The organism is Pseudobacillus sp. FSL P4-0506 (assembly GCF_038003025.1).
In the GTDB taxonomy this organism is placed as follows: domain Bacteria; phylum Bacillota; class Bacilli; order Bacillales; family Domibacillaceae; genus Pseudobacillus.
In genome coordinates this window covers 1-57671 of sequence record NZ_JBBOOI010000002.1, presented here as the reverse complement: position 1 = coordinate 57671, position 57671 = coordinate 1, and the positions used below count along the sequence as shown (strand labels likewise).

Below are 57671 nucleotides of genomic sequence, written 5' to 3'. Positions count from 1 at the left end.
CTGTGTAAACTGAAGCTCGTCTCGATTGGCCGATTTCACTAAAAGAAGCAGTACATCCCCTTTTTTGATCTGTTGGCCTCCAAGCTCAGTATCTTCGAGAGCGAACCGCGGTCCAGTAATTGTAGAGGGGCCATTAAAGCGCAGCAGTTCTTCAACAGCTGAAGGAACCAGACTGCGATCGGCTTTAAGCATCTCCAACTGATTGGGGTGATCTAATAAGAGTAAAGCACCTGTGGAAATTAAGTTCGAAGTAGTCTCATGGCCGGCAAAGATTAATAACTGGACCATCGAGATCAGCTCATCTTCGTTGAGACGATCCCCTTCCTCTTCAATGGCGATCAATTGGTTAATTAAATCATCATTAGGGGACTTGCGTTTATCGGCCACAAGCTGTCTGATATAATCACCGAAAGCTTGGAGGTTTCCGGCAACTTCTGGCTCAAGCCTTCCGAGGCCAAGGCCATTCGAGATGCCTTCAGACCATTCATGGATCTTGGACCGATCCTCTTTCGGCACGCCTATCATGTCTGAAATAAGATTGATTGGTAATGGATAAGCATAGTCCTTGACTAAATCCATCTCCCCTTTTTCTTGAACCTGGTCGAGCAGTTCATCTGCTATATGTTGTACACGAGGGCGCAAGCTTTCCATATATTTCGGTGTAAAAGCTTTAGATACCAATATACGTAATCGCCGATGATCGGGCTCATCGATCGCATTCAAGGAATTGGCGAGAAAAAGAGATGAATCAGTTTGTTCCTCACTCCCAGTTAAGGATTGCTGAATGTTGCTATTATCTACAATATTTCTTCGGTCAACCGTAAAGCGGGCATGATCCTTGAAGACCTTCATAGCCTCTTCCATACGTGTAACCATCCATACTTGACTATCGGCATCACCCATTGGAAAGGGAATGGGAATGACCGATCCCATGTCTCGCAACTGTGCGAATATAGGGAAGGGGTTTTCTCCGATTTCACCGCTCAACACACCTAGTACGGCCTTCTCAGGCTGGATTTGATCTGAACTATTCATGATCCTCTTCCTTTCTGCAACTGCCCTTTTCAGGTCTTGCTTTGTTTGATGCTAGGGATATAGTGATCTACGTTTATCATTCTGTACAAATAGTAGTTACTTACTCTAATAAGCAGTCCAGCCAGCATCGGCCGTTATGACTGTGCCATTTACAAAACTTGAGTCATCGCTTGCCAGGAACAAAGCTACGGACGCAATATCACCTGGTTTTCCAACACGAGGATTTATCCCCAGCCCAGGCTGGATGCGCTCCATACCGAAATTGTTGACCCCTGTCATGGAATGGCTGATATTTGTTTCAACTCCTCCTGGTGCGATTGCGTTACAGCGAATGCCTTTTTGTGCATACATATAGCCTGTATTTTTTGTGAATCCAACTACGGCATGCTTGGAAGCAGTATAAGCTGCACCCGCGCGTGCTCCTTGCACTCCACCTGCAGAGGCAACGTTAATAATCACTCCTTTTTCTTTCTCTAAAAAGATAGGAAGAGCTTTACGCGTAGCGCGCATAACACTTGTTGTGTTAATGGCAAAGATCCTTTCCCACTTCTCATCTTCAATATCACCAGCAGGCTCAAAATTATCCATAATACCGGCATTATTAACAAGAATGTCTAAAGTTCCATATGTACTCACAGCCGTATCAATAAGTTTTTGAATGTCCTCTTCTTTAGCGACATTAGCTGATACGGCTACGGCATTGCCTCCATTAGATTTAATTTCTTCAGCGGTTAAGTTGGCTCCTTCTAGGTTAATATCTGAAACGACTACCTTTGCTCCTTCTTTTCCATATAGAATGGCAATCGCTTTTCCCATTCCCGAAGCGGCCCCCGTTACTACAGCTACTTGATCTTGAAGTCTCATTTCCATTCCTCCTTTACTTTTTTAGTTGATTAAATAATGGACAAATGTTCATTATTTAATCAACATACTTATAGTATAATTACTTTTGTGTAAGCGTTTCAATCCGCAATAAGAGCTGTATTTGTTGATTAATATACAGTATGGCTCGCTAATGATGATTAATTTATTTTTTGAGCATTCGAGGTGGCTTATGTCTAATAAACAGGTGAAAGTTGACAGAAGAATTATTAAATCGAAGAAAGCACTAAAAGACTCATTACTGTCATTAATGGAGCTAAAGGATTTCAAAAAGATCACAATTACAGAAATCGTTCAGCTAGCCGATGTAAATCGAGGGACTTTTTACAAGCATTATCAATATAAAGAAGATGTATTAAATGAAATCATAGATGACGTTATTACGGATTTGATTGCCTCGTATCGTGACCCTTATAAAAATAAGAACACCTTTGACGTAGGTAAACTTTCTTCCAATGCCGTCAAAGTATTTGAACATGTAAATAACCATTCCAATTTCTATACCTTAATTGTGAATTCAAAAGTTTTATCAGGATTCCATTATAAAATATGTGATATCCTTACCACTTTAACGTTGCAAGATCTTAGTGACGATGCCTCCACTTCTACTATAAATCGTGAACTTGCAGCTAGTTATCATTCACATGCTATTTTTGGCATGATTATTGAGTGGGTGAATAGTGGATTTAAATACAGTTCTGGCTATATGGCTGAACAGTTACTGGCCATCTTGAATAAAAAACCGACTACAACTGTTTTTAATCGGAACTTAAGTGGAGTACATTTAAAGGAAGAAACCGAATAATTAAAGTAAGAGAAGAATTAGTAGAGCTACTTTCACCAAAGGTTAGAAGCTGTTTATAACTTATACGTCTGAACATACAATGAATCTAGAACAAGGGGTTATAAGTATAAATCGTCTAATAGCTGGGGGAATAATAGTTATGAAATACTGCCATGCTTGCGCGCTTGTTATCAGGCATGTTTTTTTTAAAAACAAACAGTGCAAAATTCAAATACATTTATCTTAATTAATACCCTATAAGAGCTTCTCTATCTATGGTCGCTGAATGAATACTTTATTTCTCATTAGTTGAAGAATAGGATTTGTAATGATTTTCACCAAAATATTAGAGAGATAGCTTATTAGAACTAAGGGAATTAAAGTTAATTAAAGCGAGTATGCATGCTTCTTAAATTTCCTGACAGCCCCGTATTGAGTTGAAGAGAGCTACAAAAGTATTGAAAAGATAAAATTTCTTCTTCACTTTATTAATAAAGTATCCGATATAACGTAATAAAAAGCTTTAAAAGGAGAAAGATGATGAGGTTTCTGCGAAATTTAAAGATATCAAAAAAGCTGTTGCTATTGATTGTCATTTCAGCTCTAATTACGAGCATAGTCGGCATAGTCGGCTATAAAAATATGAAAGATATGGCAGAGGGATCAACAAAGATGTATACAGATTATTTGCAACCAATTGATTGGTTAGGGCAGGTAAATGCAAATAACCATGCTATCGATTCTTTTACACTGGAAGCAATTATGACCAAAGATCCTGCTAAATACGATGAACTTATGGAGAATATTGGCAAGGCGGCAAATGAAAACGATGAATGGATACAGCAGTATGAAAAATTGGATTTATATCCTGAGGAAAGACAAGGATTGAAGTCCTTTCAAACAAGTGTAGCTGATCTTCAAAAATCGAGGCAGAAAGTGCTCGATTTAGCTGCTCAGGGTAAAGATGCGGAAGCCTACGGACTTTATAAAAATCTGACTCAACGTCAGGAAATTAATCAAGCAATTAATGATTTGCAAAATTTCAACGAACAGTTAGCCAATAACGTGAAAGAGAAAAATAATGAGAGGATGAAAACAGCCACAGTCGTTTCAGCTACAGTTGGATTACTAGGGGTTGCTGTTTTAATCTTAATCGGATGGATAATTACTCGAATCATTGTAAATCCAATCAAACAAATTCAAACTTTAATGTCCAAAGCGGAGGATGGCGATTTTACAATCGAGGGGAATTATCGTTCTAAAGATGAAATAGGTCAGCTAGTACGATCTTTTAATAATATGATTAATGGATTAAAACAAATTATTAAAACCGTAAGTGTGACATCCGAATTGGTTGCAGCTTCCTCTGAAGAGTTGAGTGCAAGTGCTGAGCAAAACAGCCAGGCAGGAGAAAGTGTATCTACAAATATTGAAGAACTGGCGAAAGGCTCAAACCGCCAACTGCGAAGTGTGGAAGAGAGCACACGAATTATTAATGAGATGGCGGAACATGCGGAAAAAATCACTGTAAATGCTAAGCAAGTGTCACAAAAGGTTGCCCAAACTTCTGAAATGTCTTCTGAAGGAAAGCAATCGATTGAAAAGGTTGTCCAACAGATGAATTCAATCAATGAAAATGTGATGGGATTAGACGTTTCTATAAAAGGGCTGAGTGAAAGCTCAAGTGAAATTGGGAGAATTAATGAAGTGATTACAGCTATTGCCGGTCAAACGAATCTTCTTGCCTTAAATGCTGCCATCGAGGCAGCCAGAGCAGGGGAAGCAGGGAAAGGATTTGCTGTAGTTGCAGATGAAGTGCGAAAGCTTGCCGAACAATCAGCAGCATCGGCCGAGCAAATAACCAACTTAATACAAGTTATTCAAGACAATACAGGCCAAACATTGCAATCCATGAAATCTGCCGCAACAGAAGTAGAAGCAGGCTTGGGTGTAGTACAGGAAGCCGGGGAGTCGTTTGAAAAGATTGAGAACTCTATTCATGAAGTCGTTTCCCAAATTAAAGATGTTGCTGGCGCGATTAACGAATTGTCTGCGGGTACAGTACAAGTTGCTAATTCAATGAATCTAGTCAAAGATGTAGCCGAAGAGTCAGCAGCAGGTAATGAAAGCGTGTCAACAGCAACAAAAGAACAGTTAATTTCAATGGAGGAAATTTCTAAAGCGTCTACGACTTTAGCAGAAATATCAGAAGAACTCCAGCAATTGATTATGAAATTTAAAGTGTGAAGTAGCTGAATAAAAAATAACCTTTAAAAATTCTTAGATTTAATTCACTTTTAAAGGTATAACGTATAAATGGATTGAAGTATTTAACTGCTTCAATATCATCGTTAAATATGGCTTTAAGATCACGGTTGATAAGAAATCTTGTTAACCAGGACTTTTCACCTTAGCTATACTTTATTACACAAAACTCTCAATCGTTCTATTTTGCCCCTTCACTTTTAAAACCCAGCTGCCTTCACATGAGAAGGTTAGCTGGGTTTCTTATTATTTTCTTAACTAGTTGTCGGAACGAATATTCATTTTTTATTCATCTTTTTTCTATTTAATCTCATCTGTTAATTTGCCTTTTACACTTACCCGACCTGCAAAGTCAAATGTGTGGTTAAGGCTGATGACACAAGGGTTTCTGTGCACATCAATTTCGAAAAATCACACCGACTTTATATATAATTTTGCTCCTTGGAAGTCGATTTTTTTTAGCTATAATTTTTATTCAAAAAAAGATTAAAGTTGATTAGTATGATCCCATCACCATCCCGACCCAATCGATCTAGTTTCATTAGCTGTTTTTGTTGAATGGAATAAAATCTTTTATCATGAAGCTTCTAGTAAATTACTCGAATTAAAAATGAACAAGGTTTCATTTCACTATACACCCTATTTTATCCGATAAAATAGGGTAACAGCTCAATGATGAGCCGTTACCCCGATCTTCATATCTAACATTTCTCAGACTTTATCTTCTTTTTTTTCTATTTTGTTCTTTGATGAATTTCCTAGCGTTTTTCATGCCACCCATACCATGAAACATGTCATTTATCTTTTCTTTTTCAATCATTTTAGAATTTAAACCTTCATACTTAGTTTCTTTTTTTAGTTTCCAATAACTTTCTAGCCTTTCAATCGATAAGACGCCATCTTTAATGGCTTTTTGCACTGCACAGTTTGGCTCGTTTTTATGTGTACAGTCATTAAATTTACAATCATAAGCAAGTTCATCAATATCAGAAAAGGATTTCATTAAATCCGCACTAATAATCCCAAGTTCTCTCATCCCTGGAGTGTCTATAACAACACCTGAATTTGGCAGCATAATCAGTTCGCGTCTTGTAGTTGTGTGTCTACCCTTATCATCAGTTCTTATCCCATTTGTATCTAATACAATTTGACCAAGCAGGCAATTGATTAAGGTCGATTTTCCAACTCCAGATGATCCTATAAACGCAACGGTCTTACCATTGGTAAGGTATTTCTTTAAGGACTGATATCCTTCATAAAAAGCACTTGTTGTAACAAGCACATCTACACCTATGGCAATAGAAGATATTTCATTAAGTCTTGCCTCTATTTCTTTACATAAATCTGATTTTGTAAGTACAATAACCGGTATGGCACCACTGTCCCAAGCAATAGAGAGGTAACGTTCGAGTCTGCGAAGATTAAAATCATTATTCAACGACATACATATAAAAACTGTATCAATATTTGTGGCAACAATTTGAATATCTTCCCTAGAACCTGCCACTTTACGTGCAAAAACACTTTTCCGTGTAAGTGTATGATGAATAATTCCGTTTCCCTGTGAATTATCCGTTCTGTCAACCATTACAAAATCTCCAACAGCAGGGTATTCAGAAAGTTCTTTTACACTATAATGAAATTTCCCAGATATTTCAGCTGCAATCTCGCCATCTTCCGTAATTACCTTATACAGATTTTTAGATTGCGAAGAAACTCGACCTACAAAAAGATCTTTATATAGTTTAGACTCCTGTATATATTCTTCAGTAAGTCCTAAATTTTTCATATCAGTATTATTCAATTTCATTTCCTCCTAAAGTTTAGATCATAACTTTTGGGAGGTTTTATGCATAATTTATTTTGCACATACCTCCCCATTTGCTACAATCTCAAAGCTCTGGTTGCTAAACATAAAAGCAACATCTCCTTTCCATTATTTATAAGCTTTACTATATCACAATGCTCAATCATTATTAATTAATTATATGAGCATAGGCTTTCTTAATTTAGGGCTAAAATGGAAAAAGAGCAATTATCCTTGTTTCTGGAAAGGCACCCGTGGCTTACTTTTGAAAATTGCTACATCTCTTTATAGATGAAATTTAGAAGAGATTGAAAAGAATGATCCTAAACTTTACGAAGCAGGATTATATTAAAAAGCCCCTCAGAATTGCTGAAATTAGCTAACTCTGAAAGGCTCTTTATTTTTTAGAGATTGCTTAGTCTTGGAAGGAGATTTTTTATTCAAAGCCAGTAACAATATCATCCCAAGAATACAGGCAGTACCAGCCCATTGAAAAAAACCAAAAGGTTCTTTTAGCCAAAAGACCGTTGTGAGAACAGCTGCTAGTGGTTCTAAACTACCTAAAAGGCTTGTTTCGGCAGGTGAAAGGCTTTGCAAACTTTCGATATAAAACCAGAATGCAATCATTGTACCGAATATGATAACGAATACTAAGTACAAATAGGCTTCTGCTGTTAAGCCTGTAAAGTCCATTTGCCAAGGTGGGTGGATAAAACTTAATGAAAAACCACCGATCGTCATGGCCCAGCCCACAATGACAAGGGAATCATATTGCTCAAGGAGAGGAACGGCGTATAAGGTGTAAAATGCTAACGATAGTCCGGATAATACGCCCCAAATGATGGCAATTGTCGGCACAGACAGGCTGGAGATTGAACCGTTCGTTAATAAGAAAAAGCACCCTCCTAAAGCAAGTGAAACAGTTAATAAATCTTGCCGCGTGAGAACAGTTTGCTTGCGCAAAATTAAGTAAATGATAATCATTACAGGCGCTAAGTATTGTAATAGTGTCGCAACAGCAGCATTCCCATATTTAATGGACACCATATAGGTGTATTGAACCGCAAGCATGCCGAGTAATCCAAAAATAATCAGTTGAACAGCTGTCCTCCTATTTTTCCAGACACCAAAAACTTCAGAACGGTCTTTTACAAAAAATTGAACTGTTAAGAGTAAAAAACCAGCGATGAGCAATCGTGTCGTTACGAGCCAATTTACATCGATTGCGTATTGTTGGAAGAGCTTCTGTGCAACTGTACCGCCAACACCCCAAAATATCGCTCCCGTTATTACGAGAAATAATCCTGTTCTTCTAGTAGGTCTATTCATGATCATTCTCCATCTTAAATATAATAATAATGTTATAATAAGTGAAAAATCGTTCTAATAATACTTAAATAGAATCAAAAAATATAAATATATTGAGGTGATTATTTGCAGATAAAAAATTTCATTGTTAATCAAAGTTTAAAAGAGCTAACTGAACATCGTACAGTTGAGTTACCGATTGCATGTTATGAAACAACGATTAAGCAAAATATACATGGCTATATACCCCTCCATTGGCACGAGGAAATTCAATTTGTTCTAATTGTTAAAGGGGAAGCAATTTTTCAAATAAATGAAGAAAGAATAGTAGTAAGGGAAGGCGACGGGCTATTTATAAATAGTGGCTGTCTGCACATGGCAGAAGAAAAGAAAAAATCCGGCTGTGTCTATATCTGTTTAAATGTTTCCCCTCATTTCGTCCTGCCACAAGAACTCTACATGAGTTATGTAGTTCCTTATATGCAAGCAACTAATTTACCTTACGTTTTTGTAGATGCAACTGAGCTTTGGGGGAAAAACATAGTAGATGCCATTTTAAAAATCAAACAGTTGATTGAGCGAAAAACGCAGTACTTTGAAATCGATATAACCATGCAACTAGCATTAATTTGGAAAAATCTACTCTTTAATGGCTTTCAACCTGAATACCTTCAGACAGAAATGTTAAAGAGCCAGCGAATGAAGCAAATGCTAAATTGGATACATCTACATTATGCTGAGAAAATCATGCTAGAGGATATTGCAAGGGCTGGCCAATTGAGTCGATCGGAATGCTGTCGCTACTTCAAGCGAATTTTAAAAACTACCCCATTAAATTACGTTATAGATTATCGAATTCAAAAAAGCTTGAGTCTATTGCAACAAGCAGAATCTAATGTTACTGAAGTTGCCTATCAAGTAGGGTTTAATAGTACAAGTTATTTTATTGAGAAGTTTAAACATTCGATGAACATGACACCATTAGCTTACAAAAAATATAAAACGGACAATTATTAACTAAATTATGTTGGAGATGATTCGCTTTTCTTGTTAAACTCCCTCATCTAACAGATGCTCATTTTACTTCAAAAAGCGCTTTTCTGAAGTGACTAAAGTCTAGTTTCTCACTTATAACACCTGAGGAATTAGGCTTTTTATATTTGTATGTCCTTAACGTTGTAAATTCGCGTCTGCTTGTAGTACCCAACAGAAGCAAATCTATTAAATATGTACAAGCCATATCATTTAACAAACATTTTCTTATAGTCGAGAGGAGTGGAACTGGATTATTGTACAGATCGGGCTTAGTACGAGATTTCTTATTCCAAATGGACTTCCGTAGAAGCACCCAAAAAGAATGTTGATTATCATTCAAGTGGTACTTTAAGAGATAATTTGCTTATACAATTTTAAAAACCCGGGTATCTCTACACGAGAAGATTAACTTGGTTTCTTTATGATATACGTCTAATTACTGAGCTATTTCATGCAGCTTCTACTACTTTGGTTGTAATCGATGTAAGTTGATTGATTACGGGGACATGTTCAATTTGAGCAAATAACTGGTGAATGCTATTTTTGACATAAAAAATAACAAGAGTATAATAGATTTTGAACAATTGTTCAAAACATTTGTTCAAAAAATACTCAACACCTTTATTAAAAAGTGTGAAAGGGGATGAGTCAATTAAAACAGAGCAGAAGTAATGACAGAAATAAAGATGTAAGAGATCAAATCCTTCGAGCAGCAAAACTGCTATTTGCGAAAAAAGGCTATGAAGGGACAACTGTTAGACAGATTTGTAATGAGGCGAATGTTTCGTTGGCTCTTGTTTCTTATCATTTTGGAGGGAAAGAGAACGTTTTCTTTGAGATGTTTGAACCGATTAGACAACTGTTTGAGAATATGAAATATGATTTATCTGATTCATTAGGTGCACTTAAGAGTTTTTGTAGACAGTTTGTTATTTTTAGAAATGAAGAAAGTGAATTAGTTAGTATATTGCAACAAGAGTTAGTAATGAATAGTCCGAGATTAGAGATGCTGACAGATGTATTTCTTCCTTCCTGGGAGCAGCTTCGCTTAATTTTACAAGAGTGTCAGGATAAAAAAACGATCGATTTTCCATCGGTTGATGCAGCAGTTAATTTTATAATGGGAACATTAATGTATTCTCTCAACAACGCATTTTTGAACCGAACTCAATCTGAATTGTCTCCTGAACAGGTAGCAGATCTGGCTGTAAGCTTTATCATGAATGGACTACAAGCAACTTTAGAATAAGGAAAGAGGTAAGGAAAGATGAAAGCGGCAAAAATATATGGAGCAAGAGATATTCGAGTAGAAGAAGCAGAATTACCCACCCTTGAAGAGGGAATGGTAAAGGTAAAAGTTGAATACGCTGGTATCTGTGGAAGTGATATGCATGAGTATTTAGCTGGTACTTATCCAATGCGTACCCAGCCTGTTCTAGGTCATGAGTTTTCGGGTGTAGTTGTAGAAGTAGGAGAAGGAGTAACAAAGACAAAAGTGGGAGATCGGGTAGCCGTTGAACCTCTTATTCCTTGTGGAAAATGTGATAATTGCCAAAGAGGATTTGTAAATTTGTGTACGGAACGTCAAGGCTATGGGTATACGGTTTCAGGTGGATTTGCCCAATTTGCAGTGGTGAAGCAAGAAAATACTTTCCATTTACCTGAAAATATGAGTTTAGAGCTTGGTGCACTCGTTGAGCCAACAGCTGTTGCGGTTCACGCTGTCCGCCAAAGTCAATTAAAGCTCGGGGATTCTGCAGCCATATTTGGTGCTGGCCCAATAGGATTATTGTTGTTACAAGCTGTTAAAGCAGCAGGAGCAAGTGAAATTTTTATAGTGGAAGTATCGGATGAACGTCGTCAAAAGGCGTTAGAACTTGGAGCTACATATGTGCTTAACCCAATTGACACAGATGCTGTAGCGTTTATTCGTCAAAAAACAAATGGGGGAGTAAACGTTGCCTATGATGCTGCAGGCGTTCAAGCAACATTTACAAGTGGCGTAGGGTCTGTACGCCCAGGCGGTGAATTCAAAGTTGTAAGTGTGTGGGAAAAACCGGTCAATTTTGATCCTAATATGATCGTTAGAACGGAAGCGAAAATCAGTGGATCATATGCATATATTCGTTTATTCCCAGAAGTCATTCGTTTGCTTGCAAGTGGCATAATTGACGGGAATGCCGTAATTACAAGTGAGATTGCATTAGATGACATTGTTGAAAAAGGCTTCGAAACATTAACGAAAGACCGCAGTCAGTGTAAAATTTTAGTGAATATGAGCCTTTAGTTTACAAACGAGTGATTAAACTTATCTTTTGTTATGTTATCAGCTATTGCTTTACAAGAAATAGGCCTCCTGTACAGTAAATTCATATTACTGTACAGGAGGCTTTTATGATTACCGGATATGGCCGTTCTTACTATTGCTCAAGCACCATTTGGAGGAATAAAAGGGCCGTGAAGGTGGACATCAAGGACTGGACGAATACTTAGAGGAAAAATATATTTCCATGGATATTAAAACAAATAATTCAAAGAGCAACTGTTCATTGTAAAAACATTGTGACATATAAACATAACTCTTAACATGTTTTTTACGTTTTCTGCTGACGTTGCCCAATATAGACTGAATCATAAGCACTCTTATAGTGAATTGATCCCTGTCAAATAGTCAATAAAAAAAGCATAATTATGCAGCCTGGGCTCTATATTGATATAGACTCAGGTTGTTTAATTTTAGTATTGGGGATTGCCTTGCTTATTTATTTCACCGATGATGTTTGCGGATACACCAACAAGTTTTTTAATTGCCCACACGATCATTTGTATCCCGTATGTTATTTCTTAGTACTAACAGGGTTAAGCGGAGGCAACGGAATCCACCGCCCCCGAGATCAAAATGCCGAAAAAGAAAGAGAATACAAAGTATTACCTTCAATTGGGAAGAAGACTTATACGGTTGGATTTTTTGTTGGTTGTATTATGGCTATGATGTTCTTAAAAATCAATGATGACAGTGCGAAACTGCTGCAACTAGCAGGCTGTGAAGCTCTTTTGCATCATAGTGGAAAAAAGAAAGACTATTTCACTAGCTCAAAAGAATACTGGATTGTTTGAAAAATATGATTTTTATTTTATTATTTACGGCATGTTCAAAAAGTCATTAATAAGCCTGAGCAATTAATAAAGAAGATATGAGGGATTGATTATCGCTTTTTTGAAAAATAGGACATGGGTGCTGCGGATCGGCAGGAATCTACAATGTTGTCCACTACAATGAAGCGATGGAAGTGTTGAATCAAAAGATGAATCATATTAAAAAAGTAGAGCTAGATATCATCGTCATAAGTAATCCGCGCTGCTATTTACAGATGAAATTAGGGGCCAGGCGCGTAGGGAAGGCAGAAAAAGTCAAAGTTGTTCATATTGTTAAACTGCTAGCCGAAGCCTATGGGATACACTAATTCTTAATCAACGAATAAATCAAGGTCAAATTTTCCGTTAATTCTAAATTAAAAAATAAAATGAAGGCAGATTAATTTGAATTTCTATACACCGTTTGCGTAATGGTTACACTATAACGGTAAAAGGAGTGAGGAGTGGTGAGACAATTACAACTTCCGGCATTTAAATTTACGGAAGAACAAAAAAAGTTTCGGAAAGAAGTCCGTTCTTTCTTACAAGCTGAGAAACAAAAAGGAACATTTGACACACATGCTGATTCTTGGCTGAGCGCATATAGTGAGGAATTTTCGAAAAAGATTGGGGCCCAAGGCTGGATTGGGATTACATTTCCAAAAAAATACGGAGGGCAAGCACGCTCCTCGATTGACCGTTACATCGTTACAGAAGAGCTTTTGGCTTTTGGAGCTCCCGTTGCATCACACTGGTTTGCAGATCGTCAATCTGGGCCGTTACTTTTAAAGTTTGGAACAGAAGAACAGAAGGAATTTTTCATTCCAAAAATCGTGAAAGGTGAATGTTATTTTTCCATTGGACTTTCTGAACCGAACTCAGGATCTGATTTAGCATCACTAAAAACAACTGCTGAAAGAGTGGATGGCGGCTGGATCGTTAATGGAATGAAGACATGGACCTCTGGTGCTCATCATTCGCACTACATGATCACCCTTTGCCGAACTTCTCCTCAGGATCCAAAAAATCGTCATGGGGGTATGAGTCAGCTAATTATTGATCTTAAATCCGATGGTGTAACTATTCGGCCAATTCAGTTCTTAACGGGTGAACATCATTTTAACGAAATCTTTCTTGAAAACGTGTTTGTTCCAGATAACAGAGTAGTTGGAGAAGTTGGGAATGGATGGGCACAAGGGTTAACTGAACTGGCATTCGAACGAAGTGGTCCCGAACGAATTTTAAGCACATTTCCACTGCTTGAAGAGGCGATTCGTTTATTGAAAGAAAAAAAGGATCATAGAGGTTTGATGGATGCTTCGAAACTAGTAAGCCGAATGTGGTCACTGCGTAATATGTCGATAGGGATTGCAGCTCTGCTTGAAGAGAAAAAAGATGTGAACTTAGCAGCTGCGCTAGTGAAAGATCTTGGCAACAGCTTTGAGCAACATGTAGCTGAAGTCATTCGGCTTCTTTTACCAGCGGTGCCAAGCAAGAATGCAGAAGATGAGTATGTCAGGCTGTTAGCGGAATCCATTCTACACGGTCCAGGGTTTACTATTCGCGGGGGGACAACTGAAATCCTCAGAGGAATAGTAGGAAAAGGAGTGATATCTGCATGAGTGAGATGAAATCATTTATTGAAGACACTGCTGGAAAAATTTTAAAAGACTTATCGACTAAAGAACAACGGGAACGTTTTGAAGAAGGTGAGTGGGCAAATTCACTTTGGAAAACGATTCAAGAATCCGGGCTAACATTACTTGGAATTGAAGAAGAGAAAGGTGGAGTCGGCGGGGATTATGAGGACGTTTTTGCTATCTTGCGCGTCGTTGGAAAGTACGCTGCTCCAATTCCTTTAGCTGAGGTTATATACGCCAATCAATTTCTTGCCACACATGACGGTGAGGTGGAGGATAAATTAAGAGTCGTTCATTTAGCTGAAGAGAGTTCTATGATTCAATCTCCGTATAAGTTGATGCATGTTCCATACGGAAGATATGTTGACGAAGTGGTTGTAATCCGGCAGGAGGGTCAACAAGCTTATTATTCAATTGTCAATGTATTAACAGGTGAAATTGAGAAGAATGCCAATTTAGCTGCAGAGCCTCGTGATAACTTAACCTTTTTAAATCTAGGAGAAACAAAGAAATTAGATCTAAGTTTTAAAGAGGCTTTAGAACATTACACAAAATTCTTAGCGCTTAGCCGTGTGGCAATGATGACAGGTGCGATGGAAAGCGTACTTGCTTTATCTACTCTTTATGCAAAAGAGCGCCATCAGTTTGGTCGTCCCCTGCACAGGTTCCAGGCCATCCAGCATCACCTGGCTGCAATGGCGGGCGAGGTGGCTGCTGCCTATTCAGCACTTTCTGTGGCGAGTTCATTTTATCCATCAGACTTAGGGAAAGAGCAAATTGCAATGGCTAAAATCGAGTTATCTGCTAACGCAAATGTAGTCGCAAAAGCTGCACACCAGCTTCATGCTGGAATTGGGATGACATATGAACATGAACTTCATCATTTTACTCGTCGTTTGTGGTCGTGGCGTGAAGAAGCAGGAAATGAGACATATTGGGCTGATCAGTTAGCTAGTTTGTATCAGGCTCGAGAAGAAACGATTTGGGAATCGATTACTCATGTAAAAGGAGAGGAAACACATGCCGGATCTACTGTTTGAAATAAATAATAAAATTGCAACAATCACATTAAATCGTCCTGAAACACTGAATGCGTTTAGTGGTGAAATGCTTGATTTATGGATTGATTCGCTTGAGAAAGTGAGGGATTCAGATGAGATTTCTGTTTTAATTGTCCAAGGAGCAGGAAATGGTTTCTGCTCCGGTGGAGATATTAAGGAGATGATCGCTGGTAATGGATTCTACAAGTCGAATCAAGATAATGTTTCAAAAGGAATCAATCGTAAGAACTCGCTATGGAAAAAAGTGCAGCGAATTCCTCTTTTGTTAGAAGAAATCGATAAACCAGTGATTGCGAAAGTACATGGAGCGGCCTTCGGAGCAGGACTTGACATGGCTCTAATGTGTGATATTCGTTTTGCTTCGGAATCAGCCCGATTGTCTGAAAGCTATATCAAAGTAGGAATCGTACCTGGAGATGGTGGAGCGTACTTCTTGCCGCGGCTTGTCGGCCGGGATATGGCATTGCATATGTTGTGGACAGGGGAAGTGTTGACAGCAGAAGCAGCAAAAGAACGCGGGCTTGTTACATTTGTTGTACCAGATGAGAAACTTGACCAAGCAGTTGCGGAATACGCAAAAGATTTAGCCTGCGGCCCTCAACTGGCAACGCAGCTCATCAAGCGTGCAGTCTATCAAAATAGCGAAATGTCATTACGCTCTTCACTTGATTATATTTCATCGAAAATGGCGCTTGTCATGGAAGAGGAAGATCATAAAGAAGGTGTGCGGGCTGTCATGGAAAAAAGAAAACCGAATTTCGGGAAAAATGAAACGTCAATAAAGTAAAAGAGGTGAGTTAAATTGTTGCAACCCCTGCATGATATACGCGTGCTTGATTTATCTAGAGTTTATGCGGGCCCAGTTGGAGCGATGACACTTGGAGACATGGGGGCAGATGTCATACGTGTGGAGCCGCCAGGCGGATCCGATAGTTTGAGGGAGTGGGGACCTTTTAAAAATGGAGAGAGTACTTACTACTTAAGTGCCAATCGTAATAAAAGGTCTATTACTCTTAATTTAAAAACTGAAGAAGGAAAGAAACTATTCCTAAATTTATTAGAAAAGTCAGACGTCGTCATTGAAAATTTTAAGTCTGGAACGATGGAAAAACTCGGGCTGAATTATGAGGTTTTAAAGGAAAGAAATAAGGGTATCATTGTTTGTTCGGTTACAGGATTTGGGCAGAATGGCCCTCTAGGTTTATTGCCCGGATTTGATCCAGTCATACAAGCGATGAGTGGGTTGATGGATGTCACGGGCGACCCAAATGGTGAAGCGACAAAAGTAGGGATTCCGATCGCGGATATTATTACTTCGGTTTATGTGGCATTAGGCATAGTAGCTGCAATAAGGCAAAGAGATCTAACGGGAGAAGGCCAATATATCGACATGTCTTTGCTGGATGTTCAAGTATCGAGTATGGCCAATGTGGCGACTGCTTATTTAAATACTGGAATGATTTCTGTGCGGAAAGGCAATCAGCATAATAATGTAGCACCCTATCAATTATTCCAAACAGCTGACTTTCCCATCATGATATGTGCAGGGAACGATCACTTATTTCGAAAGTTATCTCACGCCTTGGAGCATCCAGAGTGGGGCAGTGATGAACGCTTTTTAACAAATAATGATCGAAAACAACATGAAGGTGAATTAGTTCAGCTTATTGAGGAAGTATTAGCGACTAGGATATCAAGTGAATGGGTTGAAATTATTTCAAAAGCTAAAGTTCCTGTTGGACGTGTTAATAATATTCAACAGGCATTGGAGCAAGATCAAGTAATCGCTAGAGGAGGAATTGAAACAGTTCCTCATGCTACGGGAGAGGTAAAGCTGCTGGCCAGTCCGCTACGGCATAGCGGGTTAAATATTCAAACAAAACTTGGCCCGCCGACGCTAGGTCAGCACAATCAGGAGGTATTTGAAGAACTTCTTCGAATAGGGAAAGAAGAACTTTCAGTTTTGTCAAAAAACAATGTAATATGAAGAGAGTTAGCCTAAAAAGAGCTGCTCTCAATGGAGAATGAAAGTTTTAAAAGTAATTATTCGACGTCTTTGGTTCACTATTGTTTTTTGAGTGCAAACGCATTTAAACCGATATAAAATAAACCACTTTAAAGAGCCTTTCTATAATAAAATGTAGCAAGGCTCTCATATTTTTATATCATAATTAAATAACCTTTATTAGCTCTTTATACAATGGTTAGCTAGAAGAATAAATATAAAAAGTCAAACTGTGCAAAATTCAAATTAAATTTAAGTAAAACTAGCAAACAAGAGCAATAATTCTCATTAAAAATCAAAAAGATCACTCATTCATATAATGGTCAATTTTGCATCGAATAGCATCTCTCTATGAGAAATTAAATTTCGATGCAAAATTAGCCTTCTCTCAGCATCCTAAAAGCAAAAAATAACTTTAATTTGTCTAGGTTTGACAAGGCCATCTTTAACACCTATCAGTGACATAGCTTCTCTAACATCAATATCACAAAGGTATGACGGACCCAATAGCGCTGTTTTTTGAATCCTTTCCGGCTAAATCCACTGCTTCATCCACGATCTTATAAAACGCGTATACCTTAATTGCTTCTTTTTATGACGAGTTTCTTCCTATTATATATAGTCTCCTAAAATTCCATCTTTCCAGTCATGAACAGCATGCTGCTCACGTTCGAATATTTTCTCCAGATAGATCATGGTCGTTTCGATTTTTTCATGACCCAGGCTTCGCATAATTTTATAAATATCTGCACCGGCTCTTCTCGATATAATGGCAAAACTGTGCCGGAATGTATGAGCGGTGATCCTACAGCTCCGATTCTGCAGGAAAGGCAGGTCCGTCCGTTCAATCGCCTTTCCTAAATATTGAGCGAGATAAGAGGGAGAGAAAGCCTTTCCTGTACTGGTAGGGAAAAGAGGCGAATTATCGTTCTCTGAAAAATGAGTATCCAAGAGTCTAGATTCTCTGTAACGCCGAATGCTTTCCACCACTTTTGGTTTCAGGGGAATAGAACGGTATTTGTTGCCTTTCCCCCACACGGACAGGTAGTATCCTCCAAACAAGCTGTCATATTTTACATCAGAAACTTTTAGTTTACATAACTCTTCATTTCGTAAACCTGTTGCGACCAGTATATGCATAAGGCCGAAAAGAACAGGGTGATTTTCACGTTTAAAATAATCCAGCAGCTGGACGACCTCGTTTGGCCCTAAGTCTCGATTAGGCCGGTCTTCTTTTCGGACTGTGGCGCTGAGCAATCCCTCATGGACGGCTTCTTTAATATATCCCGACCGGTGAAGGAAAGAGAAGAAGCTTTTCCAAATCACGGTTTTCCGGGCAACGGTTGCTGGGGAATAAGGACCCTTTTCTACAACATGAGGGCTCCGCTCCACTACCCACGCTTGATATCTCCTTAAATGCCGCTTGCTCAAACTTTTGAACAAGGACCCTTCAATGATTCTTTCAATATCAAGGTCCATTTCATCTGCATACCGAAGCATGTGTTCGATCATCATAGTAAGTTCCCGCTGGTACTCCTTGATCGTTCTCTCAGATTTGTTTTTCTTTTGATCGATGTTTGTTTGCTGATACAGAAAGTAAGCCAGCATATCTCTGTCATCAAATTGAGAAAAAGGAGCTTCTCCCTGTTTTTCTGATTGTTCCTTTATCTGCAGCAGTAAAGAGTAATCCGTATCTCCAGGTTTATTGAAAAGAGTCAGTTTATTTTCAGATATAGATAATGGTTTCATATTTTATTTATTCCTCTTTTCACTTTTATTCTCTGTATTTTAAAGTATAAGTACTTTATTTATTTATGATTATAATCATGTTTTGTTAACTCTTCAAAAGAAATCAATAATCAAATGTATCTAAAAAAATATTCTCTTTGTTTATATATCAGTTATCTATGTTCTTTTGATATTTTTATAATTATCATTTTTATAAAAGATAAATTATTTTATTGTTTTTAATTATATAAATTGAAATGAACAAAATTAGAAATTATAATTAAGATAATGGAAGAAAAATAACTAATTAAAAAGAATGGTTTTTAAAAAAGATTAGTAGTAACTTCAAATAGAGATACCTAACTATACATAGAAGAGTAAGTTTACGAGATAGGCACAGCAATCCATCAAAGAAAGAGGGAAGAAAATGACAGAAGAAAAAAAGTATTATACGACCGAGGAAGCAGCAAAGATGCTCAACAAGTCGAAAGCTACGATCTATAATTATATTCAGAAAGGCATATTAGTCCCGCTTCCAGACCATAAATGGAGAATGCTGAACACACGAGTATTCCCAAAAGAGCAAGTAGAGGAACTGGCAAGAAAACAGGAGAAAAAATTAGGACTCACCACAACAGAGGCTGCGAAATTCCTGGGCGTTTCACGCTCTACGCTGCATAAGCTCGTGAAGGAGGGAACCATTCCAGCTGTACAAGGAACATACCGTGGCCGGCAGATTTTTTATATTAACCAGATAGATCTCGAGCAGTTCGCAGGCGAAAATGCTGCTTATCTTCAATCCGAGCGTTTAAAGAGACGGCACTATTATGATAAGGAGAGAAACATCGCTTTCTTCCAGAAGTTCTCGACGAAAGCGGGAAGAGAAGCCCGGCTGGTATTCGATACAGGCGGCAGATGGGCATTTTTATTTCCAGACACTCATGAGATCCAATCTTATGAGGAAGGAATTTTTAAAGAAGAGCTGGCACCTTCCTATGAACTGAATTACGGAAAACAGAACACGAGCCCGGGATTTTTAAAAATGATTTTGCCCGCTAAGCATCCGTTAACCATGGAGTTTTTTGATATGGTCTACCAACAGTATGAAATTTCGAATCTGCTGCTTCATTTTGACCCAGCTGATTACGATACATTGAATGATGTGGAAATCCATTTAAAGAAGACCGTTCTGAAAGAAGTGCCCGAGCACCTTTTCCGTTTCCTAGACAGGTATGTCACAAAAGGTTCTCTTCTCTACGATAAGGAGGGTTACCTTTTTATTGAGACGGATATAGAGACACTCACGATTTCGCTCCCGAAAAATTTGAAAGAAAAGATCAAAAAGGAAGGAGAAAAAGAAGGAATCAGCATGCAGGAGGTTGTATTGCGAATCCTTGCAGAAAGGAATTGGGAAGAGTAATGTTTGGTGGAGAAGAAAGTCTTAAGTGGTCTTGTCATGTTTCTCTGTTATCCAAGTAATAAAGGGAGTGCTTAGTTGGCACTCCCTTTTAAAATAACAATAATAATTTTATGGATAGTAAAAATAATACCTACTTATCTTTACTAATATTTTATCATGTAAATAAGAGCAAGACTAATAAAAAAACGCCCTTCCAAATGGAGGGACGCAGTGAAGAAGAGCATCGAGTCAACAAAGTTTAGTAGTTTCTTTACTCTTCAGGCGGGATGGGTGATACATACTCTTCACCATTTCGCTGCTCAATTAATTCTATCTTCGCTTTTTCAAGAATGTCAGGGTTATGAAGGACTTCGATGGCTGTTGCTGCCATGACTTTACCAGCATGAAGCATACCTTTATGCGCAATGGAGGTTTTTCCAGTTGAAACCACCTGCCAGGTGTGAAGCGGGGTGCCTACTGGCTCACATGCTACCAAGCATTGAACGGTTGGGACAATCCAGCTGACATCGCCAACATCGGATGTACCTGACAGTATCCCATTGGATGGAATAAGAGGAATATTAGAAGATTATAAATTTGTAAAAAAACACATTATATATGTTTACATGTATATATGTTAAGGTGTATATTGATAATATGAATACAACAACGATGCAATTAACATTACAGATAATATCAGAGCCGAATCGATTTAACATTGTAGAACTTTTGAAAAAAAGTCCGCACTCTGTAAGTGAAATAGTTCAGGCTCTAAATATTGGCCAACCTCAGGTATCTCGCCATTTACGTATCTTAGGGGAGGCTGGATTGGTACGTTCTCGAACGAAGGGACAGTTGCGAATATATAGCCTTGAAGCACAACCATTTCAGGATTTAGATGCTTGGTTCGATTCATTTAGTATCTTATGGGAACAGCGTCTAGATAACTTTGAGGACTATATGCTCGACATTAAAAGAAAGGAGGATAAATCGCCTTAATAGCTGTTGCATATGAAAGCTAATTTATGAGCTTGAAATGAAAGAATTTGAATAACAAGGATGAATTTAAGATGAGAAGGAAAACAAAAATCTACAAAGATAAGGTCAACAGAGAACTTACAGTTGAACGTACCGTAGCTATCCCTCCCGAGCTTGCGTGGGAAGGGTGGACTAAACCGGAACATATCTCTCGTTGGTGGGGACCTAAAAACTGGACCTCAACCGTATACGAGATGGATGTTAGACCTAATGGTGTCTGGCGCTATAGTCTAAGGCCTAATAATGGGAATGGAGAAGAGGTATATTGTAGAGCTGTATATCAAGAGGTGCTGGAACCAACTAGATTAGTCTACATCGACTCATTTACTGACGAAAATTGGAGTATGGTAGAAAAAAGTGATATGTATACGACTGTAACTTTTGATGAGATAAAGGAAGGCTGTAAACTTAAAATTATTACTCGTTTCAGAAGTATAGAAGACCTTTATAACGCTGAAGAAATGGGAATGATTAAAGGCTTTTCTGATGCCTTTGAACGTCTTGAAGAACATTTGAAATCCAAATACGGAGGGAAATTATGAACACAATAATTTCAAAAGATGGAACAAAAATCGCTTATGAAAAACTAGGAAATGGTCAGGCGATAATTCTGGTATCATCTGCCGCAGCTGATCACAAAGATGCTGACCAACTAGCAGAACAGCTTTCCAAACATTTTACTGTTTATAACTATGATCGTCGTGGTAGGGGGGAAAGTACCGATGCCTCTGAGTATGCGGTGGAACGAGAGATAGAAGACATTGAGGCTTTAATAGTTGAAGCGGGAGGTAAAAGCTTATTGTTTGGTAGTTCTTCTGGTGGAGTATTAGCACTTGAAGCTGCAACAAAACTAGGAGATAAAATCACAAATCTATTTTTGTATGAGCCACCTTTTATTATTGATAACAGTCGTCCACGTGTACCTGCAGAGTATGTTCAAAATCTGAATGAATTGATTGAGGAAGGCAGACGCAGTGATGCGGTAGAATATTTCATGAGTAAAGCTCTCGGCATACCTGCGGAATATCTAGACCATATGAAAGCCGATCCCTCTTGGAAGGAAATGGAGAATCTAGCTCATACCCTAGCCTATGACGGTATGATTATGGAAGAAACTCAATCAGGAAAACCTCTACCAACCAACCGATGGGATGTAAATGTTCCAACAACAATCATAGTTGGAGAAAATAGTGAACCGTACTTCCATGAAGCTGCCAAGTCACTTGCAGAACTGTTACCTCTAGCTAAATATAAAGTGCTTTCAGGGCAAGACCACTCGGCAGTTATGATGGCTCCAGATGTACTGGCGAATGCAGTAGTGGAATATAACGATCAAAATACAAATGAAGTATCGACATAAATATGGTTTGTGTTCATTTTAACTAAAGGATGCTTTAGCTAAATAAGACTTAAACAACTTTAAAGAGCCTTTCTACAATAAAATGTAGAAAGGCTCTTATATTTTTATATCAAAATTAAATAACTTTATTATCATCTAACAATATAATTGCTGGATTAATACCGGAATATTCTGCATTAAGAAGGAACTATTGCAAATTAGCTAAATAAGACCTATACTCGTAAAGGTTTGTATAGATAAATAGTCACATAAGAAGGAAAAGGTAAAAATTAAAATCTGTTTTATTGAGGAGGAGGAATCTTGAGTAGAGGGTGGACTGCCGAAGACGTTACAGAGTTAAAAGAACATATCGGCACTTATACATTAGCCACAATTGCTAAAAATATGGACCGTTCTGTTACAGCTCTTGAAGTAAAAATGAAAAGACTTGGTATATCTTCAACCAAATTACAGACAGGATTTATCACAACGGGAGAGTTGGCCAGAATCTTACATGTAAACCGGCGCACCGTGAAATGTTGGATAAAGAACCATCAGCTGTCGCATATCAAAAAAGTAACAAGATCAATTAGAACTTTTTATTTTATCGACCCTGTAGCGTTTTGGGAGTGGGCCGAACAAAATAAAGACAAAGTGCAGTTCAGTAATATAGCTCCTCATGCTTTACCTCCTGAACCAGAGTGGGTGGGGAAAGAGCGAATGAAAGAACATACATATAAACTTACTAAAAAACGCTCGTATCAAATATGGACGACTAAAGAAGATGAACAGCTCTTGGAAATGCGCAAAAAAGGAATGATCTATAAAGATATTGGCCAGATATTGAACCGAAGTTCAGTCAGTGTTGCACGCAGGTATGAGAGAATCCGCACAGATGACTGAGTAGATAAGATTTCGTCCAAAGAACACTAATGAACAGGATGATTACGATGAAACGAATTTTTTTATACTTTAACAACATGCAAAAAAAGTTAATGCTCTCATTTGCTTTGATATTAATTATTCCAGCCTTAATCATTGGAGCTCTCTCTTACTCCACAGCCAAAGAAGCCATTAAAGATGAAATGATGAACGGTTTCTCTCAAAGTGTGGAACTTTTAAACTCGTCTATTACCGAAGCCATTCAATCAAAAGTACACGACATACAGACATTTTCCGAGCTTGCAAATGCCTCTTTATACAAAGGGGAAAGTAGCCCTGAGCTTCGCCGGCTGTTAACGCAGTATACTAAACTGCACCCTGAAACCTTAAGTATTTATGTTGGAACAGACACAGGCTTATATATTCAAGAACCGGTTATTAATGATACCTCTACCTATGATCCAAGACAACGAGAGTGGTATAAAGAAGCAAAAGAGCAACAGGGAAAGGCAGTCATATCTAAACCTTATCCAGATGCTGGAACAGGTGATATGATCGTTACCGTCTCCCAAACAACAAAAGATGGATCAGGTGTTGTAGCAGTCGATATTAATATAAAGTTCCTTCAGAATTTAGTTCAAAAAGTAAAATTAGGCAATAACGGATATGCTTACCTTATGGATAAAGATCAGCTAGTTCTGTCTCACCCCGTACTCAATCCTGGGGAAGAGGCTACTGAGGATTTTTTAAAAACCGTTTATAGCAAAGAAAGCGGTCAGTTTAAGTACGAGTTTCAAGGCAAGGAAAAATTAATGAACTTTACGACAAATGAATTAACCGGATGGAAGTTAGGGGGAAGTGTGGAGCAGTCTGTCATTGATGAGTCAGCCATGCCAGTCTTTTATAAAACACTGATTGTGATTGTTCTTGCCATGCTTATAGGAGCAGTGGTAGTGTTCTTGATTATACGCTCCCTGACAAAACCGTTGTCTAAATTAAAAGAGCAAGCCCTCACTGTCAGCCAGGGAGACTTAACTACTCGCGTCGATATTCAATCCAATGATGAGATTGGCCAATTAGCTCAAGCATTCAATGCCATGCAAGAGAAGCTAAGAGAGCTGGTTCAAAAAATAGAGTATAATGCGGAGCAAGTTGCCGCTTCCTCTGAGCAGTTGACAGCCAGTTCTGAACAGACAAGTGCGGCTTCACAGCAGGTGGCTGCATCTGTTCAAGAAGTAGCAGGCAGCGCAGAGAAGCAAACGGCTCAAATTGATCAGAGTGTGGAAGCCATCGATAAGATTTCATTAGGAGTGGGAGAAATTGCCGATCGATCCGAAAAAGTATTAGGACTCGCCACTCATACTACCCAGCAAGCGGAAGATGGCGAAAGAGCCGTCACTGATACGGTCAAGCAGATGTATTCCATTCAGCAGTCTGTCGCAGAATCCAATAGAACTATCCAGTCTTTGCATGAACGTTCTAAAGAAGTTAGCTCCATTTTAGATGTAATTACAGGTATTGCTGATCAAACAAATCTTCTAGCTTTAAATGCAGCCATTGAAGCTGCCCGAGCTGGCGAGCAAGGCAAAGGATTCGCTGTTGTAGCAGATGAGGTGCGGAAGCTGGCAGAGCAATCGCAACAGTCAGCGAGTGAAATTTTAGATATTATTAAAGGTGTTCAAAAAGATACTGAGAAATCCGTTAAGGTAATGGAAGAGGTCGCAAATAATGTACAGACCGGTGTGGAGATATCAGACGAAGCCATTACAAAGTTTAAGCAGATTCTACAAAGCACAAGAGAGATTACACCAGAAATGAGAGAAATGTTTTCCGTTTCACAACAAATCAAAGCCGCTGTTCAGGATATAACAACTGTGGCTCAAGATCTAGCAACCATCGCCAGCGAGAACGCCGCCACATCCGAAGAGGTAGCCGCCTCAACAGAGGAGGAGTTAGCATCGATGGAAGAGATCTCTTCATCCGCCAAAGCACTCTCTTCCATGGCAGAAGAATTACAGAAAGTGATATCCCAATTTAAAGTTTAAACTATTAATCGGAAAAGCCAACTTTAAGATTCATGGGACTTACTCCATAGAGTGAGACAAATAAAAACACCTTTGAGTTGAAAATGGGTATGGAATACCTGAAAACAACTTGAAGGTGTTTTTTCTACGAGTACGAGAGTCAGTTATGCAGTGGAAGTAAACTAAGAAAATGAAACAACCGACAACATTCTATAAAATATTAGATAGTGAGGTATTCTTGATCAAACATTATTTTCAAGCAGCACGTAACTTGATTTAGGTTTGATTGGATATTGCGGACGCTTTTGCGGAATAGAGACCCAATTAGAACGCTTATTAAGGCTAATCATTGCAACAAGATTACCATTACAGCCCTAAATATGTTTTTTATTAAGACAGTCCGCTGGGGCTGTTTTTTCATTTACAACTATTAATAGAAGTGATATATTTATCTCATAAAGAGATAAATATATCACTAAAAAGAGGTGTAACTAATGAAGCGAACATTAACTAACAAGAGTTGGCTCATCGGGCTGTTAGGGTTTTTGGGATTTCTCGGGACCAGCGGACCCCCAGCCATGTATCTATTCTTTGCCTTTTTTGGAGGATTACAATATTACTGGTGGTATAAATTAGGCACCGAGGAAGATGAACGTTTAATCGAAAATCGCAATATTGCGGGAACGAAGGCTTTTCGCATTGCTTTCTGTTTTGGATTTCTAAGCAGCTTGGTATTAAGTTTTCTCTCTCTTGATTATGCGCTTTTATATCGAGCTGAATTGATCATCTTAGCTTTGACTTTTGCTTTGGGAACGAATTTGTGGGCATATTTGACTTACAAATATGATGCAGGTGAGTAATTATGACAGCTTTTACAACACAGATAAAAAAATATCGTCTTTTAAAAGATTTAACCCAAGAAGAACTTGCGCAGCGTGTGGGTGTCCGTAGAGAAACAATTATGCGTTTAGAGAACGCAAAATATAATCCCTCCTTGGAGTTAGCCGTTCGAATCGCAAGAGAATTGGACGCTTCAATTGACGACTTGTTCCATTTTGACTTTGAAAAATAATGGAGATGAAAAGAGTGAACAGGACAACACTCAGATTATTGATTGGTTTGATTTGGATCATCGGTGCAATCGTATGTTTAGTTAAAGTTAATTTTTCAATGGCTGCTTTGTACTTGTTGGTTGGTGTAGTATTTGTCATCGCAGCTAAAAAAGTAAATAAGAAATAAGGGGAAGACTATGACAGATGAACTGCTCTCCATCAAAGATTTAGAGGTTTGGTATGAAACCGGTAAACCCATCATCAGAAATTTGAATATGACAATAAATAAAAATCAAGTCGTTGGTTTGATTGGGCGAAATGGTGCTGGGAAAACAACTTTGATCAAAATGATTGCCTCCATTCTCGGCACTTATCATTTGAAAAGTTTTCTGTGGCTCAGGGAAAAAGCAGATGTTCAATCAAAGAAATTCAAATTGAATCGTTCAATTGTTTTTGATGAGGACCACTCTTTTGAGTATTTTACCTTTCGAGAATATTTTGATTATGTATTTGACTCCTATCAAAAGCCTGTACCTGATGTAACAGAATTAGTAAGAGGATTCGGCTTCACTAACCACCAAGATACTTTGATAAAAGATCTTTCTACCGGGAATCGTAAAAAAGCTTTTCTGATTACAGGATTCGCTTTGAGACTCCCATTACTAGTGTTAGATGAACCAGTGAATGGTCTGGACTTTGATAGTACAGAATTTTTGTATCAACTCATTAAGGATTATCAAAAATACGGTTCAATTTTATTTTCTTCGCACGTCATGGAGAGTATCACAATGACCGCCAATCAAGTTTTGGTCTTAGAAAACGGGAAAATCAGTCAAACGTTTGAAGGCGCTGAGGTGAATAGCGATTTGATACGAGAGGCGTTGCAGATTGATGAAAACTATTAAACTTTTCAATCGACAATTGATGGGGAAATCTTATCATTCTATAATTAAAAGCCTTTTAGCCAGCCTTTTCGTTTTTTTACTAATGTCAGTTTCAGATGTTCATATCGTTGTTAACCCCTTTTTCTTCTATGCTTGCATTGGTTTGTTTACTATAGGTATCGCAAGACAAACAATGAAATCAATCATAAATGACGAGAAGTTAAACGGCTTACTCCAGCTTCCCTTTATAAAGAATCATTTTCTTTGTTCTTTGATATGTTCTACTTATCTTTATGTTTTAGGCACTAAAACATTGCTTTTGTTCTCTCTTTTTTCCAGTGTTATGGAACCAAAGCCCCGTGTACTCTTTTGTAGCTTTCTCATCAGTATCTTTTGTTGTATCTATGGGATATTTTTTGCACTTCCGTATAAATTACCGCAAATACTCGCGGTGCTCAGCCTAATAGCTTGTGGTGCATTTGCTTGGTTGAGCAGGAATGATTTGGTCTTACTTACCTCATTCATTTCATTGTCTATAGCTGGAATCTTTTATTTTAGAAGTAATCCCTATGATTTCTTACAATCACCAGTTTCTCGTAAACATCAGGCTTTCTTCGCACGAGGAAATTTCATCAACTACCTTTTTAGATATTTCATTTTTCATAAGAATTATCTGATTAATAGTGTATTTATAATCGCCTTGGCTGTTTTCTTGCCGTTTATGTTTTTGAATATGGAAATGGGCACTTTCTATCTTCTAGGTTTAGGGATTTTGAGTATCAATACACCGCTGTCGATTTTATTTTCAAGCAACCGAACGTTACTTGATAAAGTAAGGTCGTTTCCAAATCAAAAAAGGAAAATTATTGTGCCATTCTTCCTTCTTTTACTGGTATGGAATGGCATTCCGAGTATGATTTACTTATTTATCTCAAAAATGTTGAATCAACCATTCGGAACAGAAAATTGTCTCTTAGCTTTGAGTCTGATTGTGATAAACAGCATTGGTGTTGTACTTTTAGAGTGGTATTTTCCTTTAAAAGATTGGCACGTGGAAAGCGATCTCTGGCATCATCCTCGAAAATATATTATGCCAAGTATATTAATAGTGCTTACCATGTTGGCGCTGATAAATCAGGGGCTTTTAGTGGGGGTTGGCCTATTAGCACTGTGTAGCATAGGACTGTTACTGATTATAGTAAACTAATTGTTCTAAACGTCTTGGCTAAAACAAATCAAAAAATTCGATAGGAGAACAACCTTATGTTCCAAATCCGTCAAACATTGAAAAGGGATATTTTTTGCCGGATTGGGAGTATGTCCACAAAAAATGGAGGAGAAAAAACGTGACGTTGACATTACTGCATAAGAAATATGACTATCAAGCGGGAATAAACAATCAAATCCCATATTTCTATCGTACTTTTTGTGAAAAGTACCAAGGCTATGCCAGTAAGTATAGTAAATTGAAAGGATAGTAAAAAAAGGGGGGATATCTCTCAAACTAAGAAAATGAAAAAACTGACAACATAGGATGTTGTCAGTTCGATTGATAGTTCAGAAAAATAGTCTAATCATGTTTTTTCTCATAATTAGATTCAATCTTAACCTCTTCAAGTTTAACAAATTTTGTTTTCTTAATGAATTTATAGCCAAACCATAAGCAGAGGAAAAATGGGATACCTAAGTAAGCAGCCACGACACTGCCCCAATCTATTTTATCCGCCATAAAAGCTTGGAAGTTTTGTGCGATAATCACAATTAACCCGCATGCAATCGCAAAAATCGGTCCAATCGGATACCATTTTGCTCGATACGGCAAATCATCCAATGAATAACCTTGGGCAATATAAGCTTTACGAAAACGATAGTGGCTGATCGAAATACCAAGCCAGAAGATAAATCCTGTAATCCCAATTGCATTCATTAACCAAATATAGACGATCCCGTCCCCGAAGAAAGAAGCTAAAAAGGCAAGCATTCCGACCACACATGTTAAAATCATCCCCGCAACAGGCACACCGCGGTTGTTCAGCTTGGCAAAAATTTGTGGAGCTTGCCCTTCTTTAGCCATAGAGTATAACATACGTGTTGATGCATACAGACTTGAATTTCCTGCAGATAACACTGCTGCTAAAATAACGGCATTCATCAATGAAGCGGCGAAGGCAAGTCCAGCTTTTTCAAATACCATAGTAAACGGGCTGACCATAACGCTTTCATTTTGTAAATTTGGATTTGTATATGGAATAATAAGTCCAATAACAAAAATCGCAAATATGTAGAAAAGAAGGATTCTCCAGAATACACTTTTGATTGCTTTTGGTACATTTTTTGCTGGGTCTTCACTTTCACCAGCAGCTACACCAACAATTTCCGTACCTTGGAATGAAAACCCTGCTGCAATAAAGACAATAAAAACCCCTAAAAGACCACCTGAGAAAGGTGCATCCTCGACAGTAAAGTTTTTGAACCCTATTGTTTCTCCTCCCATAATCCCGAAAATCATCAGTACACCGACAACAATAAAAATAACAATCGCACTTACTTTAATTAAGGAAAGCCAGTATTCTCCTTCTCCATACCCTTTAACAGATAAATAGTTTAATAGAAAAATAAGAGCTAAAAATGATCCGCTCCATAGCAATGATGGGCTGTCCGGAAACCAAAATTTCATAATCATCGTAGAAGCAGATAACTCAGCAGCAATCGTCATCGCCCAGTTAAACCAGTATGTCCAACCGATTGCAAATCCGAAAGCTGGGTCAACAAACCTTGTGCCATAGGTACTAAACGCACCACTTGTTGGCATAAAGGCCGCTAGTTCTCCTAAACTTGTCATCACAAAGTAGATCATAGCACCAACTAAAATATAAGCAAGCAACGCACCACCTGGACCAGCTGTACTAATCGCTGCCCCACTGCTAAGGAACAATCCTGTTCCAATTGCTCCTCCAATCGAAATCATTGTTAAGTGCCTAGCTTTCAAGCCTTTTTTTAAATTTTGTTCTCCTTGTTGTTCAGGAGGATAATGATTGGAGATATTGTTTTCTTGTGCTCCCATACCATATCGATCCTTTCTTTGGATAATATTGATTTTAGTTAAAACAATTTCAAACTATTTCACGTTCAAAAAAGGGATAGGATGAATTAAATGAATAGAGAAGCCGCCAACAGCACATAATCAATCATTTTTTATATGGGCTAACTTAAGAATTTAGACTATAATTGATTTCAGCATTCCTATTGGTTCCATTACTTCGTCCAACTTATGGTCATAATTGTCAATGTACGCTGTAGATCGGATGACCAATTCTGCCGCGATCACCATGTCATTTCCGGTTTCAATTGAATACCGCTATAATACGGGAGTCAGAAGAGGAAGAAGGGAATCCTTTTTCTAAAGAAATAAAGGATAAAGGTGATAGCCAATACAGGAATCCTAGTGTGAAAAATATGCTTAATTATAATTAAATTAGCCCACGTAATACAGACTGCCAAACTAGTCCTATCTGAAAACGTTGACATTTCATCTAAGAAATCGGATTCAAAAATAATGGCATCTACTACCATGGAGGCAGGAATATTCAAACTGATCTCTCATACCGACAACTCCGATGGCCCTACTGTTGACCAGGAACTCCCTATAACAACGCACAAATTTTATAAGCAGAAGCGAGAAACAGGAATAGCGTTATGATACTCTGCTACTTTCAACTCATTCATTTCACTTATTAAAATTTTCCAACAAGTTTCAACACAAAAACTATAATAATATGTAGTGGTACATTTGAAAATGCAAAGTTTCTATGCATAGCAAATGTTTTTTGCTTCTTGCATATATTCTCACTTTAGTGTATGGATATTTGTTTTCATGCTTTTTCAGTAAAAAATAGAGAAACAGACTGGGAATTTGTAAAAAAGGAAACAAGAGAAATTATTGATTGTATCAAGAAACGACACACTTAAATAGCTATAAATATAAAAAAGTGTATCCTCGAACATTCACTCAAACCTCAAGAAGTTATTTCAAAATATGAATACTTATTTGGAAAAGGGCATTTAATATTAATGTCATTTGAGCACGAAAAGGAACATGGCAAAAGAATTATTAGTTGGACAGGGGATCAAAAGAAGCGGAATCAGTTGTTCATGTTTTATCAGATAAAGCAGCAAAAGCTTGATTACTCCGTTGCAAGAGGAAAAGATTAGAGGCCCTGTTATTTTTACCAATCACCATGATGGAATTGATTTGTCAGGTGACGCTTGTCAGATACTTCTTACGAATAGTTTACTTGCGATTGGCTCATTCAATCGGTGCATTCAAATAAAAAATGGTTCCATCAAAAAACTCTCTTATGATTAAAGGGATTGATCCAGATGTCAATCTATCGAGATGATACATTTCAATGTTGCGTAAAATACAATATTTACGAATCGTTACGATAAAATGTTTCTTAACCTTATACACCAAACACTAGGAGGAAATTGAACCTCTAACGTTCTTCTGCTATATTAACGATAAGGAGTGGTAAATCATGAAAGAAGAGAAGGATCAAATTAAACACGGAAATAGTGCAAATAAGGAAGAGGAAGTTCAGTTTGTTAAGGAAATTGATCCGGAAGCACTTAATGTCATCAAACGGTTGTATGACAAGACGTTCAGGGACTTGGTAGACCGGTGAACTATTTAACACATGACATTGCTGCTAGCATTAATCGGGATATGATCGAGACATATAGTCCCGGCGAAATGATAGGGGGTCAAAGAGCCTACGCTATTGGACAGTGCTATCCACCGACCATTTCAAACGATGTTTGGAGAGCCGCTGTATAAAGACATTTTCGAAAAAGCAGCCGATATAACCGTCGATTTTGTAACTGGCAAAATTACGTTTGATGAATTGGTAAGTATCACCCGTCAGCACTCCTATCGAAAAAGCTTCTAAAGTTGAATTATGAGTCAATGAACTATATACAATACACATTTAAATGACTGTTAAATAGCTCAGGCATGGATTCACTTAATCTATGTCTTTATTTTATTTACCAATAAGTTAGAGTTTGTCTATTTTAATCTTTGCTGATAACGAGAACCATTTACCTAATTTGCATTATAACAGGGCCCGATAATTTATAAAAGATTGATGATTTGCAATAAAATCCTATATTCATTTGAACAGAATTTTACTTTTTGTGGTCTTTTCGATGCTATCAAACTTCAATATATACTCCATTAAAGGGACAGACTAGTGAATGAATAAGTGGATTGAGGAAGGGGGACGCTCCATCTTTTGGTGATTTTAATAAGAGGGTAATCATAAATTTACATTCTCGTTTTACAATTAATTGAGTTCTCCTTTCGCATGCTGGAAACCCAGAAGACCATAAGTTGGCTCAGATTTCCGGAGTTTCGGCGGTAATCGGTGCAGACACACACAAGGTAATCGAAACGCCAGAATACGAATTCAACGGAGAATTGATGGTGCCCATTACTCAGACTGATGGAGAACAAGAACATTATTTGGGCCGCCTGGATTCGACTTTTGAAGTCGTTGACGGAAAAATGACGTTGGTTGACTCCCATGGATTTCTCTACGATGCCACAAATGTTTCGGCAGATCCGGAGATACAAGCAATCATAGACGATTATCGTGCAGGCATGAACAAACAATAATCCTAATGAAGCTTCATAATGTTTTAGATACTCACAAGGTGAAAATCTTTTTTTAACCCTAACTGAAAGATGAAGAGGATTTTCTCCTTCGTTTAACTTTGCATCAAGTTCTTATTTAACGAATTTTTAACTATGAGATGTTATAAACTATGGTGGGCCATTCAAGAAATTCACTTATAAAAAAGTTAATCGAATCCTATACTATAATGAAACCTGTTCAATTATGGAACGTATAAAAGCTAAGTTCTATAATCATGAATTTAAAAATCATCAATTATTATTTCATTTTATAGGAGGTTTGGTTCGTGAAGTTTTACAGCAAGTTCTTAATTAAATTAACGTTACTGGGTTTTTATCTTGTAAGCGGTTCTACTTTTTTTATTCTTATATTAAATAAAGGAATTATAACGTTAACAAGCCCTTTCTATTTATTAGGTATCCTTCTGTTTGTATACGGATGGATTGGGTTGGCTCGCACTTACTTGAGTAAACAAAAAAGTTCGCACAAACAATTTCCTCAACATGAGATTATTCACTAAGTCGTTTTATATACACTCAACAATAGAAAAGTTTCCTGTAATCATTAATTACGGCGTTGAATATATTTAAAAACTCTGAGCGGCTTTTAATTTCAAGTGCTCTAAAAGTGAAGGCGGTGTCGTTTTTGCAATTAGTTGCATGGGGGGAAGTACGTGAAGCATAAAGTAGGTACATTAGTCTGGATTTCCGCCATCATAACCCTTTTTTTCCGTAGGGATGATGACACTCTTATGCTTGAAATGGAAGATAATACCGAAATGAAAAAGAAGAAAACAGGGATTACAGACTGTTTTTCTTCCTTTCAATGGATATATTAAGACTGTTCAGCAATAAATGTGAACCAATCATCTAACTCATTTACTTCTTTCTGTGTTTGACAGTGTTCGAAAAGATATTGTTTGTCTAAAGAATCGAAGTTGCTTGCTAACAACTTAAAGCCCCACTCACGATCTTCGAGAGACTTCCAATGAACGGCTGCCCGAAGTCTATCCAAAATAATGTCTTCAATGGAAATAAGGTAAACATAATTTTCATCATCAATGAAAATCTTTTTAACCTTAGAGTAATCACCCTCTAAATAACTGCCCGGTATTTCTATAGCAATCTCTATATTATCATTATAAAAATGCCTACCGTCTTTTTTGAAATCCAGCTGTCCAAGAATATTTGCTATCGTTTCGTACCCTTCTGATACCATATCAATATCCCTAGTGGTGTAATCATTTTGAGTATAGATCGTAACTGAAAGACCTCCAACAATAATGGGTTTTACATTTCTTTCAGCAAGAAGCTTAGTTAATATAGCTGCAGTTTTAAGCATGGCCTCATACTTTCCGGCACTTTTCAGCTTATTGATCTCTATTTGAGCTTGTCTGATATTCAACTACTAACCCTCCATCAAAAGTACAGGTTTACTTTTGTTTAAATCTACTCAATATTCTCGCCTCTGTAGGATGTTTTGGACGAAGCCGGCCCTTATTCCAGCCACTATTATCAATGCGCTTTTCAAAAGCCTCGATTTGTTTCTGAAACTTTAAAGAATTGCTAATGACTTGTTGTTCGATATCCTTTAAATTTGCAGTAATCATATTGGCATCACCCTTGTTTTTTTTCCATTTTTTCAATGCATATACGCCCTTTTTTATAGACAGTATATGCATTCTCTTTATTTATCATACCATACGATCCTAGTAATGAGTAATTTGAAAATATCCTCCTTTTATACAATAACACTGTCATTCATTACGATCCTGATCCTGTTTAACGAGGGGATTCTAAGCAACTATCTAAACAGGTAATCTTCAATTTATCTTATATAAGTCTTTTACCCTTTCTTTCTTTTTGTAAATATAGATGGAGGGGATTTAGCTTTTTTAGTATTACCTTGATTTTAGTTTTAGAGTAAGAAAAAAATAACCGTAACTCTTTACGGGCTTTACCTGTTCGTTTTGCTTGACTCTCGCATTAGGAACTATTGCCTTGATTCTCAGGGACAGATGAATTTCCAATTCCGATCAAGCACTTCAATAGTTCAACTCAGGGGAGGAGAGGATTCAAAACAAAATAGTTGTCTCGAAAATCATATAGCTGCACGAGACGAATGAAACTATATTAATGGGGAAAAATGGGAGCTTCTGATAGATATAATTATGGTTGCGATGCTACCATAGTGAACAGCTGTGTGTAAAGGAATCTCTCATCGGAAAAGGGAAAGGACTTTTATAAACTTGCTCATCGGCTCCAAGGGGAACTTAATACAACTTTTTCATTAGGGACTAAAATTTACAGGAGTAAATAGTTTAGAAGTCAATGGAATTTACTTAGTTATTAATATATTAAAAGAGAAAATTATGTTGGTGTTAGCATTACCTAAAGCATATTCAGAGATGAAATTTAATGATTGCTTAGTTTTATCACTAAATTGTTCATAATTAACTTTTCGATTTTTAAATTTATTCCAGTGTGTTTTCTCACATGCAAAAGAAAAGCATGGCATGCGTTGGACAATGTTAAGGGGACTTAAAAAATTGTCGATGCAGGCGATGCATAATTTTGCTGCCATGAATCTCAAGAAAATGGCCAATTGGACCTGGCAAGGTCCCTAAATGGTCTAAATAATAGAATCAGAGAGGTCTATCCTTATCTCAAACGGCTGTAAAACCAATAAAAAATCAAAAAGGGTTCGGAATGAGACCACTCCGAACCCCTTTTGTCGACAAACCGAAATATATAGAGATATTATTCTCTGCGCACTTTTGCTTTAGCGAATCATTTATTTATTTATTTGTTTGTTTTGAACGTTGTTAAGGCGGTTTTTAATTCTTCAGCCATTTCACTTAATGTTTTGGCTGAAGAGGAAATTTCGTCCATAAACGTTAATTGTTTTTCTGCAGCCGATGCGATTCCTTTTGTGTGTTCAAAGGAACCTTTGGTTACTTCTGATATATCACTCATCGCTGCTGTTACTTCCTCTGTACCCGCAGAAATCTCTTCGGTTGCAGCGGATACCTCTGATACCTGGTCAGCGATGGAGTGGAAGGAATTAGTCATTTGTTTAAATGCACTTCCTGCCGTGTCAAGAATAGCAGAACCTTTATCAACGTCCAACACTCCCTGGTTCATCAATTTGGATGCACTCATGGTAACAGTTTGAACTTCCCGGATAATCCCGGCAATACGTGATGAAAATTCCTGTGACTCTTCTGAAAGCTGTTTAACTTCCGTTGCCACAACCGCAAATCCTTTGCCATGTTCACCAGCTCTTGCTGCCTCAATAGACGCATTCAATGATAGTAGTTGTGTTTGTTCAGCTATGTTTGTTATGCCGGATACCATTTCATTGATTGCTTTTGAGTGTTCCTCTAGTTTTTTGATTTCCCTGGAAACAACACCGACCGAGCTTTTAATCCGCTCCATTTGATCGATAGCGCGCTGAATGTTATTGTATCCTTCTACTGCCTCTTTAGCTGAAGTGGACGTTTGTTCAGAAACATTGGTCGCCGATTCAGCCACCTTTTGTACGCCGCTCGCCATTTCTTCCATCGAAGAAGATGTCTGCTCGGCTCCTTCCATCTGCTGCTCGGTGCCGCGAACAATCTCTTGAGTCGACGTGGCTACTTCATTAGAGAACTTTGCTGATTCATCAGAAATAGCGGTTAACTGTTGCGACGAGGCGGCCAATTGTTCTACAGAATCGTTCACCTGGTTAATCGTCTCTGTGAATGAATCAATCATAGTATTTATATCTGTTGCCACTTGTCCAAGTTCATCCTGTGATCTCGGCCGCAGCCTTGGTGTCAAATTACCAGTAGCCAGCTGTTTGATCACCTTCGTCATATGCGGGATTGATTTTAACATGTACTTGGAAAGCAAGTACACAATCACAATAAGAAGCAGGCCGCCTATACCAAAAAATAAAATGATGTTTTTTATATAATTATTAAGACCAGCCAAAGCTTCTTTTTGCGGAAGTGATGTTCCTACTGACCAACCTGTTGCTGGAACCGGAGAATAGCCAATATATTCCGTTTGGTCATTCACTTTTGCCAGTTCAAGCCCTTTTTCACCGACAGTCATTTTTTTGCCGATGTTGCCGATATCTCCTGACAGATCTGGAAGCTTTTGGTCAAGGATTAATTTATCATCTGGATGATATAAAATAGTTCCGTCACTAGAAATTAAAAATGAATAACCGTTCTTACCAAGTTTGTATGATTGCATAAGCTGTGGCAAATCGTCTAAAAACAGATCCATTGCGACAAATCCAAGCGTTTGATCACCATCTTTAATTTGGGTCATCACACTTAAAATTACTTTACCAAACACTTGATCCATATATGGTTCGGTAAAATAGACATCGTCTTCTGCTAAAGCGGGTTCATACCATGGACGGCTTTTTATATCAAAGCTCTCATCCTGCAATAAATTATCGTTGCCAATCAAAAAGTTTCCTTGATTGCTGACAACCCAAACCATAGCAATAGAATCATCCGTTTTAACTATTTTGTTAAGTGATTGCATGACACTTTCATAATGAGGATCTGTTCTGGCCTCATTCCGTGAATGAGCCGTTTTTAAGTAATCAGTTATCTCTTGATTGGCTGCAATTTGTCTGGCCATCGCCTGTTTTTCTGCAAACATGCTGTCCACTTGATCCGCAAGAGCATTGCTTTTTGTGGATAGGTTTTCTTCTATGTTGCCTACAAGCAGCGATTTCGTATAGGAATAATTCATCGCCCCTGTTATCGAAAAAACGATGACAATGGCAACAAGCAGCACAAGCGACAGCTTGGTTGAGATGCTTGTACTCCTTCGGTGAAGTCTCTTTTGATCTCTCTTCATTTCTCTTTACCACCTTACTTTCCTCCTACTATCGAGGAAGCTTTTTAATGATTAATCAGACTTTATTGCTATTTGTATATCGGGTAATCAAATGAATTGTTAAGCTCTATCTATCCGCGGTTTGAAAGACGAAAAATTCAAAATAAATTTAACAGTCACCGAGAATTGTCTCGTATACTCGAATCAAAACGCACTACATCATATTCATAAAAAAATTTAAGCCAAATCATCTTCTCGTTTGTCTAATTAATGTAAAGACAAAACGAAAGGAGGAATCGCGATGAAGTTTGAACGTTTAGTAAAGAAAGCGTAAAAGGGAATGACAAAGCCTACTTAATGCTTTTCAGCAGTACGAAGATGATATTTACCGGATGGCTTATGTCTATGTAAAAAATAAAAAGGATGCACTAGATATTGCTCAAGAGGCAGCCTATCAGTTATTTAAGAAAATCGGTACATTGAAAAACCAAAGTATTTCGAGACGTGGCTTATGAAAATTACGATCAATTGTGCGCTGAACTTAATCCATAAAAACAAAAAAGTAATTCAGCTAAATCCAGACTTCGAATTTAATGTTGAATTGATTAAGGGAAAGCGATATATAAATAATGAGACTAGCAAATATTAAGGAACAGGCAGGCAGTGGAGGAGTTATCTGGGATTACATAATCTATAGAACCCTTAGTTGTCTCAGGTCATAAGAGAGAACGTCTGCTGCTATGAAACAGGCATGTTCATCATTTTAAGCTATACATCCACCATCAAGAGGTAGATTTACACCAATAATATACAATACACAGGAAGAGGGCAGCGTTAGCTACAATCGGCCAAGAGGGACACGGCTAAGTACACCGGGTTGGAATAAGGGCCGACTAATCTTAAAATGGAAGAAGTCAAACTAATAGATCCTTCGTTCTTCTCCATAAAAGAAAGAATATACTTTCTCATGAAAAACCCACTTTTACTATCAAAATTAAGGGCGAAATCAAACTCATTCTCTTCAATACTTCCGATGCTTTCCTCCAAAAGAGCAAATAAGAAAAACGGATTTCAAGTAGCTAAAATCGAACTTTGGGATCACTTTTATACTGAGAACCTATTAAATGATCCTACAAATGAAACTATTAGAAAATACAAAAAATTGTTAAAATGTTATTAACACCTAGAATTAGCTTCAATTTAATCTCTTAAGGAGGGAAAAAAATGAAGCATTATGTTCGGGTAATTCCATACCAGGTGGTTGAACAGGCAGAAGAGGTAAAAGAAGTCCCAAAAGGCGTGGAATTAATACAAGCTCCTCAAATTTGGAGCGAAACAAAGGGCAAAGGCATGACGGTGGCTGTCTTGGATACAGGCTGCGATACTTCACATCCCGATTTACAGGAACGGATTATAGGTGGGCGAAACTTTACGGATGACGACGGAAGCAACCCTGATATATTCGAGGATTATAATGGGCATGGAACTCATGTTGCCGGAACGATTGCCGCCCGGAAAAATGACAGTGGCGTGGTTGGAGTCGCTCCTGAAGCAAGTTTACTCATTGTAAAAGTATTGAATAAAAATGGCTCTGGACAATATGATTGGATTATCAAGGGCATCAATTATGCTATAGAACAAAAAGCGGATATTATTTCCATGTCACTAGGAGGTCCCAGTGATACTCCTGAACTTTATGAAGCGATCAAAAGGGCTGTTGCCAACAATGTCCTCGTGGTTTGCGCAGCAGGGAATGAGGGTGACGGCGATGACTCAACTGATGAATTCGCCTTTCCAGGCTGTTATAATGAAGTGATTAGTGTAGGGGCGGTTAATCTTGAGCGGCGCTCTTCCCCTTTTACCAATTCACATAATGAGATCGATTTAGTTGCCCCGGGTGAAGAAATTCTTTCTACGTATTTAAATGGAAAGTATGCCACTTTAAGCGGGACTTCCATGGCTGCACCTCATGTTTCGGGAGCTCTTGCTCTCATAAAAACTCTGGCGAACAACAGCTTTGAACGGAAGCTCTCAGAACCTGAGCTCTATGCTCAATTAATTAAAAGAACCGTTCCACTGGGTAACTCTCCAAAGCTTGAAGGAAATGGGCTGATCTATTTAACAGTCCTTGACCATTTGGCAAAAGTATTTGATCAAGAAGTTAAAACCATGTTCTTAAATAATCAAGGCATTACCAGCTAAAGCAACTCCATTTAATGGGGAGTACGTTGGCAGATGGTTTCCTTTGAATAAACCCTTAAGTTAAAGAGAACAAATAACAGACCGGGATTAAGACCGAGCATTTTTTATGGAATATAAACCCAGATTGTCTTAGCACATGATATAATATAAAACACAATAGAATAAGGATTCTCAAGGGTGGTTAGCACGTCCTCAGAAGAAAGGAGGGGAGTGCTCGTGACGGTCTTTGAAGCGTTGATGTTTGCATGTACTTTTGCAGGCTTAATCATAGGAATGCTGTCATTTGACCATAAAAAATAACCCACCCTTGAGCATGCCAGCATAAAGGGTGAGTTAAGTTTGTTGTGAATAGTTTATAGCGATCACCCTAGCAGGGAACCGTCTATTGTATGGACCGCTTGGTGTTCCAGCACCGGCGGTTTTTTATTATATGCTACTTTATGATTATATCATACCTGAAATCCAGCAAGGAGACCAATAAAAAATGTCGAATCCGAATAAAGTTCTTTTGTTTGTAACAAAACTGCATCATAAGTAACAAATCTGTAAATTATCTAATTTTCCTCTACTTCTTTAAATGCGTTGTTATGTTGGTGATTATAAAACGAAATAAGAAAGGGGAAGCACATTGGATAGCATGAAAAAAGTATCTTCAAACAAAAAAATAGGTTTAACAGCTGCATTACTAGAATTGGAGCATAATAAAAAGAGATTTGAAAGTAAAAAAGAGTATTATGACTGGGAAAAGGATCAGCATATAATCTCAAACTATTACGATCAAATTCATTTTAATGAAGCGAACAAAGAAGAATTATTTAAACAATTGAATCATTTAGTTGCCACCACACATACTAATCGGCTTCCTTATAACTCCAAAACCCGAAATTATCTTTATTCATTGGTCGATCTTCAGGCTGACGGGAACTTGAAGAGCATATATTCAGGAAGAGAAAAGGACCCTGAACAAGTCATGAAAGAAGATTACGAATCAGATCGGAAAAGAGAACAAGCTTATGATGAACTGCTGAAAAGTGACTCGGTTAATCATGATCATATACAAGAAATAATAACATCCCTTCAAAGTGAAAACATGTACAATTGCGAACATGTTGTTCCGCAATCATGGTTTGATAAGCGTAACCCAATAAAAGGAGATTTACACCATCTTTTTACTTGTGAAAAAGAATGCAATTCCTTAAGATCTAATCATCCTTATTATGATTTCGTCGATTATTCTCCTAAAATGGAGACCGAAGTAATTAAAACACAATGCGGAAAATACGAAAAGGCTAAATTTGAACCTGAAAGTGGCAAAGGTGAAGTTGCCAGAGCAACGTTGTATTTTTTATTAAGATATCCTGGAGAAATCAGCCAATACAGCAATAAAGACGTTGAACTGTTACTGAAGTGGCACAGTGATTATAAAGTATCTATTTATGAAAAACACCGTAACAAGGCGATTTTTGATATTCAAAAAAACCGGAATCCCCTAATAGATTTCCCGCAATATGCTGACCAAATAGATTTTATGCTAGGTTTATCAAATTAATTAGTTGAAATTGGAAGCACAGCAACTGTGTGGTCATATATATGAAATGAAAAACTTGTAGGCAGGTGTATGAACAAGTTTAAGGATGCGCGTAAACTAAGAGGTACCTTCTTTCTAGATTTTCATCAGGGAACAGCCAGTTTAACTAAAATCCAGAAAGGAGCTCTCGAATTTCTTTTCTAATAATAAACCCATAGCAGACGGTCCTTTTCCAGCGTTTAATGATACATTTTAAGAGGGTTTGACAAACCAACCGACAAGCCGGTTCCTGATTACAGAGGAGCCGGCTTAGTAACCCTTAATGCATGTGAAGAGGGGTGTATATTCAGCAGAAGTAGCGATCCATTCTTATTGATGAAACCTATTTGATTATAGAACGTATAAAAACTAAGTTCTTTCATCATGAATATATTAACCAATGCATCATTATTCTAGAGTACAGGAGGTTTGGTTCGTGAAATTTCCCGGCAAGTTCCTGATCAAGTTAATGCTGTTGAGCTCTTATCTCGTAGGCGGTTCTGCTTTTTTTATTCTTTTACTAAGCAAAGAAATTATAACATTAACGAGTCCTTTCTATTTATTAGGCATCTTTTTGTTTGTATACGGATGGGTTTGGTTGGCCCGTACCTACTTGAGTAAACAAAATGAGAGAAACAAACAACTCACTCAACATAAGATTGTCCACTAGACTATCTTCTCACGGTTATTCATAACCACTAATAGGCTAATATCCAAACTTAGGTAACCTTTAGTCATCCAGCAACTCACTCTATTAACGTTTGGCTATTGAAAAATTTGCTATATCGTAAGTCTGAGGAGTTTATTAAAAAGTAAACATCACATTAAGGTAGCAAAAATACCAAAACAGGCATGGATTAGCAAATCCATGCTTTTGTTTGGTCCACCACCGAGCCGCTGTCTCCAAAATTAAGGCCCTATTTTTTAGGATTACTTGCGGCTAACCTCCCGCTCTTAATAGTTGTTACTTAAGTAACAACTTATGGAAGTATATCAGCTACTCATGGAAAAAATCAACAGATTTTGCTAAAATACCAGTTACAAAGGTAGCGACTAAGGTTGTGTTGGAGGGCTTATGAAAGAAGACATTTTAGAAATATTAAAAAATCTAAATTTTACCGAGTATGAAGGGAAAGCATATCTTACTTTGTTGGAAGAATCGCCATTAACTGGCTATGCAGTAGCAAAAAATTCCGGTGTACCACGCTCAAGAATTTATGAAGTTCTGGACAGTCTTACCATGCGTGGAGACATTCTGGTTAGTCCTGGAAACACACCACAATATACACCTGTTCCTGCAAAAGAGCTAATTAAAAGCCGTCGAATGAAGGCAGAAGAGAATTTTGAAATGGCAGAAAAGTCATTAGCGGAGTTTGAACGTTCTGCAAATGACCGTGAAAACATCTGGAATATCACGGGACGCAATGAAATACTTGATAAGGTAAAAGCTTGTATAGCATCTGCAAAAAAAAGAATTCTCTTAGAGATTTGGAAAGAAGAATTTGAAGAATTGGAGTCTGAACTAAGACAGGCAGCAAAAAGAGGAGTTAATGTAACGATTATTATTTATGGGGAAATCGTCTCTGATTTTGCTAATGTTTACCTCCACTATATGGGTCATGAAATTACGGAAAAGTACGGTGGACGATGGCTAGTTATTAGTGGAGATGATTCAGAAGTAGTAGCAGGTATTGTCTCACTGGAGAAAGATAGCCGTGCAGCCTGGACGATGCATGTAGGCTTAGTCATGCCCATTACAGAATTCATGATTCACCATTTGTATCTCATGGAAATTATGGAGAAACATAAAGATCTTTTAGAAGAAAGTTTTGGGAAAAAACTCGTCAATTTACGCCGCAAATTTTCTATCCATCCGAATTTTAAAAAACATTACGTGGACTAAATTTATACTATTATTGTTTTATACAATATAAGAACAAAAGCATTACTTCATAGCAAATAATGCTTTTTTCTTAAACTAACAGGTATTAGAGTTCACAGGCGCGAGCAGCTTCAACAGCCATTGAACTTCAACAATTGGGCGCGACTGCTATGCGATACAGGTAGAAAATGAGCAACTTTTTATAAAAATGAAAATAAGGCTGCTGAATAAGAATCTATTTTTGATCAACCTTTTTCCAAAACATGATTTTTGTATATGCTGCTCAATAAAATGCACCAAGATATTTTTGGTCAAATTTTATTCCAATCTAGCACTACATCTGCTCATGATCGACTCATTTTTAAATTTAAGTACATTAGCTTGAATGTATTATTGTAAACTCTCCAAATTATGTACCTTAAAACAGAGGTTTGTACGATTATTAACATCAAATTTTTCGTAAAGGCTCTGTATATGTTTTTTTATAGTATTTTCACTAATAAATAGCATGTCGGCAATTTGTTTATTGGAATATTCCTTTTTCACGTAGCGCAACACGCCTCTCTCTAGGCGTTAAGGAATTTCCAAAGAAACCGTTTTCAATAACCAGTGCTCATGCAATCTTTGCGCTAAATACCTCAATATAATTTCAAGACACATAACCTCAGTTTTATTAATTTCTTTTTTATTTTTTGAAGTAACAAAGTCCACCAATCCAACAACTCTATTATCCTTTACTAAAAATATTCCTGTGTTGTTATAGAATCCATATTTGTCATAAAGCTATTAAAATACTCACTTTTTTCATAGTCTTTTTTTGATTGAAGATCGAGAAGCCCAATTACACGGCGCTTGGGGATAATGTGTTTTAGTTTGTAAGGAACTAATTGATCCATTTCAAAATAATTGTCTAAATAATCTTTAGTAATGGGGGTACCCCTTATTAGAAATAAATGTATTTTTATGATCAAGGATAAATTAGAAAATGATCAAACCTTTTATAAAATCCAAGCTTAAATGTTCTGAATAGGAATTCACTTTGATAAAACTTTTTCAAAATGAATTCCTAATTACGATAATCTTTTTAGTGCTAAATCTGTCGAGGGGAGGGAGTATTTTACTTCTTCTATATTTTCCATTTTTTATTGACTGTTTAGGCTAAAAGAACTATTATGTTCGTAAGAAGTTATTCAATTAAGCCATTTACTACTTAATATAATAGTCATATAGAGAAGCGATGAACAGCCATTTATATCTGGGCACTTGAATGGCTTGGAGCGACTAGTGCAACCGACTCTTTTCTTAGAGTCGGTTTTTTGTCGAATGGGTTTTATTTAACTTAAACATTATATATTTCATAGAGCTGGAGGAAAATAAATTGAAAAAAGCACCTGTTACACCGGATCTTTCTGAAATTTCTCACTTGATAGAGCCATTAGATGAAAAAAATAAACCAATTGAAGCCTTGTTAAAAGAGTTAAGAGATGTCAAATATGCACTGGATCAGTCTTCTATCATTGCTATCACTGATCAAAAGGGAAGGATCTTTCATGTAAATGACCAGTTCTGTAAAATTTCCAAATATAGCCGAGAAGAATTAATAGGTCAAGACCATCGTATTTTAAATTCAGGCTATCATTCTGGGGGAATTTTCAAACAAATGTGGGCTACAATTGGATCAGGAGAAACCTGGAGAGGAGAGGTGCGGAATAGAGCGAAGGATGGTTCTTTTTACTGGGTAGATACGACGATTGTTCCATTTTTAAATGATCAGGGAAAACCATATCAATATGTGTCGATCCGAAATGATATCAGTTCTCGAAAGAAAATGGAAGAAGAAATGCGAAGAAGCGAGGAGAAATACCGTTTAATTACGGAAAACTCAGCTGACTTGATTTCAATTATTGACAAAGAAGGAAACTTTCAATACATTTCTCCTTCTCATATAACAATACTGGGGCATGACATGTGTGAACTAAAGTCTAACCAGCTCTTCAAGTGGATTCATGAAGAAGATCAAAAGATTTTATACACTGAATTAAGATTGCTAGCTAAAAAGAAAAAAATGTCTTCGCAGATAGAGTTTCGTATTAGAACGAGCAGAAATCAGTATAAGGATATGGAAGCAAGAATTAGTCCCATTATGAACGGGGACAGAAAAGCAAAAGATTTCGTGTTTATCATGAGAGACATAACCGATCGGAAAAAGTCGGAAAAAATGATTTATCATTTAGCCTATCATGATACTTTGACCGATCTGCCGAACCGCAGATTGTTTATGAAGCATTTGCGGGAGGAGATTAAGAAAGCAAAAAGTTCCTCTTCTCAGCTTGCTGTAATGTTTATTGATTTAGATCGATTCAAATTTGTGAATGATTCATGGGGGCATGAGAATGGCGATTTCATTTTAACTAAAGCAGCCGAGCGTATTAAAAAGTCACTTCGTTCATCGGATTTAGTTGCCCGATTAGGAGGCGATGAATTCACTGTACTGCTAAGTGGCATATCCAAAATAGAAGAACTGGAGCGGCTGGTGGAACGGATTCATTTAGACTTCCAAGAACCGTTAGAAATCGCCGGCCAGATGTATACACCTTCCTGTAGTATCGGTATTGCGACCTTTCCGCAAGATGGAGAGAAAGCTGGTGAACTGTTGAGCAAAGCAGATACCGCTCTTTATTTTGTAAAAGAACGAGGCCGGAACGGATATGCCTTTTTCGAAGCAGAAATGGAAGAAAAGTCATTGGAGCGTATTTTATTAGAGAATGAGTTGAGAAAAGCGATTCAGCTTGAGCAGTTTCATATTGATTATCAACCGAAAATAGATCTTTCAAAAAACATATTAATTGGAATGGAAGCGCTCGTGCGTTGGAATCATCCAGAACTGGGGAAGATTTCTCCCAATAATTTTATTCCCTTGGCTGAAGAAACAGGAATAATTATCCCTTTAGGGGAATGGGTACTGCGCCGTGGGTGTGAACAAAATAAAGAATGGCAAGATAAGGGTTATACTCCGCTAAAGATATCCATCAATTTGTCTGCGCGCCAAATCTCGGACCCTGATATTGTAAGGAAAATTGAAAAGATTCTAATAGAAACCAGATTGGAGCCGAAATGGCTTGAGATTGAAGTGACAGAAAGTGTATTTGTTAATATTGAAAATGCAATAACTATTTTACAACAACTTAGAGATTTGGGGATTCATATCTCTATTGATGACTTTGGAACAGGGTACAGTTCATTTAGCTATATTAAGCATTTACCTGTCGATACGCTGAAAATTGATGCTTCGTTCATTCGGGATATTCATCAAAATAAGGAAAGTCAGGCTATTGTGCAAGCTGTCTTGACACTTTCACAAACCCTTGGCATCAATGTGATTGCAGAAGGGGTTGAAAATCAGGGACAGCTAAATGTTCTGAGAGAGGATGGCTGTCTCCAAGGGCAAGGTTTTTTATTTAGTAAGCCTTTGTCTAGTCAGGACTTTGAAGAGTATTTAAAAGAATCTGCCAGAGGTACGGGAATTAAGAGATAGATTAAAGAAGATGCATTAACGACAACGAGCAGCTATATAAGGATTGAGGGAGGAAAAGTATGAAGCTTTTTTCAAAGAAAACAAAGTCATGGATGGACTATTTGGATAATTCTGCGGCAAAAGAGATATCTACAGTAGGAGAAAGGGTGAAAGAACGGCTGGCATTTATGGGAGTCAGCCAAGAAACGCTGGATCATGTGAAGGAAGCTCTGCCCATTCTTCTTCCTTATAAAGAAGAAATAGTGAATCAATTTTACGAGCATATTACTTCTGTAGATCACCTTAAACAAATGATCACAGAACATTCTACAGTTGAGCGCTTAAGGCTGACAATGGAAAGGTATGTTGAGCAGCTCCTCCGAGCGGACGTTGATAAAGAATATATACTGACGAGAATCGTGGTTGGCCAGGTGCACAGCCGCATCCATCTGACAGCAGAACACTTTATTGCTGCGCATCATCTGCTGATTCAAATTATGACAACAATATTGATGGAGAAACTCCATCCGCATCCTAACCAAATGATGAAGATAGTTCTTGCCGTTCAGAAACTAGCAGCCTTCGACCAGCAGCTTATCGTTGAGGTTTACATGGAAGAAACATTTAAATCTTTTCTATTTGGTGTTTCTGACATGCTCAATGACATGACACAGCTGAATACAACAAAGCAGCTGATCACAGAAATGGACAATATAGTGAAGGAAAGTCATAATGTTACAGCTGCTGCCGAGGAAGTGAGCGCCTCTATTATGGAAGTAGCCGATCATTCCGTCAAAGTAGCTGAAAGAACAGATGAAGCCGTTCAATCGGCTGAGCAAAGCAAACAGGTTATTAATGAAGCCTTACAGGATATTCAAAAAGTGGGTCATGTCTACCGTGATGTGACGAGACAAGTCAATCAACTAAATGAGGAAATTGAGCAAATTCAAAGTGTAGTAAAAGTGATTCAAGAAATTACAGATCAAACGAATTTACTTGCTCTAAACGCGAGTATTGAAGCAGCGCGTGCCGGAGAACATGGAAAAGGCTTTGCGGTTGTAGCGAAAGAGGTTCGGAAGTTAGCTGAACATACAAAAGAACAAACCATGCAGATTACCGTCAATATGGAATCTTTGCAAAGCGTTTCTCATCAAGTGACACAACAAATGGGCAGCACTGAAAAGCTGGTTGAGCGAAGTGTTAAAGAAGCCCAGTATGCGGATGAAGCATTAGAAAAAATCGTCTCAACCATGCAGAAAATCAACCAATCGACTTCACAAATTGCGGCAATGACGGAGGAGCAGACTTCTGCGATTATGGAAATTGCCCAACGAAATTCAGCGATGCTTGATCTTGGTACTTTATCTCAAGATATTGCCAAGAGAACGGCTCAAGTAATCTTTGAACTAAGCAAACAGATGGATAAGTATCGCCGCACCTTCTTTGAAACAAATATTAGACTAAATGCCAAAGATGTTATTAAGGTGGCCAAAACAGATCACCTTCTTTGGAAATGGAAGGTTTATAATATGCTGCTTGAGATAGAAACGCTTGATTCGAATCAGGTCTCATCCTATGAAGCGTGCAGGCTCGGTCAATGGTATTACGGCGAGCTACCTCCGTACATTAAAAACCAATCCGCGTTTCAACAGCTCGAAGAGCCTCACCAAGCTGTACATTATTATGCAAAGCAAGCTGTAGAAAGCTACGAACAAGGAAATCTTCCTGAAGCTCAACATGCCTTTGAACAGCTTCAGGAAGCTTCTGATCATGTTATTTCCTTGTTATCTCAGTTGGAAAAAATGATCTAGCAACGTTATACATTGGATGAAACATCTGTTCTTTCTATAACAAGATAGAAAGAACAGTGTACGAAACTGAAGTGAACATACAAAGTTAGACACAGAAATCAGGCAGCTGCTTGGACAATTTGATGGGCATAGGAGCGGCCCTTCACAGCTTAAAAGTGCAGAATAATTTGTTCTTCTAAATAATCATTGATATTTTTTAGCCGCTTCATAATGAAAGAGAAATGAGGGATTAAAAATGGCTGTGCACAATGTAATGGAAGGTGTCATCAAAGGAATAGTTGCAGAGCATTTAGACCGCTTGCATCTTTCTTGTAAATGTGAGAAGTGCCGAGAGGTTATTTTAGCGCTTTCACTAAATAAAGTACGTCCAAAATATATTGTTAAGGACAGTTAGCGTCCTCTAGTGGAGGCAATGCACACGGTTGTGAATACCCAAGAAAACGATAATACAATAGCTATCGTTGCTCAAGCTGCAGCACAAGTTTCTTCAAATAAACGCTGTACCAATATAGAATAAACACAAGATTCATTTACAAGCTTATCAACTAAGTAATTTTCAAGTAAATTATAGGCAAAGAAAAGGAATCTTTGTATTTCAAGTGTTTCATGTTGCCGGAGGTAAAGTTAAAGCAGGAATGGATGATTACTAAGAAAAATTCAAAATGAAAGACGAATTCATCCGTTATTAGGGTCTCGGAGACATTACATACTATCGAAATCATGTGAATTCAATGATTTTTATAAATAAAGGATGATCATCAAATTGCCCAAATTCTTAACTTTAATGCTAAGAATTCGGGCTTTTCCTGTTGAAAGCTCCTTATCGTTATAAAGGTGCAATTTTTGAATACCATCTTGAGTACAGGTTACGAGAAATTAAGTGATAACAATGTATCGGACAATAAATGGTTGGTTGAATTCACTGACACTCAAATGGTGAAAAGTCTAAGTGAAGATGTAATGATAAAAGTAAAACAATTAAAGAATCTTATAAAACTCTTAAGATTTTCTTAAATACTTGTCATAAACATTTTGCATAGTTGTTAATAGAGGAAAGGGAGGAAAAGTGATATGAAAAAGAAAATCCTAATCGTTGAGGATGAGAAGAAGATTGCCCGGATTCTTTCACTAGAGCTAGAGCATGAGGGATACGAAGTTGAGGCCGTGGAAAATGGAAAGGAAGCCTTAAAACGCGTAAAGGAAGGCGAATGGAACCTCGTTTTACTGGATGTTATGCTCCCTGAAATGAGCGGTTTTGAGGTCCTGCGACGGGTTCGCTTAGAGGATGAAAAAACGCCCATTATCTTGGTTACAGCCCGTAATTCTGTATACGATAAAGTGAATGGGCTTGATCATGGTGCAAATGACTATATTACAAAACCCTTTGAGATGGAGGAACTATTAGCAAGAGTCAGATCAGCTCTTAGGGTCTCGGAATTAAAAATGAAGTTGAATTCGACCAATTCCTTAAAAATCATCGATGACTTAGAGGTTGATGACGTTGCAAGATCTGTATTTAGGGCAAATCTATCTGTAGAATTGACTAGAAGAGAGTTTGATTTGCTGGTATTTATGATGGATCATTCTAATCAAGTTTTATCAAGAGATCAACTACTTAACGCAGTATGGGGATTTGATTATGTAGGGGAAACGAATGTAGTAGACGTATACATGGGTTATCTACGAAAAAAAATAGATCATGGGTTCTCACATCCCCTTATTCATACGGTTCGTGGAGTGGGCTTTATGATCAAAGGAAAGAAAAATGAGTATCAAAGCAAAGCTTAGTTTACTTTTAGTTTGTTGGTCTCTTCTCATCCTATTGATTGCCAACACCATTATTTATTTTTCTTATGTGAAGTTGACTGAAAATCGGGAGGTGGAAAATCTTAAAGAAATAGGGGAAGGATTATTAGAAAAATTAAACACTAATGATTTGTTTTCCCCCTCAATGCGTCCTTTATTACAGTCAGTTTTACCGGATGATGGGATGGTTCGAATTATAGATAAAGAAAATCAAGTTATTATGCGTACTGGGGAGGAGGATGATTTATTTAATCTACCTATTAACCATTCAGTCGTTAATCAAACTGATATGATTAGACTGGATGGAGATATGATTGTTGTCTTTACAGCACCTATATTTAAAAATAACCAAAGGATTGGAACGATAGAACTTTCGAGAGTTTTGGATGATCATTTAGAAGATATTGAAATATTGCTAACAATTCTAATTGGTGTATCAGTGCTATTGATCGTTTTGGCAGTCTTCTTTGGAAAAATAACTTCTAGAATATTTTTAAGACCCGTATCTGTCATTGGAACCACTATGGATAACATCCAAAAATACGGGCGATTCGAGAAGATACAACTTCCTCAAAAGAAACATGATGAAATATTTCAGTTAGCAGATAATTTTAATCGTATGATTGATTATTTAAAAGAAATCTTTCAAAAGCAGGAGCAATTTATTAGCGATGCGTCTCATGAGTTAAAAACCCCATTAACAGTGATTGAAAACTATGCCTCTATGTTAAATCGCTGGGGCAAGGATAATCCGGATCTACTCAACGAAGGGATTGAAACTATACAGGATGAATCTAAACGCATAAAGAATATGGTGGAACAACTCCTTGACCTGGCTGCAATCAATAAACAACCGTTTGAGAAAGAAGTTATTAACATTACAGAGCTATGTAAACAAACAGCCAAGCGTCTTGAAGTTGCAACTGATCGGCCCATTCGAGTTATCAATGATTCTAAATCCATATCGGGTCTTTCGAATAAGGGGTACAGCCAACATTTCGGAAATTTTGTACGCTAAGCAAATTTTGACACAAAAAAAGCCAAATACCTGTACGTTAAGGAATTTGGCTTCAGATACAGATTAATTTTTATTTAAGGGTCTTAGCATATTAGCTGGTAACCTATTTGAATCAAACTTATATTCGCCAAGAAGATTAATATGTTCCCAACCTAGAGGTGAAATATGTGGGAGTAATTCTTCTTTTAAGGCATCATGTTTCTTTAATTCTTTTGTTGCTTCACCCAAATACACTGTATTCCAAACGCTAATTGCATTTATTAATATATTTAAAGCACTAGCTCTTTGTAATTGATCTTGCATGCCACGTTCTCTGAATTCCCCACGTTTACCAAAAAATAAGGCTCTAGCCAATCCATTCATGGCTTCTCCCTTATTTAACCCACGATGTATCCTTCTTCTTAATGTTTCATTCGTAATATAGTCAAGAATAAAAATTGTTTTTTCAATTCTTCCAATCTCTCGAAGAGCTGTGGCAATTTTGTTTTGTCTTGCATACGAACCTAATTTCCCCATCATTAATGATCCAGAAACTCTTCCTTCCCGAATTGAATGGGCCAGCCTTAATACATCATCAAAATTTTCTTTAATAACCTTCGTGTTAATCTTTCCCCGTAGTATGACTTTTATACTCGGAAAATCATCAGGAGACGTAAGGGTATATAATTTTGCGTCGCTTATGTCTCTCAATCTTGGAGCAAAGCGAAATCCTAATAAATGACTTAATCCGAAAACTTGATCCGTATAACCAGCTGTATCTGTGTAATGCTCCTCAATTGAAAGGTCGGATTCATGGTGTAATAATCCATCTATCACGTGTACGGCATCTCTCGCATTCGTGTTGATTACCTTTGCATAAAATGAAGAGAAATGATCACTTGTAAATCGATAAATGGTTGTACCTTTTCCCGTTCCATAATGTGGGTTTGAATCTGCATGTAATGATGATACACCGACAGGAACACGCATACCATCTGAAGATGAAGTTGTTCCATCTCCCCAATATGAAACCAAAGAAAGACGGTGCTGATAATTTACTAACGTTGCTTGAGCACGATTCATCGCATCTTCATGTAATCTCCATTGCATAACATTAGCCATCTGGCGATATGATATATCGGGAGTAGCCTCTGCCATTTTAGTTAATCCAATATTTGTACCCATAGCCATTAACGTTGCCATTATAACAGATTTTTCCTCACCTTTAGGTGCTTGATTGGAAGAAGCGTGAACAAAGGACTCCTCAAATCCAGTCCATTCAGCTACTTCCATTAATAAATCAGTGAGTTTAACTCTTGGAAGCATTTTATAAAGAGATAAGCTAAAATTTCTAGCTTCTTCAGGTGTATCTGCTTGTAATCTCTCAACATGTATCTTTTGTTTTTTTATGTTGATACTTTCGATATTATCAATATTTTTGGAAATCCATTTAAGTTTCGTATTTAAAGTTTCATATCTTTCTGATATATACTGATCAAAATTCACATTAACAGCTATATTAGTCCCTTGAACTTTTGCTTTTCCCCAATCGTCTTTTGGCACTAGATATTCTTCAAAATCCTTATGTAATCGACTACCTTCAACCCAAACATCACCAGAACGGATATAGTTTTTGAGTTCTGTTAAAGCAGCCATTTCATAATATTGACGGTTAATGTTTCCTTCATCATCAAAGACATGCTTTTGCCAACGTTTAGGAACAAAATTCAAAGGCGAGCCTTCAGGTACTTTCCTTTTTCCAGAATTATTTAACTCACGTATAGTGCCTAATGCTTTTAATAAAGGTTCTGCTGATTTAGTAGATTTGAATTCTAAAGAATCCAATAGGCTTGGAGTATATTTCCTTAAATAGTTATATCGTGTTTTTATTAAATCAAGATAATCGTAGTCCATTGGTCTTGATAATAATTTAGCTTCTTCAATCGATTCTACAATTTTTTCCCAAGGCATTACCTGCTCTAATGCCAAATAAGGATCGATCCCTTCCTCTTTGGCTTTAATTAAAGCCGTTCCTATATCTGCATAATGCACAACTTTTTCATTTACTGACTTTCCATTTTGTTTTTGCATTTCTTCTTGACTTTTTCTACCTTTTGCTTGTAACACCATCATTTGTCTATCATGAATCTCAATGGCATGATCAGTTAAGTCTTGGGAGAGAGTGATTAAGTGAGCAACTAATAATGCATATCTTTTATCTTCTTTAAATCTTCTAAAAGAATGGGGTTCATATCTCGCCCCAATTCGTGCTAATTGTAAAAGTCTATTGGGGTGGATTAATCCCGTATCAGCTGCAATGTTCATTTCTTTAATGTACTTTAATCTTTTTATTACCTTTAAAAAAGAATCCGGTGACGACTGTCCGGGAATTTCTCTAAGCCAAGCTAATTGAGTTTTATTATTATTTACCGTTAAATCAATCAGTTTTTCTAGTTCACGTTTATTTCTTTCAGAAAGATTACTTATTAGTTTGGCATATATTTTTTTCTCTGCACGTGTTCTAGCTAACCAAACCATCCTCTCGATTGTTGGTATTGCAGGAAGGATTATTTTTTCCTTTCTTAATAAATCAATCGCAGTGCGTACTAGATACAAAGCATTTCCATTTTCCAACGCATCCTTTAAAAGAGTACTAGAGATCTTGCGATAATCACCGTTATTAAAATTTCTATATCCATACACTTGGCGTATTTTTTCTAAATGCTCACGCCTAGTTGTATCACGTTGAGCATATGAAGAATAAACTTCTGGATGCACATTAATTTGAGCAGCTACATATTTAATAAGGTTATCGGGTATTTCTAACACATTAGTTAAATGACAACCGGGGTATCTAAGAATGCATAATTGAAGTCCAAACCCCAATCGATTATGATCTCTTCGATGACGATTTATAACTTCAATATCATAGTCTGATAGACTGTAATAAGAAGTAAATTCAAATTCTGATAAATTATTAAGGTTTAATATTTCTTTTCGCTGTTCTGGTGACAGCAATTCTTTCACACTCAAGTTAAATCAATCCTTATAATTAATTTTGAAATTCCTTAATTTCCCTATTCAAAAATTCTGAATCATGTTCTGATAAGCAGTAGTAAGAAGCAAGCTCCCATTCGCTTAGGAGGGATCATTACCTCTTGTCGTTGGTCTATTGTAAGAATTTCTTTTCCATGCAAGATTTTCACGCTTTTCTTTGGTTTTCATACTCCTTTACCCTTCGATAAAAAGTATTAGGCTTTAAATTAAGACGCTTCATTCCTTCCGTCGCAGTGATTAATCCAGACTTCCATTCCGAATACACTCGAATGAAGTCCTCATTAATTTCGTACTTACGACGCCCGAATCGTACACCGTTATTCTTGGCCACTTCAATTCCTTCTGCCTGACGCAGCTTATTTTTTTTACGTTCTTGCTCAGCGACATAGGAAAGTAAACTTAAAAATTGGTCTTCCATTAATTTTCCAAGATCGCCCATAGTTCGAAATTTCCTACTATCAAAAAGGGTTTCATTTTCTAGGACTACAATATCTGCATTCAGCTCCCGAGTAATATACTTCCATTCCCGAATGATACCATCGTAATCCCTTCCTAATCGGTCCAGTGCATCAAGGTACAATAAATCCCCTTCCCGAATAATTAGAAGCATCCCTTGATACTGTGGTCGGTTAAAATCCTTTCCACTTTGCTTGTCAATAAAGATATAACGTTCTTCAATTCCAAGCTCCCGAAATTTTTTAAGCTGTCGTTCCGGGTTTTGGTCCTTAGCTGAAACACGAGCATATCCAATCTTCAAAATTAATAACCCCTTTCTATAAAACTATTTATCAATATATGTCAAAAAGTATATCAATAAATTGAAATGTTTCAAAATTAAAAAACACACTTTATGACACGGTAATATTAACTGTTTTCTAACGTGTCACAAAGTATGCTTTTTGACAAAAATTATTAAAGGGGGTAGCGTTGGTGGGACCCCGTACTGGGGAAACGTAAAAACAGGAGTAGCAAAAGCTACTCCTGTTTTTTTAAAGCATCTACAAGTTGCTTAGCGTCCAACATTGACATGCCTTTTTCTTCTCTTAGATACTTTATAGTCTTAATGTCACCAAGAGTTTTCAATTTCTCCTGTGCTAAGGCAATTAATTCATCATTGTTTTCACTAGGCTTTGCAGTTTCCTTTCTTAAAACTTTAACCTTATTAGTTAAAACAACAATATAAATTAAGAACGCTACATTAAGAATGAATGATGTGATTAAACTCCAGATCAAAATGATACTCCTATCATTTTAAAACCCACATTCATTCCTTACGTTTGTAAAACCTGATAATTCCGCAATAAGGGCTGAGGGAGTTGCTACTTTTTCACCTGCTGTTGTAGCACCTACCAGTAGTTTTGCAGTTTCCCATGCTCCTCCCAATGCTTTAACATATTTCTTTATCTTAGTAAGTCTTGCAATCGGTATTGCATTCATAACAAGCAATTCGCTAATTGCCAAACTACAACTCCATACACTTTGTGTGCGAATTCTAGGTAAGGTCTCCATAAAATATTTTTTGATTTCTTCTGGGGATCCTTTTTCCAATAATTCATCAGGAATATGCTCGATAGCATCTAGCGCCGGTAAAAGTTCATCTGCGGTTGCTCTGCTCATTGGTGGGTTTTTTAGATTAACATTGCTTTCTACACTCTTAATTATACCACCTTCCAGTAATTTTTTTTCAATGTATGATTCATTCCTGAAAGTTACTCTTGTTTTCCGAAGAAATTATTCCCTCTTAAATAGTAAGTAAGATATATTGTAAAGTATAGAAAAATGTGTAAATTTAGTGTAGTATTTTAATAGTGTAAGAGAAAAAAGAGAGAAGAGGTAAACCTATGGAAAAACTTTTAAGGAAACTCGGGTTAACGATCATGGTAAGTGTTCTGTTATTTAGTGGTGTATTAGCATTTGTACCAAATGTATTTGCAGCAGAAGGAATTAATGAAGTTTATGAAGAAGGAGATGCAGTATGGGAAGATAACTATGATGAAGAGCCAATAAACGCCGCTGAAAGATATGCCTCTGATAGATATAGTGCAGAAGAGATAGCTATACTTTCTCAAATTGCTTATGAAAAATCTATTAATGAGAGTGAGGCTGGCGAAGGGAAAATCGTTCCGTTTGGAGCTAAATCAAAAACTGTTATAAAAGTTTCTCAGTTACTTTTAAAAGGTGGAGATGAAGTTATTGATGCAGCTAGAGCCTTCAAAATTATTGATTCTGCCACTGCAAGAACATTTAAAAGCAATAGTGTAAAGATAGGGAATTTTTTGAAGAAGTTTGAAAATGCAGGGGCCAACGCAGCTAATGAAGTTCGTACTCAGCTTCCTGTATGGTTTAAAGATAACACAAGGGTTAGCAAAGGAGTAGCTGAAAATATATCAATCGCTGTAGCTTGGGCAATTCGCGGTGCTGATTGGTTATTTTTTTAGGAGTGAAATAGTATGGAAAATGAAACTGTTAGTGAATGGTTAGGAAGTAAAGGATTATCTAATACTGATATTGATTTCATTGAAACAATTTTGACTTTCACATCCACAGCAATTGTACTAGAGTCTAAAACAGAAGATATTAACAAAAAATTTCAAGCGACTTTTCCGGAAAAGAAAGCAAAAATCATGCCTGATTTAACCTACCAACAGTTTGAAGAAATATTACAAGATAATGGTTTGTCAGTCAATTTAAGCGAACTGTTGAAAAGGTTTAGCTCACAAGGTATTTGTGTGGAACTCTGTGAAAAATTGTTAAGAAAACAAGATGATAATTAACGGGATTAAAAATCTAAAAAAGGAAGCAAAGCGCTTCCTTTTTTTGTTACATATTCTAGCCTATCTTAGGCTAACTAGGGATACCAACAAAACCGATATGAACATTTTACTGTTGGACCCCTTAAAGTAAGGAAAATCGAATTTTATCATGTCGAAATTTGCTTAGCGTACAAAATTTCCGAAATGTTGGCTGTACCCCTTACAATTATTTTGAGAGGATA

Annotated in this window: 55 protein-coding genes, 1 pseudogene and 1 riboswitch (1 of these 57 running past the window's edge); of the genes and pseudogenes, 39 read left to right on the top strand and 17 right to left on the bottom strand. The window is 37.3% G+C overall.

Annotated features, from left to right (window positions below; all coding sequences use genetic code 11):
* Positions 1-1035: the 5' portion of a cytochrome P450 family protein gene (locus MKZ02_RS22190; protein WP_340856599.1), read on the bottom strand. Its footprint begins 225 nt before the window's first position; 1035 of the gene's 1260 nt are visible here — the first part of the coding sequence; the start codon lies at positions 1033-1035; its stop codon lies beyond the left edge, outside the window.
* A gap of 105 nt (positions 1036-1140) precedes the next feature.
* Positions 1141-1899: an SDR family oxidoreductase gene (locus MKZ02_RS22185; RefSeq protein ID WP_340856598.1), complete on the bottom strand. Its 759-nt coding sequence runs from the start codon at positions 1897-1899 to the stop codon at positions 1141-1143.
* A gap of 190 nt (positions 1900-2089) precedes the next feature.
* On the opposite strand from MKZ02_RS22185, the gene MKZ02_RS22180 reads away from it, so the two are divergent.
* Together MKZ02_RS22180 and MKZ02_RS22175 are read left to right on the top strand one after the other, a co-directional pair.
* On the top strand, positions 2090-2722 hold the full coding sequence (locus tag MKZ02_RS22180; protein ID WP_340856597.1) for a TetR/AcrR family transcriptional regulator: 633 nt from the start codon (positions 2090-2092) through the stop codon (positions 2720-2722).
* 519 nt (positions 2723-3241) lie between these two features.
* Complete coding sequence (locus MKZ02_RS22175) at positions 3242-4948, top strand: methyl-accepting chemotaxis protein (RefSeq protein ID WP_182917186.1); 1707 nt, start codon at positions 3242-3244, stop codon at positions 4946-4948.
* Positions 4949-5684: 736 nt separating this feature from the next.
* Here the strand turns inward: MKZ02_RS22175 and rsgA are convergent.
* Positions 5685-6776, bottom strand: a complete 1092-nt coding sequence (rsgA, locus tag MKZ02_RS22170) for a ribosome small subunit-dependent GTPase A (RefSeq protein WP_340856595.1) — start codon at positions 6774-6776, stop codon at positions 5685-5687.
* Between the two features lie 372 nt (positions 6777-7148).
* Positions 7149-8102, bottom strand: coding sequence for a DMT family transporter (locus MKZ02_RS22165; protein WP_340856594.1), 954 nt, complete (start codon positions 8100-8102; stop codon positions 7149-7151).
* Between the two features lie 105 nt (positions 8103-8207).
* On the opposite strand from MKZ02_RS22165, the gene MKZ02_RS22160 reads away from it, so the two are divergent.
* On the top strand, positions 8208-9098 hold the full coding sequence (locus tag MKZ02_RS22160; protein ID WP_340856593.1) for an AraC family transcriptional regulator: 891 nt from the start codon (positions 8208-8210) through the stop codon (positions 9096-9098).
* A 467-nt stretch (positions 9099-9565) separates the two neighbouring features.
* On the opposite strand, the gene MKZ02_RS22155 is transcribed toward MKZ02_RS22160, so the two are convergent.
* Positions 9566-9721, bottom strand: coding sequence for a hypothetical protein (locus MKZ02_RS22155; protein ID WP_340856591.1), 156 nt, complete (start codon positions 9719-9721; stop codon positions 9566-9568).
* A 38-nt stretch (positions 9722-9759) separates the two neighbouring features.
* Between MKZ02_RS22155 and MKZ02_RS22150 the strand changes: the two genes are divergently transcribed.
* The 8 genes from MKZ02_RS22150 to MKZ02_RS22115 all read left to right on the top strand — a co-directional run bounded on the left by MKZ02_RS22150 (position 9760) and on the right by MKZ02_RS22115 (position 16939).
* Positions 9760-10365 carry a TetR/AcrR family transcriptional regulator gene (locus tag MKZ02_RS22150; protein ID WP_120038333.1) on the top strand — a complete coding sequence of 202 codons (606 nt, stop codon included), beginning with the start codon at positions 9760-9762 and terminating at the stop codon, positions 10363-10365.
* 18 nt (positions 10366-10383) lie between these two features.
* On the top strand, positions 10384-11403 hold the full coding sequence (locus MKZ02_RS22145; RefSeq protein WP_340856588.1) for a 2,3-butanediol dehydrogenase: 1020 nt from the start codon (positions 10384-10386) through the stop codon (positions 11401-11403).
* Positions 11404-11807: 404 nt separating this feature from the next.
* Positions 11808-12233, top strand: coding sequence for a hypothetical protein (locus tag MKZ02_RS22140; RefSeq protein ID WP_340856587.1), 426 nt, complete (start codon positions 11808-11810; stop codon positions 12231-12233).
* 107 nt (positions 12234-12340) lie between these two features.
* A complete protein-coding gene (locus MKZ02_RS22135) occupies positions 12341-12580 on the top strand; it encodes a (Fe-S)-binding protein (protein WP_340856925.1) in 240 nt (79 codons plus the stop codon).
* A gap of 138 nt (positions 12581-12718) precedes the next feature.
* Entirely contained in the window at positions 12719-13873 is a 1155-nt protein-coding gene (locus MKZ02_RS22130) for an acyl-CoA dehydrogenase family protein (protein ID WP_340856586.1), read from the top strand.
* On the top strand, positions 13870-14931 hold the full coding sequence (locus MKZ02_RS22125; RefSeq protein WP_340856585.1) for an acyl-CoA dehydrogenase family protein: 1062 nt from the start codon (positions 13870-13872) through the stop codon (positions 14929-14931). The genes MKZ02_RS22130 and MKZ02_RS22125 overlap by 4 nt, the downstream gene beginning before the upstream one ends.
* Entirely contained in the window at positions 14912-15739 is an 828-nt protein-coding gene (locus MKZ02_RS22120) for an enoyl-CoA hydratase/isomerase family protein (RefSeq protein ID WP_340856583.1), read from the top strand. The genes MKZ02_RS22125 and MKZ02_RS22120 overlap by 20 nt, the downstream gene beginning before the upstream one ends.
* Before the next feature lie 15 nt (positions 15740-15754).
* A complete protein-coding gene (locus tag MKZ02_RS22115) occupies positions 15755-16939 on the top strand; it encodes a CaiB/BaiF CoA transferase family protein (RefSeq protein ID WP_340856582.1) in 1185 nt (394 codons plus the stop codon).
* 630 nt (positions 16940-17569) lie between these two features.
* Here the strand turns inward: MKZ02_RS22115 and MKZ02_RS22110 are convergent.
* Positions 17570-18706, bottom strand: a complete 1137-nt coding sequence (locus MKZ02_RS22110; protein WP_340856581.1) for a tyrosine-type recombinase/integrase — start codon at positions 18704-18706, stop codon at positions 17570-17572.
* A gap of 406 nt (positions 18707-19112) precedes the next feature.
* On the opposite strand from MKZ02_RS22110, the gene MKZ02_RS22105 reads away from it, so the two are divergent.
* On the top strand, positions 19113-20105 hold the full coding sequence (locus tag MKZ02_RS22105; RefSeq protein WP_340856579.1) for a helix-turn-helix domain-containing protein: 993 nt from the start codon (positions 19113-19115) through the stop codon (positions 20103-20105).
* A 250-nt stretch (positions 20106-20355) separates the two neighbouring features.
* On the opposite strand, the gene MKZ02_RS22100 is transcribed toward MKZ02_RS22105, so the two are convergent.
* The gene (locus MKZ02_RS22100; protein ID WP_445324342.1) at positions 20356-20580 is read right to left on the bottom strand and encodes a hypothetical protein; all 225 of its coding nucleotides are present in this window, start codon (positions 20578-20580) and stop codon (positions 20356-20358) included.
* Between the two features lie 161 nt (positions 20581-20741).
* On the opposite strand from MKZ02_RS22100, the gene MKZ02_RS22095 reads away from it, so the two are divergent.
* From MKZ02_RS22095 to MKZ02_RS22045, 11 genes are all read left to right on the top strand, one after another.
* Positions 20742-21083: an ArsR/SmtB family transcription factor gene (locus MKZ02_RS22095; protein ID WP_120038351.1), complete on the top strand. Its 342-nt coding sequence runs from the start codon at positions 20742-20744 to the stop codon at positions 21081-21083.
* 71 nt (positions 21084-21154) lie between these two features.
* On the top strand, positions 21155-21664 hold the full coding sequence (locus MKZ02_RS22090) for an SRPBCC family protein (RefSeq protein WP_340856577.1): 510 nt from the start codon (positions 21155-21157) through the stop codon (positions 21662-21664).
* Positions 21661-22482 (top strand): alpha/beta fold hydrolase, encoded by an 822-nt coding sequence (locus tag MKZ02_RS22085; RefSeq protein ID WP_340856575.1) that lies wholly within the window; start codon positions 21661-21663, stop codon positions 22480-22482. Before MKZ02_RS22090 ends, MKZ02_RS22085 begins: the two co-directional genes overlap by 4 nt.
* Before the next feature lie 300 nt (positions 22483-22782).
* The gene (locus MKZ02_RS22080) at positions 22783-23364 is read left to right on the top strand and encodes a helix-turn-helix domain-containing protein (protein ID WP_340856573.1); all 582 of its coding nucleotides are present in this window, start codon (positions 22783-22785) and stop codon (positions 23362-23364) included.
* Between the two features lie 47 nt (positions 23365-23411).
* Positions 23412-25388: a methyl-accepting chemotaxis protein gene (locus MKZ02_RS22075; RefSeq protein ID WP_340856572.1), complete on the top strand. Its 1977-nt coding sequence runs from the start codon at positions 23412-23414 to the stop codon at positions 25386-25388.
* A gap of 473 nt (positions 25389-25861) precedes the next feature.
* Positions 25862-26227 (top strand): DUF3796 domain-containing protein, encoded by a 366-nt coding sequence (locus MKZ02_RS22070; protein ID WP_120038358.1) that lies wholly within the window; start codon positions 25862-25864, stop codon positions 26225-26227.
* A 2-nt stretch (positions 26228-26229) separates the two neighbouring features.
* Positions 26230-26439 (top strand): helix-turn-helix transcriptional regulator, encoded by a 210-nt coding sequence (locus MKZ02_RS22065; RefSeq protein WP_120038360.1) that lies wholly within the window; start codon positions 26230-26232, stop codon positions 26437-26439.
* 14 nt (positions 26440-26453) lie between these two features.
* On the top strand, positions 26454-26606 hold the full coding sequence (locus MKZ02_RS22060) for a hypothetical protein (protein ID WP_340856569.1): 153 nt from the start codon (positions 26454-26456) through the stop codon (positions 26604-26606).
* 10 nt (positions 26607-26616) lie between these two features.
* Positions 26617-27324: an ABC transporter ATP-binding protein gene (locus MKZ02_RS22055; RefSeq protein ID WP_340856567.1), complete on the top strand. Its 708-nt coding sequence runs from the start codon at positions 26617-26619 to the stop codon at positions 27322-27324.
* Positions 27308-28510 carry a hypothetical protein gene (locus tag MKZ02_RS22050; RefSeq protein ID WP_340856566.1) on the top strand — a complete coding sequence of 401 codons (1203 nt, stop codon included), beginning with the start codon at positions 27308-27310 and terminating at the stop codon, positions 28508-28510. The genes MKZ02_RS22055 and MKZ02_RS22050 overlap by 17 nt, the downstream gene beginning before the upstream one ends.
* A gap of 139 nt (positions 28511-28649) precedes the next feature.
* Entirely contained in the window at positions 28650-28781 is a 132-nt protein-coding gene (locus MKZ02_RS22045; RefSeq protein WP_340856564.1) for a hypothetical protein, read from the top strand.
* 92 nt (positions 28782-28873) lie between these two features.
* Here MKZ02_RS22045 and MKZ02_RS22040 read toward each other — a convergent pair whose 3' ends face one another.
* Positions 28874-30367, bottom strand: coding sequence for an amino acid permease (locus tag MKZ02_RS22040; RefSeq protein ID WP_340856562.1), 1494 nt, complete (start codon positions 30365-30367; stop codon positions 28874-28876).
* 1474 nt (positions 30368-31841) lie between these two features.
* On the opposite strand from MKZ02_RS22040, the gene MKZ02_RS22035 reads away from it, so the two are divergent.
* The 4 genes from MKZ02_RS22035 to MKZ02_RS22020 all read left to right on the top strand — a co-directional run bounded on the left by MKZ02_RS22035 (position 31842) and on the right by MKZ02_RS22020 (position 33837).
* Positions 31842-31988, top strand: a complete 147-nt coding sequence (locus tag MKZ02_RS22035) for a hypothetical protein (protein ID WP_176713647.1) — start codon at positions 31842-31844, stop codon at positions 31986-31988.
* A 96-nt stretch (positions 31989-32084) separates the two neighbouring features.
* Positions 32085-32252, top strand: a complete 168-nt coding sequence (locus MKZ02_RS22030) for a hypothetical protein (protein WP_340856559.1) — start codon at positions 32085-32087, stop codon at positions 32250-32252.
* A 533-nt stretch (positions 32253-32785) separates the two neighbouring features.
* A complete protein-coding gene (locus MKZ02_RS22025; RefSeq protein ID WP_340856558.1) occupies positions 32786-32980 on the top strand; it encodes a hypothetical protein in 195 nt (64 codons plus the stop codon).
* 692 nt (positions 32981-33672) lie between these two features.
* Positions 33673-33837, top strand: coding sequence for a hypothetical protein (locus tag MKZ02_RS22020; protein ID WP_340856556.1), 165 nt, complete (start codon positions 33673-33675; stop codon positions 33835-33837).
* Here the strand turns inward: MKZ02_RS22020 and MKZ02_RS22015 are convergent.
* A complete protein-coding gene (locus MKZ02_RS22015) occupies positions 33834-34403 on the bottom strand; it encodes a DUF6036 family nucleotidyltransferase (protein WP_120038372.1) in 570 nt (189 codons plus the stop codon). The genes MKZ02_RS22020 and MKZ02_RS22015 overlap by 4 nt on opposite strands.
* A 28-nt stretch (positions 34404-34431) precedes the next feature.
* Positions 34432-34644: a hypothetical protein gene (locus tag MKZ02_RS22010; protein WP_142927253.1), complete on the bottom strand. Its 213-nt coding sequence runs from the start codon at positions 34642-34644 to the stop codon at positions 34432-34434.
* Between the two features lie 840 nt (positions 34645-35484).
* Here MKZ02_RS22010 and MKZ02_RS22005 point away from each other — a divergent pair.
* Positions 35485-35625: pseudogene (locus MKZ02_RS22005) on the top strand (transposase); the annotation flags it as partial.
* Positions 35626-35800: 175 nt separating this feature from the next.
* On the opposite strand, the gene MKZ02_RS22000 reads toward MKZ02_RS22005, so the two are convergent.
* Positions 35801-37861: a methyl-accepting chemotaxis protein gene (locus MKZ02_RS22000; protein WP_340856552.1), complete on the bottom strand. Its 2061-nt coding sequence runs from the start codon at positions 37859-37861 to the stop codon at positions 35801-35803.
* A 371-nt stretch (positions 37862-38232) separates the two neighbouring features.
* Here MKZ02_RS22000 and MKZ02_RS21995 point away from each other — a divergent pair, with 371 nt between their 5' ends.
* Positions 38233-38355, top strand: a complete 123-nt coding sequence (locus MKZ02_RS21995) for a hypothetical protein (RefSeq protein WP_340856551.1) — start codon at positions 38233-38235, stop codon at positions 38353-38355.
* A 319-nt stretch (positions 38356-38674) separates the two neighbouring features.
* Here MKZ02_RS21995 and MKZ02_RS21990 read toward each other — a convergent pair whose 3' ends face one another.
* A complete protein-coding gene (locus tag MKZ02_RS21990; RefSeq protein ID WP_340856549.1) occupies positions 38675-38809 on the bottom strand; it encodes a hypothetical protein in 135 nt (44 codons plus the stop codon).
* 255 nt (positions 38810-39064) lie between these two features.
* On the opposite strand from MKZ02_RS21990, the gene MKZ02_RS21985 reads away from it, so the two are divergent.
* The 3 genes from MKZ02_RS21985 (at position 39065) to MKZ02_RS21975 (ending at position 43512) form a co-directional block, all read left to right on the top strand.
* Entirely contained in the window at positions 39065-40042 is a 978-nt protein-coding gene (locus tag MKZ02_RS21985) for a S8 family peptidase (protein ID WP_340856548.1), read from the top strand.
* 637 nt (positions 40043-40679) lie between these two features.
* Positions 40680-41591, top strand: a complete 912-nt coding sequence (locus MKZ02_RS21980) for an endonuclease I family protein (protein ID WP_340856922.1) — start codon at positions 40680-40682, stop codon at positions 41589-41591.
* A gap of 1093 nt (positions 41592-42684) precedes the next feature.
* A complete protein-coding gene (locus MKZ02_RS21975) occupies positions 42685-43512 on the top strand; it encodes a TrmB family transcriptional regulator (RefSeq protein ID WP_340856546.1) in 828 nt (275 codons plus the stop codon).
* Between the two features lie 369 nt (positions 43513-43881).
* Here the strand turns inward: MKZ02_RS21975 and MKZ02_RS21970 are convergent, their stop codons facing one another.
* The gene (locus MKZ02_RS21970) at positions 43882-44049 is read right to left on the bottom strand and encodes a response regulator transcription factor (protein ID WP_340856545.1); all 168 of its coding nucleotides are present in this window, start codon (positions 44047-44049) and stop codon (positions 43882-43884) included.
* Between the two features lie 664 nt (positions 44050-44713).
* Positions 44714-44796: riboswitch (cyclic di-GMP riboswitch) on the top strand.
* A 73-nt stretch (positions 44797-44869) separates the two neighbouring features.
* Between MKZ02_RS21970 and MKZ02_RS21965 the strand changes: the two genes are divergently transcribed.
* The 5 genes from MKZ02_RS21965 to MKZ02_RS21945 all read left to right on the top strand — a co-directional run bounded on the left by MKZ02_RS21965 (position 44870) and on the right by MKZ02_RS21945 (position 51640).
* The gene (locus MKZ02_RS21965; RefSeq protein WP_340856543.1) at positions 44870-47026 is read left to right on the top strand and encodes a sensor domain-containing protein; all 2157 of its coding nucleotides are present in this window, start codon (positions 44870-44872) and stop codon (positions 47024-47026) included.
* A 59-nt stretch (positions 47027-47085) separates the two neighbouring features.
* Positions 47086-48816: a methyl-accepting chemotaxis protein gene (locus MKZ02_RS21960; protein ID WP_340856541.1), complete on the top strand. Its 1731-nt coding sequence runs from the start codon at positions 47086-47088 to the stop codon at positions 48814-48816.
* A 235-nt stretch (positions 48817-49051) separates the two neighbouring features.
* The gene (locus MKZ02_RS21955) at positions 49052-49210 is read left to right on the top strand and encodes a late competence development ComFB family protein (protein WP_340856539.1); all 159 of its coding nucleotides are present in this window, start codon (positions 49052-49054) and stop codon (positions 49208-49210) included.
* Positions 49211-49887: 677 nt separating this feature from the next.
* Positions 49888-50604, top strand: coding sequence for a response regulator transcription factor (locus MKZ02_RS21950; RefSeq protein ID WP_340856538.1), 717 nt, complete (start codon positions 49888-49890; stop codon positions 50602-50604).
* A complete protein-coding gene (locus tag MKZ02_RS21945; RefSeq protein WP_340856536.1) occupies positions 50582-51640 on the top strand; it encodes a histidine kinase dimerization/phospho-acceptor domain-containing protein in 1059 nt (352 codons plus the stop codon). The genes MKZ02_RS21950 and MKZ02_RS21945 overlap by 23 nt, the downstream gene beginning before the upstream one ends.
* A 63-nt stretch (positions 51641-51703) precedes the next feature.
* On the opposite strand, the gene MKZ02_RS21940 is transcribed toward MKZ02_RS21945, so the two are convergent.
* The 4 genes from MKZ02_RS21940 to MKZ02_RS21925 all read right to left on the bottom strand — a co-directional run bounded on the left by MKZ02_RS21940 (position 51704) and on the right by MKZ02_RS21925 (position 56293).
* Complete coding sequence (locus tag MKZ02_RS21940) at positions 51704-54652, bottom strand: Tn3 family transposase (protein ID WP_340856534.1); 2949 nt, start codon at positions 54650-54652, stop codon at positions 51704-51706.
* A gap of 169 nt (positions 54653-54821) precedes the next feature.
* A complete protein-coding gene (locus MKZ02_RS21935) occupies positions 54822-55433 on the bottom strand; it encodes a recombinase family protein (protein ID WP_047185750.1) in 612 nt (203 codons plus the stop codon).
* 218 nt (positions 55434-55651) lie between these two features.
* Positions 55652-55909 carry a hypothetical protein gene (locus tag MKZ02_RS21930; RefSeq protein ID WP_061794319.1) on the bottom strand — a complete coding sequence of 86 codons (258 nt, stop codon included), beginning with the start codon at positions 55907-55909 and terminating at the stop codon, positions 55652-55654.
* Positions 55910-55927: 18 nt separating this feature from the next.
* On the bottom strand, positions 55928-56293 hold the full coding sequence (locus MKZ02_RS21925; RefSeq protein WP_061794320.1) for a hypothetical protein: 366 nt from the start codon (positions 56291-56293) through the stop codon (positions 55928-55930).
* 224 nt (positions 56294-56517) lie between these two features.
* Here MKZ02_RS21925 and MKZ02_RS21920 point away from each other — a divergent pair, with 224 nt between their 5' ends.
* On the top strand, positions 56518-57114 hold the full coding sequence (locus MKZ02_RS21920) for a hypothetical protein (protein WP_340856529.1): 597 nt from the start codon (positions 56518-56520) through the stop codon (positions 57112-57114).
* A gap of 12 nt (positions 57115-57126) precedes the next feature.
* Positions 57127-57450, top strand: a complete 324-nt coding sequence (locus MKZ02_RS21915; RefSeq protein ID WP_047185753.1) for a hypothetical protein — start codon at positions 57127-57129, stop codon at positions 57448-57450.
* The last annotated feature ends 221 nt before the right edge of the window (positions 57451-57671 follow it).

Bases quoted from the DNA above. Each gene is read 5' to 3' on its own strand.
- MKZ02_RS22035 (WP_176713647.1), top strand. From the start codon at position 31,842: ATGAAAGAAGAGAAGGATCAAATTAAACACGGAAATAGTGCAAATAAG.
- MKZ02_RS22120 (WP_340856583.1), top strand. From the start codon at position 14,912: ATGCCGGATCTACTGTTTGAAATAAATAATAAAATTGCAACAATCACA.
- MKZ02_RS22000 (WP_340856552.1), bottom strand. From the start codon at position 37,861: ATGAAGAGAGATCAAAAGAGACTTCACCGAAGGAGTACAAGCATCTCA.
- MKZ02_RS22040 (WP_340856562.1), bottom strand. From the start codon at position 30,367: ATGGGAGCACAAGAAAACAATATCTCCAATCATTATCCTCCTGAACAA.
- MKZ02_RS22025 (WP_340856558.1), top strand. From the start codon at position 32,786: ATGGTGCCCATTACTCAGACTGATGGAGAACAAGAACATTATTTGGGC.
- MKZ02_RS21990 (WP_340856549.1), bottom strand. From the start codon at position 38,809: ATGAGAAAGTATATTCTTTCTTTTATGGAGAAGAACGAAGGATCTATT.
- MKZ02_RS21960 (WP_340856541.1), top strand. From the start codon at position 47,086: ATGAAGCTTTTTTCAAAGAAAACAAAGTCATGGATGGACTATTTGGAT.
- MKZ02_RS21955 (WP_340856539.1), top strand. From the start codon at position 49,052: ATGGCTGTGCACAATGTAATGGAAGGTGTCATCAAAGGAATAGTTGCA.
- MKZ02_RS21945 (WP_340856536.1), top strand. From the start codon at position 50,582: ATGAGTATCAAAGCAAAGCTTAGTTTACTTTTAGTTTGTTGGTCTCTT.
- MKZ02_RS21920 (WP_340856529.1), top strand. From the start codon at position 56,518: ATGGAAAAACTTTTAAGGAAACTCGGGTTAACGATCATGGTAAGTGTT.
- MKZ02_RS22185 (WP_340856598.1), bottom strand. From the start codon at position 1,899: ATGAGACTTCAAGATCAAGTAGCTGTAGTAACGGGGGCCGCTTCGGGA.
- MKZ02_RS22165 (WP_340856594.1), bottom strand. From the start codon at position 8,102: ATGAATAGACCTACTAGAAGAACAGGATTATTTCTCGTAATAACGGGA.
- MKZ02_RS22075 (WP_340856572.1), top strand. From the start codon at position 23,412: ATGAAACGAATTTTTTTATACTTTAACAACATGCAAAAAAAGTTAATG.
- MKZ02_RS22070 (WP_120038358.1), top strand. From the start codon at position 25,862: ATGAAGCGAACATTAACTAACAAGAGTTGGCTCATCGGGCTGTTAGGG.
- MKZ02_RS21985 (WP_340856548.1), top strand. From the start codon at position 39,065: ATGAAGCATTATGTTCGGGTAATTCCATACCAGGTGGTTGAACAGGCA.
- MKZ02_RS21980 (WP_340856922.1), top strand. From the start codon at position 40,680: ATGAAAAAAGTATCTTCAAACAAAAAAATAGGTTTAACAGCTGCATTA.
- MKZ02_RS22105 (WP_340856579.1), top strand. From the start codon at position 19,113: ATGACAGAAGAAAAAAAGTATTATACGACCGAGGAAGCAGCAAAGATG.
- rsgA (WP_340856595.1), bottom strand. From the start codon at position 6,776: ATGAAATTGAATAATACTGATATGAAAAATTTAGGACTTACTGAAGAA.
- MKZ02_RS21950 (WP_340856538.1), top strand. From the start codon at position 49,888: ATGAAAAAGAAAATCCTAATCGTTGAGGATGAGAAGAAGATTGCCCGG.
- MKZ02_RS21925 (WP_061794320.1), bottom strand. From the start codon at position 56,293: ATGAGCAGAGCAACCGCAGATGAACTTTTACCGGCGCTAGATGCTATC.
- MKZ02_RS22065 (WP_120038360.1), top strand. From the start codon at position 26,230: ATGACAGCTTTTACAACACAGATAAAAAAATATCGTCTTTTAAAAGAT.
- MKZ02_RS22140 (WP_340856587.1), top strand. From the start codon at position 11,808: ATGCAGCCTGGGCTCTATATTGATATAGACTCAGGTTGTTTAATTTTA.
- MKZ02_RS22055 (WP_340856567.1), top strand. From the start codon at position 26,617: ATGACAGATGAACTGCTCTCCATCAAAGATTTAGAGGTTTGGTATGAA.
- MKZ02_RS22145 (WP_340856588.1), top strand. From the start codon at position 10,384: ATGAAAGCGGCAAAAATATATGGAGCAAGAGATATTCGAGTAGAAGAA.
- MKZ02_RS22090 (WP_340856577.1), top strand. From the start codon at position 21,155: ATGAGAAGGAAAACAAAAATCTACAAAGATAAGGTCAACAGAGAACTT.
- MKZ02_RS21915 (WP_047185753.1), top strand. From the start codon at position 57,127: ATGGAAAATGAAACTGTTAGTGAATGGTTAGGAAGTAAAGGATTATCT.
- MKZ02_RS22175 (WP_182917186.1), top strand. From the start codon at position 3,242: ATGAGGTTTCTGCGAAATTTAAAGATATCAAAAAAGCTGTTGCTATTG.
- MKZ02_RS22180 (WP_340856597.1), top strand. From the start codon at position 2,090: ATGTCTAATAAACAGGTGAAAGTTGACAGAAGAATTATTAAATCGAAG.
- MKZ02_RS21975 (WP_340856546.1), top strand. From the start codon at position 42,685: ATGAAAGAAGACATTTTAGAAATATTAAAAAATCTAAATTTTACCGAG.
- MKZ02_RS22110 (WP_340856581.1), bottom strand. From the start codon at position 18,706: ATGAAACCATTATCTATATCTGAAAATAAACTGACTCTTTTCAATAAA.
- MKZ02_RS21995 (WP_340856551.1), top strand. From the start codon at position 38,233: ATGGCTTATGTCTATGTAAAAAATAAAAAGGATGCACTAGATATTGCT.
- MKZ02_RS22095 (WP_120038351.1), top strand. From the start codon at position 20,742: ATGAATACAACAACGATGCAATTAACATTACAGATAATATCAGAGCCG.
- MKZ02_RS22125 (WP_340856585.1), top strand. From the start codon at position 13,870: ATGAGTGAGATGAAATCATTTATTGAAGACACTGCTGGAAAAATTTTA.
- MKZ02_RS22150 (WP_120038333.1), top strand. From the start codon at position 9,760: ATGAGTCAATTAAAACAGAGCAGAAGTAATGACAGAAATAAAGATGTA.
- MKZ02_RS22085 (WP_340856575.1), top strand. From the start codon at position 21,661: ATGAACACAATAATTTCAAAAGATGGAACAAAAATCGCTTATGAAAAA.